This window comes from Mesorhizobium sp. ESP-6-2 (assembly GCF_020164675.1).
Lineage (GTDB): Bacteria > Pseudomonadota > Alphaproteobacteria > Rhizobiales > Rhizobiaceae > Mesorhizobium.
The window spans coordinates 617663-674424 of the sequence record NZ_JAIUGT010000002.1 but is presented as its reverse complement, the minus strand read 5'-3'; the positions used below and the strand labels follow the sequence as shown (position 1 = coordinate 674424).

The 56762-nt window shown below is 64.0% G+C and carries 53 protein-coding genes (2 of these 53 running past the window's edge); 29 read left to right on the top strand and 24 right to left on the bottom strand.

The genetic code is table 11. From position 1 onward, the window contains the following. Positions 1-1652, bottom strand: the 5' portion of a protein-coding gene (locus LB532_RS08410; protein ID WP_140638975.1) for a xanthine dehydrogenase family protein molybdopterin-binding subunit. The gene continues 697 nt to the left of window position 1, outside the view; only the first 1652 of its 2349 coding nucleotides appear in the window; it begins with the start codon at positions 1650-1652; its stop codon lies off the left edge, out of view. A gap of 97 nt (positions 1653-1749) precedes the next feature. Further along, the gene (locus LB532_RS08405; RefSeq protein WP_140638976.1) at positions 1750-2238 is read right to left on the bottom strand and encodes a (2Fe-2S)-binding protein; all 489 of its coding nucleotides are present in this window, start codon (positions 2236-2238) and stop codon (positions 1750-1752) included. A 305-nt stretch (positions 2239-2543) separates the two neighbouring features. On the opposite strand from LB532_RS08405, the gene LB532_RS08400 reads away from it, so the two are divergent. Continuing rightward, the gene (locus LB532_RS08400; RefSeq protein WP_140638977.1) at positions 2544-3680 is read left to right on the top strand and encodes an FIST signal transduction protein; all 1137 of its coding nucleotides are present in this window, start codon (positions 2544-2546) and stop codon (positions 3678-3680) included. Positions 3681-3688: 8 nt separating this feature from the next. Continuing rightward, positions 3689-5029 carry a hybrid sensor histidine kinase/response regulator gene (locus LB532_RS08395; protein WP_140638978.1) on the top strand — a complete coding sequence of 447 codons (1341 nt, stop codon included), beginning with the start codon at positions 3689-3691 and terminating at the stop codon, positions 5027-5029. A gap of 8 nt (positions 5030-5037) precedes the next feature. Here LB532_RS08395 and LB532_RS08390 read toward each other — a convergent pair whose 3' ends face one another. Beyond that, complete coding sequence (locus LB532_RS08390; RefSeq protein WP_140638979.1) at positions 5038-5721, bottom strand: response regulator; 684 nt, start codon at positions 5719-5721, stop codon at positions 5038-5040. Positions 5722-5947: 226 nt separating this feature from the next. Here LB532_RS08390 and LB532_RS08385 point away from each other — a divergent pair, with 226 nt between their 5' ends. The 3 genes from LB532_RS08385 to LB532_RS08375 all read left to right on the top strand — a co-directional run bounded on the left by LB532_RS08385 (position 5948) and on the right by LB532_RS08375 (position 8477). Then, entirely contained in the window at positions 5948-6646 is a 699-nt protein-coding gene (locus tag LB532_RS08385; protein WP_140638980.1) for a fumarylacetoacetate hydrolase family protein, read from the top strand. A gap of 4 nt (positions 6647-6650) precedes the next feature. After that, entirely contained in the window at positions 6651-7301 is a 651-nt protein-coding gene (gene maiA, locus LB532_RS08380; RefSeq protein ID WP_140638981.1) for a maleylacetoacetate isomerase, read from the top strand. A gap of 135 nt (positions 7302-7436) precedes the next feature. After that, positions 7437-8477 (top strand): zinc-dependent alcohol dehydrogenase family protein, encoded by a 1041-nt coding sequence (locus tag LB532_RS08375; RefSeq protein WP_140638982.1) that lies wholly within the window; start codon positions 7437-7439, stop codon positions 8475-8477. 13 nt (positions 8478-8490) lie between these two features. Here LB532_RS08375 and LB532_RS08370 read toward each other — a convergent pair whose 3' ends face one another. Further along, positions 8491-9384: a DMT family transporter gene (locus LB532_RS08370; protein WP_140638983.1), complete on the bottom strand. Its 894-nt coding sequence runs from the start codon at positions 9382-9384 to the stop codon at positions 8491-8493. Between the two features lie 108 nt (positions 9385-9492). Here LB532_RS08370 and LB532_RS08365 point away from each other — a divergent pair, with 108 nt between their 5' ends. Further along, positions 9493-10896 carry a PLP-dependent aminotransferase family protein gene (locus LB532_RS08365; RefSeq protein WP_140638984.1) on the top strand — a complete coding sequence of 468 codons (1404 nt, stop codon included), beginning with the start codon at positions 9493-9495 and terminating at the stop codon, positions 10894-10896. Positions 10897-10919: 23 nt separating this feature from the next. On the opposite strand, the gene LB532_RS08360 is transcribed toward LB532_RS08365, so the two are convergent. Next, complete coding sequence (locus LB532_RS08360; protein WP_140638985.1) at positions 10920-11810, bottom strand: LysR family transcriptional regulator; 891 nt, start codon at positions 11808-11810, stop codon at positions 10920-10922. A 135-nt stretch (positions 11811-11945) separates the two neighbouring features. On the opposite strand from LB532_RS08360, the gene LB532_RS08355 reads away from it, so the two are divergent. Both LB532_RS08355 and cml read left to right on the top strand, forming a co-directional pair. After that, on the top strand, positions 11946-13406 hold the full coding sequence (locus LB532_RS08355; protein ID WP_224556615.1) for an MFS transporter: 1461 nt from the start codon (positions 11946-11948) through the stop codon (positions 13404-13406). A gap of 236 nt (positions 13407-13642) precedes the next feature. Next, positions 13643-14845 (top strand): CmlA/FloR family chloramphenicol efflux MFS transporter, encoded by a 1203-nt coding sequence (gene cml, locus LB532_RS08350; RefSeq protein ID WP_140638986.1) that lies wholly within the window; start codon positions 13643-13645, stop codon positions 14843-14845. A 33-nt stretch (positions 14846-14878) separates the two neighbouring features. On the opposite strand, the gene LB532_RS08345 is transcribed toward cml, so the two are convergent. From LB532_RS08345 to LB532_RS08335, 3 genes are all read right to left on the bottom strand, one after another. Further along, on the bottom strand, positions 14879-15376 hold the full coding sequence (locus LB532_RS08345) for a MaoC family dehydratase (protein ID WP_140495716.1): 498 nt from the start codon (positions 15374-15376) through the stop codon (positions 14879-14881). A 223-nt stretch (positions 15377-15599) separates the two neighbouring features. Next, positions 15600-16028, bottom strand: a complete 429-nt coding sequence (locus LB532_RS08340; RefSeq protein ID WP_140638987.1) for a phasin family protein — start codon at positions 16026-16028, stop codon at positions 15600-15602. 59 nt (positions 16029-16087) lie between these two features. Continuing rightward, entirely contained in the window at positions 16088-17383 is a 1296-nt protein-coding gene (locus tag LB532_RS08335; RefSeq protein ID WP_140638988.1) for a DUF445 domain-containing protein, read from the bottom strand. Between the two features lie 389 nt (positions 17384-17772). On the opposite strand from LB532_RS08335, the gene rirA reads away from it, so the two are divergent. Beyond that, positions 17773-18234, top strand: coding sequence for an iron-responsive transcriptional regulator RirA (gene rirA / locus LB532_RS08330; protein ID WP_140638989.1), 462 nt, complete (start codon positions 17773-17775; stop codon positions 18232-18234). Between the two features lie 142 nt (positions 18235-18376). On the opposite strand, the gene LB532_RS08325 is transcribed toward rirA, so the two are convergent. The 5 genes from LB532_RS08325 to hemP are packed head-to-tail and all read right to left on the bottom strand — an operon-like array spanning position 18377 to position 22494. Beyond that, a complete protein-coding gene (locus LB532_RS08325; protein WP_140638990.1) occupies positions 18377-19168 on the bottom strand; it encodes a heme ABC transporter ATP-binding protein in 792 nt (263 codons plus the stop codon). A 9-nt stretch (positions 19169-19177) separates the two neighbouring features. Continuing rightward, positions 19178-20278, bottom strand: coding sequence for a FecCD family ABC transporter permease (locus tag LB532_RS08320; protein ID WP_140638991.1), 1101 nt, complete (start codon positions 20276-20278; stop codon positions 19178-19180). A 5-nt stretch (positions 20279-20283) separates the two neighbouring features. Beyond that, on the bottom strand, positions 20284-21192 hold the full coding sequence (locus LB532_RS08315; protein WP_140639230.1) for a hemin ABC transporter substrate-binding protein: 909 nt from the start codon (positions 21190-21192) through the stop codon (positions 20284-20286). A 9-nt stretch (positions 21193-21201) separates the two neighbouring features. Beyond that, a complete protein-coding gene (locus LB532_RS08310; protein ID WP_140638992.1) occupies positions 21202-22263 on the bottom strand; it encodes a hemin-degrading factor in 1062 nt (353 codons plus the stop codon). Between the two features lie 24 nt (positions 22264-22287). After that, the gene (gene hemP, locus LB532_RS08305; protein ID WP_140638993.1) at positions 22288-22494 is read right to left on the bottom strand and encodes a hemin uptake protein HemP; all 207 of its coding nucleotides are present in this window, start codon (positions 22492-22494) and stop codon (positions 22288-22290) included. 201 nt (positions 22495-22695) lie between these two features. Between hemP and LB532_RS08300 the strand changes: the two genes are divergently transcribed. The 3 genes from LB532_RS08300 (at position 22696) to LB532_RS08290 (ending at position 25754) form a co-directional block, all read left to right on the top strand. Further along, positions 22696-24885, top strand: coding sequence for a TonB-dependent hemoglobin/transferrin/lactoferrin family receptor (locus LB532_RS08300; protein WP_140638994.1), 2190 nt, complete (start codon positions 22696-22698; stop codon positions 24883-24885). 2 nt (positions 24886-24887) lie between these two features. Further along, the gene (locus LB532_RS08295) at positions 24888-25331 is read left to right on the top strand and encodes a hypothetical protein (protein WP_140638995.1); all 444 of its coding nucleotides are present in this window, start codon (positions 24888-24890) and stop codon (positions 25329-25331) included. Positions 25332-25439: 108 nt separating this feature from the next. Next, positions 25440-25754, top strand: a complete 315-nt coding sequence (locus tag LB532_RS08290; protein ID WP_140638996.1) for an antibiotic biosynthesis monooxygenase family protein — start codon at positions 25440-25442, stop codon at positions 25752-25754. 28 nt (positions 25755-25782) lie between these two features. Here the strand turns inward: LB532_RS08290 and putA are convergent, their stop codons facing one another. After that, the gene (putA, locus tag LB532_RS08285; protein ID WP_140638997.1) at positions 25783-29394 is read right to left on the bottom strand and encodes a bifunctional proline dehydrogenase/L-glutamate gamma-semialdehyde dehydrogenase PutA; all 3612 of its coding nucleotides are present in this window, start codon (positions 29392-29394) and stop codon (positions 25783-25785) included. A 163-nt stretch (positions 29395-29557) separates the two neighbouring features. On the opposite strand from putA, the gene LB532_RS08280 reads away from it, so the two are divergent. Beyond that, positions 29558-30010, top strand: a complete 453-nt coding sequence (locus LB532_RS08280; protein WP_140551405.1) for an Lrp/AsnC family transcriptional regulator — start codon at positions 29558-29560, stop codon at positions 30008-30010. A gap of 1 nt (position 30011) precedes the next feature. On the opposite strand, the gene LB532_RS08275 is transcribed toward LB532_RS08280, so the two are convergent. Continuing rightward, positions 30012-31211, bottom strand: coding sequence for a cytochrome-c peroxidase (locus LB532_RS08275; protein ID WP_140638998.1), 1200 nt, complete (start codon positions 31209-31211; stop codon positions 30012-30014). Between the two features lie 7 nt (positions 31212-31218). Beyond that, a complete protein-coding gene (locus tag LB532_RS08270) occupies positions 31219-31668 on the bottom strand; it encodes a FixH family protein (RefSeq protein ID WP_140638999.1) in 450 nt (149 codons plus the stop codon). Between the two features lie 150 nt (positions 31669-31818). On the opposite strand from LB532_RS08270, the gene LB532_RS08265 reads away from it, so the two are divergent. Beyond that, positions 31819-32739, top strand: coding sequence for a sugar kinase (locus LB532_RS08265; RefSeq protein ID WP_140639000.1), 921 nt, complete (start codon positions 31819-31821; stop codon positions 32737-32739). A 3-nt stretch (positions 32740-32742) separates the two neighbouring features. Here LB532_RS08265 and LB532_RS08260 read toward each other — a convergent pair whose 3' ends face one another. The 3 genes from LB532_RS08260 to LB532_RS08250 form a co-directional block, all read right to left on the bottom strand. After that, the gene (locus LB532_RS08260; RefSeq protein WP_140639001.1) at positions 32743-33765 is read right to left on the bottom strand and encodes an aldose epimerase family protein; all 1023 of its coding nucleotides are present in this window, start codon (positions 33763-33765) and stop codon (positions 32743-32745) included. 85 nt (positions 33766-33850) lie between these two features. Beyond that, on the bottom strand, positions 33851-35308 hold the full coding sequence (locus tag LB532_RS08255) for an NAD-dependent succinate-semialdehyde dehydrogenase (protein ID WP_140639002.1): 1458 nt from the start codon (positions 35306-35308) through the stop codon (positions 33851-33853). Positions 35309-35537: 229 nt separating this feature from the next. Next, complete coding sequence (locus LB532_RS08250) at positions 35538-36488, bottom strand: AEC family transporter (protein ID WP_140521072.1); 951 nt, start codon at positions 36486-36488, stop codon at positions 35538-35540. A gap of 263 nt (positions 36489-36751) precedes the next feature. On the opposite strand from LB532_RS08250, the gene LB532_RS08245 reads away from it, so the two are divergent. The 6 genes from LB532_RS08245 to LB532_RS08220 all read left to right on the top strand — a co-directional run bounded on the left by LB532_RS08245 (position 36752) and on the right by LB532_RS08220 (position 42449). Further along, positions 36752-37300 carry a histidine phosphatase family protein gene (locus LB532_RS08245; protein ID WP_140639003.1) on the top strand — a complete coding sequence of 183 codons (549 nt, stop codon included), beginning with the start codon at positions 36752-36754 and terminating at the stop codon, positions 37298-37300. A 302-nt stretch (positions 37301-37602) separates the two neighbouring features. After that, a complete protein-coding gene (locus LB532_RS08240; protein ID WP_010909964.1) occupies positions 37603-37884 on the top strand; it encodes an acyl carrier protein in 282 nt (93 codons plus the stop codon). A gap of 17 nt (positions 37885-37901) precedes the next feature. Beyond that, the gene (locus LB532_RS08235; RefSeq protein WP_140639004.1) at positions 37902-39089 is read left to right on the top strand and encodes a beta-ketoacyl-ACP synthase; all 1188 of its coding nucleotides are present in this window, start codon (positions 37902-37904) and stop codon (positions 39087-39089) included. A gap of 41 nt (positions 39090-39130) precedes the next feature. Next, positions 39131-40402, top strand: coding sequence for a beta-ketoacyl-ACP synthase (locus tag LB532_RS08230; RefSeq protein WP_140517231.1), 1272 nt, complete (start codon positions 39131-39133; stop codon positions 40400-40402). Between the two features lie 37 nt (positions 40403-40439). Further along, on the top strand, positions 40440-41468 hold the full coding sequence (locus LB532_RS08225) for a zinc-binding dehydrogenase (RefSeq protein WP_140639005.1): 1029 nt from the start codon (positions 40440-40442) through the stop codon (positions 41466-41468). Positions 41469-41507: 39 nt separating this feature from the next. Beyond that, on the top strand, positions 41508-42449 hold the full coding sequence (locus LB532_RS08220; protein WP_181169331.1) for a lipid A biosynthesis lauroyl acyltransferase: 942 nt from the start codon (positions 41508-41510) through the stop codon (positions 42447-42449). 46 nt (positions 42450-42495) lie between these two features. Here the strand turns inward: LB532_RS08220 and LB532_RS08215 are convergent, their stop codons facing one another. Then, a complete protein-coding gene (locus LB532_RS08215) occupies positions 42496-42924 on the bottom strand; it encodes a L,D-transpeptidase (RefSeq protein WP_140639007.1) in 429 nt (142 codons plus the stop codon). A gap of 217 nt (positions 42925-43141) precedes the next feature. On the opposite strand from LB532_RS08215, the gene LB532_RS08210 reads away from it, so the two are divergent. From LB532_RS08210 to LB532_RS08190, 5 genes are all read left to right on the top strand, one after another. Beyond that, complete coding sequence (locus LB532_RS08210; RefSeq protein WP_140639008.1) at positions 43142-44416, top strand: acetylornithine deacetylase/succinyl-diaminopimelate desuccinylase family protein; 1275 nt, start codon at positions 43142-43144, stop codon at positions 44414-44416. 153 nt (positions 44417-44569) lie between these two features. Further along, complete coding sequence (locus tag LB532_RS08205) at positions 44570-46048, top strand: ABC transporter substrate-binding protein (RefSeq protein WP_140639009.1); 1479 nt, start codon at positions 44570-44572, stop codon at positions 46046-46048. A 301-nt stretch (positions 46049-46349) separates the two neighbouring features. Continuing rightward, entirely contained in the window at positions 46350-47297 is a 948-nt protein-coding gene (locus LB532_RS08200) for an ABC transporter permease (protein WP_140639010.1), read from the top strand. Next, the gene (locus tag LB532_RS08195; RefSeq protein ID WP_140639011.1) at positions 47294-48163 is read left to right on the top strand and encodes an ABC transporter permease; all 870 of its coding nucleotides are present in this window, start codon (positions 47294-47296) and stop codon (positions 48161-48163) included. Before LB532_RS08200 ends, LB532_RS08195 begins: the two co-directional genes overlap by 4 nt. Continuing rightward, positions 48160-49782: an ABC transporter ATP-binding protein gene (locus LB532_RS08190; RefSeq protein WP_140639012.1), complete on the top strand. Its 1623-nt coding sequence runs from the start codon at positions 48160-48162 to the stop codon at positions 49780-49782. Before LB532_RS08195 ends, LB532_RS08190 begins: the two co-directional genes overlap by 4 nt. Positions 49783-49873: 91 nt before the next feature. On the opposite strand, the gene LB532_RS08185 is transcribed toward LB532_RS08190, so the two are convergent. Continuing rightward, positions 49874-50305, bottom strand: a complete 432-nt coding sequence (locus LB532_RS08185; RefSeq protein ID WP_140495687.1) for a TerB family tellurite resistance protein — start codon at positions 50303-50305, stop codon at positions 49874-49876. A gap of 186 nt (positions 50306-50491) precedes the next feature. On the opposite strand from LB532_RS08185, the gene LB532_RS08180 reads away from it, so the two are divergent. Further along, positions 50492-51277 carry a TSUP family transporter gene (locus tag LB532_RS08180; protein WP_140551386.1) on the top strand — a complete coding sequence of 262 codons (786 nt, stop codon included), beginning with the start codon at positions 50492-50494 and terminating at the stop codon, positions 51275-51277. 56 nt (positions 51278-51333) lie between these two features. Beyond that, positions 51334-51480 (top strand): hypothetical protein, encoded by a 147-nt coding sequence (locus tag LB532_RS08175; protein WP_140639013.1) that lies wholly within the window; start codon positions 51334-51336, stop codon positions 51478-51480. A gap of 93 nt (positions 51481-51573) precedes the next feature. On the opposite strand, the gene LB532_RS08170 is transcribed toward LB532_RS08175, so the two are convergent. Both LB532_RS08170 and LB532_RS08165 read right to left on the bottom strand, forming a co-directional pair. Continuing rightward, positions 51574-53049 (bottom strand): cobyric acid synthase, encoded by a 1476-nt coding sequence (locus tag LB532_RS08170; protein WP_140639014.1) that lies wholly within the window; start codon positions 53047-53049, stop codon positions 51574-51576. A gap of 3 nt (positions 53050-53052) precedes the next feature. Further along, complete coding sequence (locus LB532_RS08165) at positions 53053-53667, bottom strand: dimethylsulfonioproprionate lyase family protein (protein WP_140639015.1); 615 nt, start codon at positions 53665-53667, stop codon at positions 53053-53055. Between the two features lie 144 nt (positions 53668-53811). On the opposite strand from LB532_RS08165, the gene LB532_RS08160 reads away from it, so the two are divergent. Continuing rightward, the gene (locus LB532_RS08160; protein WP_140639016.1) at positions 53812-54978 is read left to right on the top strand and encodes an isobutyryl-CoA dehydrogenase; all 1167 of its coding nucleotides are present in this window, start codon (positions 53812-53814) and stop codon (positions 54976-54978) included. Between the two features lie 26 nt (positions 54979-55004). Then, positions 55005-55889, top strand: coding sequence for a 3-hydroxyisobutyrate dehydrogenase (mmsB, locus tag LB532_RS08155; protein WP_140639017.1), 885 nt, complete (start codon positions 55005-55007; stop codon positions 55887-55889). A gap of 271 nt (positions 55890-56160) precedes the next feature. Here the strand turns inward: mmsB and LB532_RS08150 are convergent, their stop codons facing one another. Beyond that, on the bottom strand, positions 56161-56762 hold the 3' portion of the coding sequence (locus tag LB532_RS08150) for a cytochrome c oxidase assembly factor Coa1 family protein (RefSeq protein WP_140639018.1). The gene runs 43 nt beyond the window's last position; 602 of the gene's 645 nt are visible here — the last part of the coding sequence; the start codon falls outside the window, past its right edge; it ends in the stop codon at positions 56161-56163.

The following is a 56762-nucleotide window of genomic DNA, read 5'->3' as shown; positions in this document are numbered from 1 at the left end:
GCGCCCGAGCGCGAGCCGTAGGTGCCCATGCCCATCTGCACCTTGTCAGTGTCGCCATGGACGATCGAGACGCTGTCGATCGGCACCCCAAACCGTTCGTTGACCAGTTGCGCGAAGGTCGTCTCATGGCCCTGGCCGTGGCTGTGCGAGCCGGTCAGCACCTCGATGGTGCCGGCGGCGTTGACGCGCACCTCGGCCGATTCCCAAAGGCCGACGCCGGCGCCGAGCGAGCCCACCGCGGCCGACGGCGCCAGGCCGCATGCTTCGATGTAGCAGCTCATGCCGATGCCGCGCAGCTTGCCGTTCCTCGCGGCCTCCGCCTTGCGTCCGGCAAAGCCGGCATAGTCGGCGGCCTCCATGGCCGCGTCGAGCGAGGCGCCATAGTCGCCGGCGTCATAGTTCATGATGACCGGCGTCTGGTGCGGAAACGTGGTGATGAAGTTGGTCCGCCGAAGCTCCGCCGGCGACATGCCGAGTTCCCGCGCCGCGGTTTCCATCGTGCGCTCGATGAGATAGGTGGCTTCGGGACGCCCTGCCCCGCGATAGGCATCGACGGGTGCCGTGTTGGTGTAGACCGTGCGGACATTGGCGTGGATCGCCGGGATGTCGTACTGGCCCGACAGCAGCGTCGCATAGAGATAGGTCGGCACGCAGGACGAGAACAACGACATGTAGGCACCGAGATTGGCCAACGTGTCGACCTTGAGGCCGGTGATCCTGTTGTTCTTGTCGAAGGCCATTTCCACTGTCGAGACATGATCGCGACCATGTGCGTCGGAGAGGAAGCTTTCGGTGCGGTCGGCCACCCACTTCACCGGCACGCCGGTTTTCTTGGACGCCCACAGGCAGACGATCTCTTCCGGATAGATATAGATCTTGGAGCCGAAGCCGCCGCCGACATCGGGCGCGATGACGCGCAATTTGTTTTCCGGCGCAATGTTGTAGAAGGCGCTCATCACCAGCCGCGCGACATGCGGGTTCTGCGAGGTCGTCCAGCAGGTATAATGGTCTTCCGCTCTGTCGTAGTGGCCCAGCGCTGCCCGCGGCTCCATGGCGTTGGGCACCAGCCGGTTGTTGACGATTTTCATGCGGGTGACGTGGGAAGCCGCCTTGATCGCCGCGTCGGTCGCCTTGGCGTCGCCGATCTCCCAGTCGAAGATCAGATTGTTTTCGGCTTCCGGATGGAGTTGCGGAGCGCCCTTTTCGAGCGCCTTCGTCGCATCCACCACCGCCTCGAGTTCATTGTAGGTGATCTCGACTGCTTCGGCGGCGTCGCGCGCCTGCCCCTTGGTGTCGGCGACCACGACGACGACCGCATCGCCGACATAGCGAACCTTGTCGACCGCCAGCGGCGACCAGGCTCCCATCTTCATCGGGGAGCCGTCCTTGGAATGTATCATCCAGCCGCAGATGAGATTGCCGATGCCGTCGGCCTTCAACTCCTTGCCCGTCAGCACGCCGATGACGCCCGGCATGGCTTGAGCCTTGTCGACGTCGATCTTCACGATCTGGGCATGCGCGTGCGGGCTGCGCACGAAGGCCGCATGTTTCATGCCGGGCACCACCATGTCGTCGACATAGCGGCCGGCGCCGGTGATGAACCGCTTGTCTTCCTTGCGCGCCACGCGAGCGCCGACACCTTCAATGCCCATCAGAAATTCCTCCCGAAATAGTGAGCAGGAAGTAGTGAGTAGTGAAGATCGGCGCCGGTTCGGACCGACTACTCACTCCTCACTACTCACCCCTTTCTCACGCCGCTTGCCTGACCTTGCCGCTCATCCCCTCCGATGCGGCGAGGATCGCCTTGACGATGTTGTGGTAGCCGGTGCAGCGGCAGATGTTGCCCTCGAGCTCTGCGCGCACCGTCGCTTCGTCGAGGCCTTCGGGGTGGCGCTTGATCATATCGGCCGCCGTCATGATCATGCCCGGCGTGCAGAAGCCGCATTGCAGTCCGTGATGCTCCTTGAACGCCGCCTGCACGGGATGCAGGTCGGCACCTTTGGCAAGCCCTTCGATCGTCACCACACTCGATCCGGACGCCTGCACCGCGAGCATCGTGCAGGATTTCACCGCCTTGCCGTCGACCTGGACGACGCAGGCGCCGCATTGCGAGGTGTCGCAACCGACATGGGTACCGGTGAGACCGAGATTCTCCCGCAAGAAGTGAACCAGCAGCGTTCGGTCCTCGGCCGCACCGCGGACCTGTTTTCCGTTCACCATCAACGAAACGTCCGACATGAATCCTCCCTGGCATCACCTTGGTCATCACACTGCCGACGCGGTGTTGGCTTCGGCCATGCGTTATTCGTACACCGCACAAGCCGTAAAAAACAGCGCGGCGCAAAAGCCGTATCATTGTACTTTCGGCCATGGCAGGGCGGAACACCCATTCCCCTCGCCCCATTGCCAAAATGCCGATTGGCGGCAACAATGGCTTTCGACGCTGGCGCGCAAGAAGCACATAAACAGCCGCGCACAGGCAGCGTCGGAGGAAATGCGGGAGAACGTCGCTGACCGTTTCACGGACGCGCTACGCATGCGGTTTGTCGGCGCTGACCACGGACGAGCCCGACCCGGACGTCTTCGCACGCGCGGTAGCGGCGGAGGCGGCCGCCATCGAGGCCGGCTTCGCCCTGTTGTTCTTTTCCCAGCGCCTTGTCGAGGCCGGCGCCCTTTCGCGCGCAATCGCGGCCCATGCGCCGGCGCTACACTACGCCGGCTGCTCGACTGCCGGCGAAATCACGCCGCAGGGCCTCGAGGAAGGCCATATCCTCGCCATGCTGCTCCCTTCGGCGTCGTTCACCGCGGTCAGCACCACGGTCGACAACCTGTCGTCATCGGGCTTGGACAGGGTCACTGGTGATGTCGAGGATCTGAGACGCACGCTGCATGGGCGCATCGGCGGCGAGCGGACCAGGAACACCTTCGCGCTCTGTTTCATCGACGGACTGTCCTATGCCGAGGAAGCGGTGAGTTCGGCCATCCATTGGGGCCTCGATGACATACCGCTGCTCGGCGGTTCCGCCGGTGACGACCTGAAATTCGAGACGACGAGCCTGATCTCCAACGGCAGGGTCACCTCCGACAGCGCCATCATCGTGCTGGTCGCCACGGAAATCCCTTTCCATGTCTTTAAGACCGACAATTTCGTTCCCACCGACGAAAAGCTGGTGGTCACCGCGTCCGATCCCGATCACCGCATCGTGCGCGAGTTCAATGCCACCATTGCGGCCGAGGAATATGCCGCTTCGGTCGGCATCGTCGCGCAGACGCTGACGCCGCTGAGCTTCGCCTCGCATCCGGTGGTGGTGAAGGTAGGCGGTGAATATTACTGCCGCTCTATCCAGAAGATGCATGCGGACGGCTCGCTATCGTTCTTCTGCGCCATCGACGATGGTGTCGTGCTGTCGATCGCCCAACCCAAGGACATGGTGGAATCGACCCGCGCGGCTCTGCTCGACGTCGAGGCGAGGCTTGGCGGCATCGACATGATCATCGGCTTCGACTGTGTCCTGCGCCGGCTGGATGCGCGCAACCGCCAGGTCTTTCGCGAGATTTCCGAACTCTACCGGGTCAACAACGTCATCGGCTTCGGCACCTATGGCGAACAATACCGGTCGATGCATCTCAACCAGACCTTCACCGGCATCGCCTTCGGCGAGCGCCCGGCCGCCGAGTGAGCGCTGCCGTGCCCCTTAAGGACATAGACGATCCCGACAGGCTGAAAAAGATCAACGCCGCGCTGGTCAGCCGCGTCGAGCGTTCGATGGACCAGCAAGGCAACGCCTTCTCGCTGTTCCAGACCGCGATCTCCCTGGAAAGCAGGGTACGCGCCCGCACCGAGGAACTGCACTCGACCTTGCGGCGGCTGGAGCAATCGAACATCGACCTCAGCGCCGCCAAGGAAAATGCCGAGCAGGCGAACCTGTCCAAGACCCGCTTTCTCGCTGCGGCCAGCCACGACGTGCTGCAGCCGTTGAATGCGGCGCATCTGTCCGTCTCCGCCCTTGCCGAAGTGCAGACCAGCGACGAGGGCCGGAAACTGGTGCGGCAGGTCGAGCGCTCGCTGGAGACGATGGAGGACCTGCTGCGCACGCTGCTCGACATCTCCAAGCTCGATGCGGGCGTGGTCCAGCCCGACATTGGCGACGTCAGCCTGGAGGCGCTGTTCTCGTCGCTGCGGTCGGATTTCGAACCTGTGGCCGAACTGAAGGGCCTGTCGCTGAAATTCCGCGCCGTCAACGCCGTGGTCCGCTCCGATCGCACGCTGTTGCGCCGCATCCTGCAGAACATCCTCTCCAATGCGCTGGGCTATACCCGCTCGGGCGGCGTCCTTGTCGGCACCAGGCACCGCGGCGATGCCATCCGCATCGATGTCGCCGACACCGGCTGCGGCATTCCCGACGACCAGCGCGAGGCCGTGTTCGAGGAATTTCATCGCGGCATCATGCCTGCCAATGCCGAACTCGCCGGCGGCGGCCTCGGCCTTGGGCTGGCCATCGTGCGGCGCATCGCCGGCGCGCTCGGACATCCCGTGACGTTTTCCTCGAAGGTCGGCCGCGGCACGATTTTTCACATCGATGTCCCCGTCGGCATCGGTGCCACGGCCGACGCCATCGCCAGCGCTGCAAGCCTGGAGCGGCCGCGCGGCTACGGCCTGTTCGGCACCAAGGTTCTGCTGGTCGAGAACGATGTCGAGGTGCTGCAGGCGATGACCTCGTTGCTCGAACGCTGGCAATGCCTGGTGCGCGCCGCGACCTCGACCGACGACGCGCTCGACATGCTCGGCGACACGGACTGGGTGCCGGACATCGTCATAGCCGACCAGCACCTCGACGGCGGCGATCTCGGCACCACCACCATATCGAAGGTCCGCCGCTATCTTGGCCGCGCGGTACCGGCACTGATCGTCACCGCCGACAGTTCCGAAGCCGTCGCGAAGGCGGCGCGGGCCGGCGGCATCGAGCTGATGCGCAAGCCGGTCAAGCCCGCGCAACTAAGGGCGCTGCTGGCCCATCTGCTGGCTTAGACCTGCCCCTAAAAACCCGCCTGATCCCTGAAAAGCTCCGCATTATCAAGCTTCGAAACCTCGATCACCGCTTGCGTGCGGCTGTAGACGTTGAGCTTGCGCAGGATCTCCGAGACGTGCGCCTTGACTGTAGTCTCGCCCACTTGCAACTCATAGGCGATCTGCTTGTTGAGCAGGCCCTGGCGTAGCATCTGCAACACGCGCAACTGCTGCGGCGTCAATGTCGAAAGGCGCTGCACCATGTCGGCGCGGTCGGTGCTGTCGGCGTCGGGCGGGCGGCCCTCATAAGTTTCCGGAACATAGATGGCGCCTTCCATAACCGAGCGTATAGCGTTGGCCAGATCGCTCTTGCGCGCCGATTTCGGGATGAAGCCGGCAGCACCGTAGGACAGCGCCTCGGAGATGATCTTGGGCTCCTCGTAGCCGGACACGATGACCACGGGCAGGCGCGGATAGCGGGTCCGAAGCTGCAGCAACCCCTCGAATCCGTGCACGCCGGGCATGCTGAGATCGAGCAGGGCAAGATCGAACGGCTTTGTCCCGGCCAGCAGCTCGAGTGCCTCGGCGATAGAGCGCGCCTCCACCGTGTCGACCTCGGGATAGGCCATCTGCACGGCGCTGTGCAGCGCCTCGCGAAACAGCGGATGATCGTCGATGATCAGGAATCGGGCGCTGTCAGTGGCTGCTGTCATGTGGCTCGTTTCGGTTTGCCGACCTCAGCATAATCCCGCGACCATGGCCGACTTATTGGCAAATAGTCTATCCCAACGGAGGATGCATCGCCGCGAAAGTGATGGAAACTCCGGATTCCTTATAGGGGCCGGCAGGCCAATGCTTTATGAAAAGCGACGCCTTGCCCGACCCCTTAATTCGGCCGAAGGTGCCCGCGACCCCGTCATCCAACTGCAGAGACAGACCATGACCGCCTTTGCCCTCCCCGCTCCGCCAACGCCCTCGGTCGCAGTGGCCGGCTCGAACGAACGATTTGCGGTGCGCCGCATCTTCTGCGTCGGGCGCAACTACGCCGCGCATATCAGGGAGTTCGGCAATGACGAGCGCGATCCACCCTTCTTCTTCACCAAGCCGGCCGACGCGGTGGCCGACTCCGGCGCCACGATCCCCTACCCGCCGCTGACGACCAACCTGCACCATGAGATCGAACTGGTGGCCGCGATCGGCAAGCCGGGCTTCCGCATCCCGCGCGCCCAGGCGCTGGATCATGTCTGGGGCTATGCCGTCGGCATCGACCTCACTCGCCGCGATCTCCAGGACGAAGCCAAGAAGGCGGCGCGGCCCTGGGACTGGTCGAAGGCTTTCGACCGCTCCGCGCCGTGCGGTCCTCTGGTTCCCGCGCAAAAATCCGGCCATCCGAGCCAAGGCCGTATCTGGCTGGCCGTCGACGGCAAGATCCGGCAGGACGCCGACCTCGCCGAGTTGATCTGGCCGATCTCCGACATCGTCTCGATCTGCAGCGAAGGCATGGAATTGCAGCCGGGCGACCTCATCTTCACCGGCACGCCGGCCGGCGTCGGCGCGGTCAACCCTGGGGAGACGATGACCGGCGGCGTCGACGGCATCGGCACAATCGAAGTGACCATCGGCCAGCCAAATCGGTGAACGCATGAGCGACATCGTCCTTCACAACTACTACCGCTCCTCCACCTCCTACAGGGTGCGGATTGCGCTGGAGATGAAGGGGCTGACCTATGACTACGTGCCGCATCACCTGCGCCATGGCGAGCATCTCGAACCGGCCTATCTCGCGGTCAACCCGCAGGGCTTGGTGCCAGCGCTGATCCTGGGCGACGGCACCCTGCTGACGCAATCGCTGGCGATCATCGAATTTCTCGATGAGACGACGCCCGAACCGCCTCTGCTGCCGAACGACGCAGTTGGGCGCGCCCGTGTCAGGATGCTGGCGCAGATGATTGCCTGCGATATCCATCCGGTGAACAATCTGCGTATCCTGACCGCGCTGCGAACCGTGTTCGGCGCCGGCGACGAGGATGTCGCCAACTGGTTCCGGCACTGGGTCAACGAGGGTTTCAAGCCACTCGAAGACCTGTTGATGGCTTCGCCCGAGACCGGCACGTTCTGCCACGGCGACACGCCGGGGCTAGCCGATATCTGCCTGGCGGCACAGGTCACCAGCAATGCCCGTTTCGGCGTCGATATGGCGCCCTATCCGACGATCTCGCGCATCAACGCCGCCTGCATGGTCCTGCCGGCCTTCCAGAACGCCGCGCCGCAAAACCAGATCGATGCCGAGTAACCGTCATTCGGCGGGGCGCAGCGTCGCCATCGGCGTATGCGCAAACGGCCGACTTGTCTGGCGGAATCGATTTCCGCTTGACCGGCCAGGGAATCGGCTATCGTTTCCCGAAGTGCGCGCAAGGTGGAGTTGCCGATGAAAGCCGTCGTCTTCGAAAAATTCGGCGAAGAGCCGACGATCCAGACCGTTCCCGATCCGAAGCCGGCGCCGGACGGCGTCGTCATCAAGGTCGAGGCGACAGGCCTGTGCCGCAGTGACTGGCATGGCTGGATGGGCCATGATGCAGATATCCGCCTGCCGCATGTCCCCGGTCACGAGCTGGCCGGCGTCGTGGTAGCCGCCGGCAAGCAGGTGACCCGCTGGAAGGCTGGCGAGCGCGTCACCGTCCCGTTCGCCGTCGGCTGCGGCCATTGCTTCGAATGCACGTCCGGCAATCACCAGGTCTGCGAGCACCAGTCCCAGCCGGGCTTCAACGCCTGGGGCTCGTTCGCCGAATATGTCGCCATCGAGCAGGCCGACACCAACCTCGTGCGCTTGCCCGACGAGATGGAATTCGCCACTGCCGCCAGCCTCGGCTGTCGCTTCGTCACCTCGTTCCGCGCCATCGTCGACCAGGGCCGGGTGACGCCGGGCGAATGGGTGGCGGTGCATGGCTGCGGCGGCGTCGGCCTGTCGGCGATCATGATCGCCAGCGCCATGGGCGCCAATGTCATCGCCATCGACCTCACCGAAGAGAAGCTGGACTTCGCCAGGAAGATCGGCGCGGTGGCGACCATCAACGCGGCGACGACCCCGAACGTCGTCAAGGCGGTCAAGCAGATCACCAACGGGGGCGTGCATATGTCCATGGATGCGCTCGGCCATCCCACCACCTCGTTCAATTCGATCGCCAATCTGCGCCGGCGCGGGCGCCATGTGCAGGTCGGCCTGATGCTGGGCGATCACGCCCGCCCGCAGGTGCCGATGGACAAGGTGATCGCGTTCGAGCTCGAAATCCTCGGCAGCCACGGCATGCAGGCCTACCGCTACCCCGCGATGATGGAGATGATCCGCACCGGCAAGCTGAAACCCGAGCTTCTGGTCGGCAAGAAGATCAGCCTTGAGGAAGCGCCCGCCGCGCTGATGGCGATGGGCGGTTTTGAAGGTATCGGCATCGGTGTGGTGACGAAGTTCTAGCCAGCCGCGCCCGTCATCCAACAGTCGCGGGCCGTGGCAGGTCCCGCTTGGCAAACTTTTTGGCGCCGAACACGCACAGCACCACGCCGAGCGTGACGACGACCATCATGGGGCTGACCTGTTCATGCAGCAGTGTCGCCGCCAGGGCGAGGCCAAAGAAGGGCTGCAGCAGTTGCAACTGCCCCACGGCGGCGATGCCGCCTTGCGCGAGGCCGCGATACCAGAACACGAAGCCTATCAGCATGCTGAACAGCGAGACATAGGCAAGCCCGATCCAGGCATTGGTCCCGACCGTGGCGAAGGACGGTGGCAGGGTTACCACGGTCAGCACCAGCATGACCGGCAGCGACAACACCAGCGCCCAGCAGATCACCTGCCAGCCGCCCAGCCTGCGCGACAGCGCGGCGCCTTCTGCGTAGCCCAGGCCGCACACGATGATGGCGGCAAGCATCAGTGCGTCGCCAACCGGCGAGGCAGTCACGCCTTGCGCAAGGGCAAACCCGCCCACCAGCGCGCTGCCGAGGCATGAGAACAGCCAGAAGGCCGGTCTCGGCCTCTCGCCCCCGCGCAGCACGCCGAAGATCGCGGTCGCCAGCGGCAGCAGTCCGACGAAGATGATGGAATGAGCAGAGGTGACATGCTTCAGCGCCAAGGCTGTCAGCAAGGGAAAGCCGACCACCACACCCAACGCGACGATGACAAGCGACATCAGGTCGTGACGCTCCGGGCGCTTCTCGCGGAAGACGAGCAGCAGCCCGAGGCCGAGGAAGGCGGCTATAACCGCGCGCGCCGACGTCAGGAACGTCGGATCGAGATCCATCACCGCCACGCGCGTTGCCGGCAAGGAGCCGCTGAAGATCAACACGCCGATGAATCCGCTCATCCAGCCGCTCGTCGTCTTGTCCATTGCAGGCACTCCATCCACTGCGCCCTCTATCGGGCCCATGCCCATGGCGTCACCAGAGACAATGCAGTACAATTCAACAAAACTGTAATGGTTTGCCGGAAGGTACAGATGGACGAACAACCCGCGAGATTCGACAACAGCGGAACCCTTGTCGAAGGCGTCATGGCCACGATCCGCCAGCGAATTGCCGCGCGCAGCCTCACGCCTGGCGCCCGATTGCCCTCTATCCGCGCCTTCGCCAAATCCATGCAGGTTTCCAAATCGACAGTGGTCGAGGCCTATGAGCGACTGGCGGCGGAAGGCGCGATCCGTTCTCGGCCAGGCTCCGGCTTCTATGCCGCCGGATCGCTGGCGCCGCTGTCGCTGGCCGAGATCGGCCCCCGACTCGATCGCGCCGTCGATCCGCTCTGGGTTTCGCGGCAGTCGCTGGAAGCGGGCGATGAGACGCTGAAGCCCGGCTGTGGCTGGCTACCCGCCTCGTGGATGCCGCAGGCAGCGCTACGTCGCGCGCTGCGCACCGTGGCGCGCGCCGATGATGTGGCCCTTGCCGACTACGGCACGCCGCTCGGGCTGCCGCCGCTGCGCCAATTGCTGGCGCGGCGCATGGCCACGCATGGCATCGAGGCTTCCCCCGAACAGATCATGCTGACGGAATCGGGCACGCAGGCCATCGATCTGCTGTGCCGGTTCCTGCTCGAACCCGGCGATACAGTGCTGGTCGACGATCCCTGCTATTTCAATTTCCACGCACTGTTGCGTGCCCATCAGGCCAAGGTCGTCAGCGTCCCCTATACGCCATCGGGACCGGATATCGACTTGTTCGCGCAGGCGCTGGCCGAGCATCGGCCGCGCCTCTACATCACCAACTCCGCCATCCACAACCCGACCGGCGCGATCCTGTCGCCGGTCACCGCGCACCGGCTGCTCAAGCTCGCCGATCAATCGGACCTGACCATCGTCGAGGACGATATCTTCGCCGATTTCGAACACACCCCTGCCCCGAGGCTCGCGGCTTTCGACGGTCTCGAGCGTGTCGTCCATATCGGCAGTTTCTCCAAGACGCTTTCGGCCTCGATACGCTGCGGCTTCATCGCCGCGCCCCGTGACTGGATGGAAGGGCTGGCCGACCTCAAGATCGCCACCACCTTTGGCGGCGGGCGGCTCGCAGCCGAATTGGTGCTGACCTTGCTCAGGGACGGCAGCTACCGCAAGCACATGGATCTGCTGCGCGCCCGGCTTTCGCGCGCCATGGGCGAGACAAGCGCCCGGCTGAAGGCAATCGGCATCACGCCCTGGATAGACCAGCCGGCCGGGCTGTTCCTGTGGTGCGGCTTGCCTGATGGGGTCGATGCGGCTGAAGTCGCCCGCCGCGCTCTGGCCGACAATGTCGTGCTCGCACCCGGCAACGCGTTCAGCCTGTCGCAATCGGCCAGCCGCTTCCTGCGCTTCAACGTCGCCCAGTCCACGGACGAGCGGATTTTCAGGACGCTGGAAGCAGCCATGCGGGGTTGACGGTCAAGGCACGGCTTGCGCGATCACGACTTCATGCAGATGTCGCGCACGCAACCGCGCAGCCAGCGCTGCGCCGGATCGGCATCGAGCCGCGGATGCCAGAGCATGGAAATGGTGACCGCCGGGATGTCGACCGGCAGGGAAAAACTCGGCATGCCGGCGCGCGCGCCTTGCGTATGCCGCTCGGGCACGCTGGCGATCAGGTCCGAGGCGCGCGCCATGGCGAGCGCGGCCGAAAAACCGGAAGCCATGCACACGACCGTCCGTTGCAATCCGAGCCGGCTCAAGGCCTCGTCGATCGGCCCTCTTTCGCGGCCCTGCCGCGAAACGTTGATGTGGCGGCCAGCCGCATAGCGTTCCGGCGTCATCGCGCCCTGGCCGAGCGGATGGCCGCTGCGTACGGCACCGACGAAACGGTCGCGAAAAAGCGCCTGGATGCGCACCTCCGGCCCGGTCTCGCCGGCCACGCCTACTTCCAGGTCGATCGCCGCTTCGCGCAGCGACGTCATATCCTTGTCCGACTTCGGCGCGAAACGCAGCCGCACGCCCGGTGCGTCGGCCTGGATACGGGCGATCAGGCGCGGCCCGAACTCCTCGACGAAGCTTTCATTGGTGCGCAGCGTGAAGGTCCTCTCCAGGCCCGGCAGATCAAGCAGCTGGGCCGGGCGCAGCAGCGTTTCCGCATCCTGAACCACACGGCCGACCTTCTGGCGCAGTTTCTGCGCGCGTGGCGTTGGAACCAGGCCGCGACCGGCGCGCACCAGTAGCGGATCTCCCGTCGCCGCGCGCAGGCGTGCCAGCGTGCGGCTCATCGCCGAGGGGCTGAGCCGTAATCGCTTCGCCGCACGCGCCACGCTGCCTTCGTCCAGCAGGACATCGAGGGCGACGAGCAGATTGAGATCGGGCGGCGACATGGGTCGATCCTAGCACGAAATCCACTGATGTGGCGCGTGATGCACGAATACAATGCAAATGCTGCGCGTTCCGCCACATCACGCAAACGATTAGATCTTCGAAGCTTCGACCTGAAGCCGACAAAGGAGATCGCCGTGGCAGTCACTGAGCAACATCGCAACGATCACGCATCGGTCGCACAGAAAATCCCATCGGCTGGATGGGCGCTGGCGAGCCTGTCGCTGGCCACGCTGCTGTCGTCGCTTGGCACCAGCATCGCCAGCGTCGGCCTTCCCGCGCTGATGCAGGCATTCGATGCCTCATTCCAACAGGTGCAATGGGTCGTGATTGCCTATCTGCTCGCCATCACGATCCTGATCGTCAGTGCCGGGCGCCTCGCCGACATACTCGGGCGGCGGCCGCTGCTGCTTTTCGGCATCGCGCTGTTCACATCGGCATCCGTGCTCTGCGGCCTCTCGCCGGCTTTGCGGCTGCTGATCGCGGCGCGGACGGTCCAAGGGCTTGGCGCGGCGCTGATGATGGCACTGACGTTGGCCTTTGTCGCCGAGACGGTGAGCAAGGCCAGAACCGGCAGCGCCATGGGCCTGCTCGGCGCCATGTCGGCCATCGGCACCACGCTCGGCCCTTCCTTGGGCGGCCTGCTGATCGCCGCTCTCGGCTGGCGTTCGATCTTCCTGGTCAACGTGCCGCTCGGCATCCTGACCTTTGCAATGGCCTGGCGTGCTTTGCCTGCCGGCAACCGGACGGCGCGGACCGGTCAAGCCAGCTTCGATGGTTTGGGCACGGGCCTGCTGGCCCTGACATTGGCGGCTTACGCGCTGGCGATGACGATGGGTAGAGGCAGTTTCGGGCTCATCGATATCGGCCTGCTGATCGCGGCTGGCATCGGCATCTTCCTGTTCGCCACGACGCAAAGGGTGGCGAAAAACCCATTGGTCGAGCTTTCCGCCTTCCGCGATCTCTCGCTGAGCGCCAGCCTGGCCATGAACCTGATCGTCGCCACCGTGATGATGGCGACCTTGGTGGTTGCGCCGTTCTATCTCTCGCGCGGGCTCGGACTGGACGCGCCAAACGCCGGACTGGTGCTCTCGACAGGCCCGCTGGTCTCAGCGCTGTCGGCGTTGCTTGCCGGACGCCTTGCCGATCGCTTCGGAGCCAAAAGGATGATGGTCGCGGGCCTGCTCGGTCTTGCCACGGGCACGTTCCTCCTGTCCCTGGCGATAACGACACTCGGCATCGCCAGCTATGTCGTCCCCATCACCGTGACCTGCTTCGGTTATGCCCTGTTCCAGACAGCGAACAACGCCGCCGTCATGAGCAGCGTCGGCGGCGGTCAACGCGGCGTCATCTCCGGCCTGCTCAATCTGTCGCGCAACCTTGGCCTCATTACGGGCGCCTCCGTCATGGGCGCCATATTCGCCGCCGCATCGGCCGGAGGACGCGAAGCCGGCGGCCAAGGCATGCTGACGTCAGCGGCGGCGGCCAGCGGAATGCAGGTGACCTTCCAGACGGCAACGGCCCTGACGCTGGCGGCGCTGGTGCTGGCGCTGGCTTCGGCTCGCGCCGTCGGCGGTGCTGCGCCCGAAATCCCCTGACTTGCCGCGCTGCGTAGCCTGGAGGTTGCCCGGCCGGTCCTCGCCTGATAGGTGAACGACACACAGCCGAATGGACGGCTGCAAGATCATTCGGGGCAGCGGTATGGGAGCCAGCAAGTCAGCAGACGAGTAAGCCGCGACAACATCTCGTTGTTGCGGCTATCTGCCCCGTCATTTCCATTCTGAATCACCGGCAGGTCGCCGCCAAATCTCATCATTTGTGCGGATCCTCGACCATGTTTTATCCAAAACGCCCGATATGGGCTTACTCCTTGCCGTCGGCGCTGCTGCTGATGGCGCCCTTCGACATTCTTGCCTCGCTGGCCATGGACATCTATCTGCCGGTGGTTCCGGCAATGCCGGCAGCTCTTGGCACGACCCCTGATGTCATCCAGCTGACGCTCAGCCTCTATATGGTCACGCTTGGCCTCGGCCAGCTCGTGTTCGGCCCGATCTCCGACAGGATTGGCCGGCGCCCGGTGCTGATCGGCGGCGGGCTGCTGTTTGCAGGCGCTTCGTTTCTGCTGGCCGGCACGTCGTTGGCGACAGCCTTCGTTGCCCTGCGCGTCCTGCAAGCCATCGGCGCATCGGCTGTTCTGGTCGCGACCTTTGCAACGGTCCGTGACGTCTACGCGCAGCGGCACGAAGGCACGGTGATCTACGGCCTGCTCAGCTCGATGCTGGCCTTCGTGCCGGCATTGGGACCGATCGCCGGCACCTTGATCGCCGACAGCTTCGGCTGGCGCGCGATCTTCATCACGCTCGCCGTCCTGGCCATGCTGGCCACGTTCCAGGCGTGGCTGCGATGGCATGAGACGAAGCCCTCGAATGGCGACCGGCCGCACGCCGTATTTCCGTCGATCCTGGGCAGCTTCGCCTTTTGGACCTACACGCTCGGCTTCGCTGCGGCGATGGGCACGTTCTTCGTGTTCTTTTCGACGGCGCCCCGGGTTCTGATCGATCGCGCCGGCTTCTCGCAGATCGGCTTCAGCTTCGCCTTTGCCACGGCGGCATTGGTGATGATCGCAACCACCCGCTTCGCCAAAGCCTTCACCGGCCGCTGGGGGATCGCGGGCAGCCTGGCGCGCGGCATGGCGATGTTGCTTGTCGGCGCCGCAATGCTGGCGATCGGGCAGTTGTTCGCCGCGCCCTCCTTCGCGACCTTCATCCTGCCGACCTGGATGATGGCGGCGGGCATCGTCTTTGCCGCCTCGGTCACGGCCAATGGCGCACTCGAGGCGTTCACGGATGTCGCGGGAACCGCGGTGGCGCTCTATTTCTGCGTCCAGAGCCTGATCGTCGGCATTGCCGGCACGTTTTTCGTCCTCCTGCTGGGCGGCGACACCGCGTGGCCGTTGGCCTGCTATGCCGCTGTTTTTGCGGCGATGACGCTGGGCGCCCTCAGCCTTTTGCCGAGCCGGCAGGCAAAGAACGCCTGACGAAGATGACCCAGGGGCCTGACGGACCGCCGCTCAGGCCCCTGCCCGCTTGCGGCGCTCATAGAGCATGACCAGCGTCTCGGCCGTCAGCGCCGGCTTTTCCTCGCCCTCGATCTCGACGGTGTTGGCGGCCTTCATCAGGTATTGGCCCGGCCCCCTGTCCTCCATGGACAGCAGCGTGGTGCGCAGCCGGATGCGTGCGCCCACCTTGACCGGCGCCAGGAATCGCACCTTGTCGAAGCCGTAGTTGAAGGCGGCCTGCGTGTTCTCGGGCACGATTCCCATGCCGAGCGCCAGCGCGCCGATGATCGACAGCGTCAGGTAGCCATGCGCGATCGTCGTGCGGAATGGACTTTGCCGCCGCGCCCGTTCCGGGTCGACATGGATCCATTGGTGGTCACCGGTGCATTCGGCGAACTGGTTGATACGGTTCTGGTCGACTGTCGTCCATTCCGAGACGCCGAGCTCCTGCCCGGACATCGTCCTCAACTGCTCGTAGGTCGGCGGCGTCTTAGGCCGTATTTCGGTCATTCCTGTTTTCCCGATGGCTTCCAACGCTTCCGGACCACGAACCGGCGGCTCCTGTCAATTCGCCCTGCATGATTCCGTTCCCCCGGAATCGACGTGAATCCTGGCATCGCCTATGTCAACCCGTATTTGCCCGGTGCAACAGCGTGGCGGGTCGATGAGAGAGCATGCAAACAAACCTTCGCCGAGCGCAGGGCTGGCAGGCAATCAGTCTTTGGCACGCGAGCTACTTCTTCTCGAAGCCGGCGCGGATTTCCTCCATCGCCTCCTTGATGCGCATGCGCAGGATGTCGACCGATTCGGTGCCGGATTTCCTGGCCAGCTCGGCCACTTCGCTGGCATTCTTCAACGTGGTCTCGAAGGATTTCCTGGCGAACTCAGTCTGTTTGGCCATCAGGTCCTGCGGCGTGCCGGGCGCTCTGTAGCCTTGCGTCATGTCGGCGATTTCGCGCAGCGTGTCCTGCAGCATCTCGCGTTGCCTGGAGAACAGCGACGACGCGCCGGCGGCACTTGCCCGCGCCGATTTCTCCAACGCTTCAAGGTTCTTGCGGTGGTGCGCGAGGATCGCCTCGACATCGACATTGGGCAGTTTCAGGTCACGGCCGAACCGGCCGAACATGTCCGTGAAGGAATCGGAAGCCGGTTGTTTGGCCATGCTCATCTGCTCCCCCTGTTGATGCCCCAGCCATGAGAATAAGGCATGGCGTGCGCCCGTCAATTGACGAGAAACAGCCGCTCCGCGGTGTAAAGCGCGATGCCGGCCAGACCGCCGATGATCATGCCGTTGAAGCGAATATATTGCAGGTCCCGGCCGATGTTCATCTCGATCAACCGCGTCAGCTGCGCCAGGTCCCAGCGCTTGACCTGGTCGGCGATGAATTTCGATACGCCGCTCTTCTGGCTCTCCACGAAAGAGGACAGCGCCACCACGAATCCCTGGTTCATGTCGGCCCTGATCTTGGCGTCGCCGGCCAGATGCCGGCCGACCTCGACGAACATATTGGCAAGATGCGCGCGGATGATCGATCGCGGCGCCTTGGCATCCTGCTCGATGAACAGGCTGAGGCTTTCCCACATGTCGCCGGCCAGCGCCTTGACTTCCGGCCTGGCGAGGAAATCGCGCTTCAGCTTCTCGGCGCGCCTTGCATACTGCTTCGACGTTCTCAACCGCTCGACGAACCCCTGCGCGAAATGGTCGAATTCCGCGCGCATCGGGTGGTCTGGATCGGCTCTCACCTCGTCGAGCAGCGAACCGGCCGAGGCGACGACCTTCTTCAGGAGATAGGCGTCGGCCCTGAACAGGTTGAACAGCGACGGCAGTTCCTCGCGGATCTTTTCGCGCATGGTCGTCAGCGCCTGTTCATCGTTGAGGAATCGGCCGATCACCTTGATGAACTCATCGAACAGCCTCTGGTGACGGCGATCGTCGGTCAGGGCCGAGAGCAATTCGGCCGCCAACGGCGCCAGCGGCACTTTTTCGATCTGCTCCAGCATCCGGCTGGTGACGAAGCCGCGCAGCCCCGATTGCTCGACGGCGGCAAGCGTCTGCGGAACCAGGCGCACGACGAAACGCGACAGGCCCGCGGCACGCTCCGAATCGGCCAGCCAGTCGGCTACGAGCGCCGAGAAATCGACCTCGGCCAGCTTTTCGCGCACCGGCTCGGGGGCAAGGAAATTGACTTCGATGAAACGACCGAGATTGTCGGCGATGCGGCTCTGGTTCTCGGGAATGATCGCGGTGTGCGGGATCGGCAGGCCGAGAGGCCGCTTGAATAGCGCGACCACCGCATACCAGTCGGCCAGGCCGCCAATCGTCGCCGCCTCGGCAAAGGCGGCGACGAAGCCGAGCCAAGGATAGGTGCTCTCGAAGGACTTGGCCAGGGCGAACACGGCGACGCAAAGCGCAAGTGCCGCCGTGGCAACGAACTTGGTCCGCCGCAGCATGGCAAGCTTGGCATGCGCATCGGCATCGTATCCGGCGGAGTTCAGGGCCGTGGCTGATTGTGACATATCGGAGTCTCGATCTCGGACCTATTTAGAGCAAGTCCAGGAAAAGTGTTTAACGGTTTCCCGGGAAAGGCGCGTAGCGCTTTCCCTGGGGAATTGCGTAAAAACAAAGAGTTAGAGCGCGTCGACGATTCTACCAACGCTGAACCGCTCTGGTGTTTCGCCCGAAGAAATGCGCATGACAACCGATTCGGCCGCGTCTTGCCGCCTTGCGCACACAAAGTTGACGAGAATATTCAGCTATTATGCGAAGCTAGTCTGGAATTATTCCAAGGTATAGGCCATATTCCGCCGAGGCCAGTGTGGCGAATCCGAAAGCTCGGAGCAAAGCTGCACCAGCAAAGTTCAAAATCCGGCGTGATCGCAGCTCGCCGGCGCTTTGTGAGGACAAGATGCGGCTTACCCGCCAGACCAATTATGCCATGCGCATCCTGATGTATTGCGCGGCCAATACCGATCGGCTGAGCCGCATCCCCGAGATCGCCGCCGCCTATTCGGTGTCGGAGCTTTTCCTGTTCAAGATCCTCCAGCCGCTGGTCGAGAATGGCCTTGTCGAGACGGTGCGTGGCCGCAATGGCGGCGTCAGGCTTGGCCGCGCCGCGGAATCGATCAACCTGTTCGACGTTGTGCGCGTGACGGAGGAAAGCTTCGCCATGGCCGAGTGCTTCGAGAACGACGCCGCGGAGTGCCCTCTGGTCGACAGTTGCGCGCTGAATTCCGCGTTGCGCGAGGCGCTCAACGCCTTCTTCGCCGTGCTCGCCCGCTACACGATTGCCGATCTCGTGGCAGCGCGTCCGAATGTGCGCAACCTGCTCGGCATCGACATGCTGGAGCGCCGCGCGCCGGCCGCCTAACCTCACGACCAGGTCTGTTGAGATTCAGCTCAGGCCGAGTCGAGAATGGTGGGTTCCGAGAACCGGAACGGAGCGTCCGTTCGGGTACGTGAGTACCGGAAGCGCAGGAAACCGCCGTTCGCAGGCCGGCCTCAGCTGAATATCAACTGACCGCTGATTGAGGCAGCACGAACGGCATATTGCCGGCCGGCAGGACTCCAACCCTCAAGCGGCAACCGAATACCCTTTCGATCAGATCGTCGCTCAGCACATCCTTCGGCGAACCGGTGGCGGCAAGCCGGCCGCGGTGCATGACGAAAATCCGGTCGGCATACATCGCCGTCAGGTTGAGGTCGTGCAGGATGGCAACCACGCCGCCGCCCCTTCTGGCGAAGTCGCGGGCGATGTTCATGATGATCAGCTGGTGCTTGATGTCGAGGCTGGACACCGGCTCGTCCAGGAACAGATAGCGCGGCTTGCCGCCGAGCACCGGCGCCCAGATCTGGCACAGCACGCGGGCGAGTTGAACGCGCTGCTGCTCGCCGCCGGAAAGCTCCTGATAGAAGCGGCCGGCGAAACCGTCGAGGTCGACACGCGCCAGCGCCCGTTCCGGCAGGTGTTCGTCCTCGCCCGGCAGCACACCAGAGCGGCCTCCGACAAGGCCGAGCCTGACAATCTCGCGCACAGTAAAGGGAAACGACAAGGTCGTCGCCTGCGGCAGTACCGCGCGCAGCGTGGCCGCCTCGACTGGCGTCATGGTCGACAGGTCGCGGCCGTTGATGGCAATCCGGCCGGTATGCGCGAGTTCCCCGGACAGCGCCTTGAGGAAGGTCGTCTTGCCCGACCCATTGGGGCCGACAATGGCCGAAATCTCACCCGGCCTGACCTCGAAATCGACGCCGGCCACGATGCCTTTCCTGCCGATCGCCACCGAAACATCGCGCGCTTCGATCATGAAACACCCCTACAGGTCGATGACGCCACGCTTGCGCAGCAGAATCCAGAGGAAGAACGGCGCCCCGGCGATCGCCGTGACGATGCCGATCGGCAGTTCGGCGGGCGCCACGATGGTGCGGGCGACCGCATCGGCCAGAAGCAGCAGCGATGCGCCGAGCAGCGCCGAGGCCGGCAGCAGGAAGCGATTGTCGGGGCCGATCAGCAGGCGCAGCAGATGCGGCACCACGATGCCGACGAAACCGATGCCGCCGCTGACGGCGACGGAGGCGCCGACCGCCGCCGAGACGCCCACGATGGCCGTGTACTTAAGCCGCTGCACCGGAATGCCGAGATGGCCGGCGGTCGCCTCGCCCAGCGCCAGCGCATTGAGGCCGCGGGCCAGGAACGGCATCGCCGCCAGCGAAAGCACTATGACCGGGCCGACAGAGCCGATCTTCTGCCATGTCGCACCGGCCAGCGAGCCGAGCTGCCAGAAGGTCAGGTCGCGCAATTGCCGGTCGTCGGCCATGAAGATCAGGATACCGGTCAGCGCCATGGCAAGTGCGGCCAGTGCCAGGCCGGCAAGCAGCATGGTGGCGACAGATGTGCGGCCTTGCCGCGTCGCCACCCTGTAAAGCAGCAACGTCACCGACAACCCGCCGCCGAAGGCCGCCAGAGGAAGGGTCAGCGCGCCCAACCAGGCGGTCACCGGCGACAGCATGGTCGTGCCGAGCACGATGACGGCCACCGCGCCGAGGCTGGAGCCTGCCGAAACGCCGATAAGGCCGGGGTCGGCAAGCGGATTGCGGAACAGCCCCTGCATGACCGCGCCGGACACCGCGAGCGCGGCCCCGATCAGCACGCCGAGCACGACACGCGGCAGCCTTATGTCATAGACGATGAGGCGATCTCGCGCGCTCATCGCCACGTCGCCAGGCGCTGCGCCGAACAGCCAGTCGCCGACGACCTTGACGGCGGACGCATCCGAGGCGCCGGAGGTCAGCGACAGCACTACCGCTGCCGCAAGCATGACGCAGGCGAGCGCGATGATCAGACGGGCGCGCCCGGAACGGTCACCGTCGCTGGCCATCTTCCTCTCCGCCGGCCCGGCGATCGACTGGTCGACCATGCCGCTCAGTACTTAATCTGCGTGCCATAGAGCGCGACGGCAAGGTCGTGGACGGCGTCGGCCGTACGCGGTCCGAAGCCGAGTAGATATCCGCCATCGATGCGGATCAGCTTGCGCGCCGTTCCGGCCGGCGTCGAGGCGATCGATGCGTTGCCGAACAATTCGTCGTCCGATACCGGCGGCCCGGCATTGCTCATCATCAGGATCGCGTCCGGCCTGGCGGTGACAACAGCTTCGTCGGACAGTTGCTTGTAACCGGAGAAACCTTCGATCGCGTTGACGCCGCCGGCCAGCTTGATGATGCCGTTGGCCGCGGTGTCGCTGCCGGCCGCCATGATCTTGCCGCCCTGCATCGACAGCACGAACAGGACGCGCTTGCGCTCCTTGATCGAGGCCGTCTGCTTTTCCGCCGCCTGCAGCTTGGCATCGATCTCCCTGGCCAGCGCTTCGGCCTTGGCGTCGGCGCCGAGCGCCTTGCCGACCACGCGGACCTTTTCGAGGATGCCCTCACGGTCGTACCGGTCAGGCACTTCGATGAAGGGGATGCTCGTCTTCTTCAGCACATCGAGCGCCTCCTTGGGGCCGCTGCCGTGCAGCGCCAGCATGCCCGAAGGATTGACCGACAGCACACCCTCAGGCGACAGCTGACGCATGTAGCCGACATCTGGCAGGTCGAGAGCGGCTTTCGGATAGCGGCTGGTGGAATCGCGCGCCACAAGATGCTTTTCCTCGCCGAGCGCATAGACGATCTCGGTGATCGAGCCGCCGATCGCCGCGATCCTCGAAGGATCGGCAAAGACGACACCGTCTTCGGTGGCGCCCGCCGGCTGCAGCGCGGCAAAGCCCAGGAAGATACCGATTGCCGGCCCACGCATCCGTCCAAGGCCAGCCATCAGTCTCGATAGAGAAACCATCATTTTTCCTCAGGCTGCCGTCGGGCTTGGAATGCGCGGCAGGTTCTCGGCCAGGAACCGCCAGTCGTCGCGCTCGACCTCGCCTTCATGGCGCTTGCCGAAGAACTGGATGATCATGCTGCCATCGGCTGCGTAGACCTCGAGCGAAGTGACATGCCCGTCCTTGGTCGGCTTGCGCACGGCCCAGACCTCGTGGATATGGTCGGTGCGCAGGTGCAGGTGAAAGGTCTCGTCCAGAACGTTGATCCACGGGCCCATTGGCTTGATCGACTTGACCGGGCCGGAATGGATCTGGATGCAGCCGCGGTTCCCCACGAAGCACATGATCGGCATCTCGCCCGCGGCGGCATGATGGAACATCGCCCTCACCGCATCATTGTCGAGCAGCCAGGCGTAGTCCTGGCCCACCATGCGCACAGCCTGGCGGCGGCTGAGCTTCAACGTCTTCAGCATGCCGAAGAACTGATGCACGTCGGTTAGCCGGCTCCAGCGATCGCGCAGATCGTCGAGAGTGGCGGTCGTCGCCGCCGCCTCGCCTTCGTCTCCGGAGGCTTGCCCCGAAATGGCGACCATCGGTTCCTGGTTCGATGATTCCAGCGAAGCGACCAGTTTCTGATAGGCATAGAGATTGGATCCCGGCCGCAGATGCACCTTGTGCACCGCCTCGCCCGCCGCGTCGAAGAATTGCAGGCTGCGGCGGATGTCGTCCCCGTCGCGCTTTTCCACGGCAAAGCCGTGCGCCCAGACTTTCGGAAAGATGCGCAGGTCGATGTTCTCGCCCAGCACCATCGCATTGTGGTTGCCGGTGACCACCTTGTCGTAGACGCCGATCTTTTCATGCACCGCGCTTTCATTGCGGGTCAGCGCCATGACCTCGCCGACGGCTTCGAGCCCGGTCAGCAGGTCGTTGACGCGCGGCTCGATGCGAAGGACGCCGTCGCCGCAATGCGCAGCGACCAGCTCGGCCTCCGAAATGCCGAGCTGTGCTGCCAGATCGCGCTCGCGCGTTTTCGGATTGTCCGTCCGCGCCCGCCGGATTTCATGCGGAACGGGTTTTACGCGCTGGTCCATGTCTCGTCCCCTACCTGCCTTGCCTTACTTGTTGAGAATGAGCTTGCCCTGGCGGGTGATCTTGAGCCGGTAGAGCGCACCATGGTGCTCGATGCCGATCTCGTGCTCGCCTTGGAACAGCGTGGTGCTGGACAGCGTTCGCACCGCCAGCGGAATGCGCTCGAAGCGGGCGGAGGTATCGTCGGAACGGCGGACGCGATAGCGGAAGTCGTTGGGATTGTGCGTGTTCATGTGGATCGATCCCTTTCCTGTGCCGGGCGCCTGGCTAGGCGTTGCGTAATCCGATTCATTCTTGACTCGAATAATCAAGTTTACTAGTCAGTGCAATACCGGATTAAATGAGTCAAGATTTAAGACGCTGAATACGATCACAAATGCCAGCCAGCCCCAGGCCAGCCCGCATCGAACCTGGAAACTTTGGAGTTGGGGCACATGGGGTTAGCGATTTGGGAACGGCGCGGCTGGTCGGGGCCGAACGGTGCAGCGGCTTTGCTGGCGGGCGTGGCGGCGATTGCCTTGTTCGTGCCACCTGCCAATGCTCAGCAATCAGCACAGGTGACGGGAGAGCAGGCCGATCAATCGAAGCAGGCTGAGGGGGAAAAGCCGGCGCCAGCGGGCGCAACGCTGCTCGACAAGGTTCTGGTCATCAGCCGCACGGGGGAAACGGCCATCCAATCGCTGGCCTCGGCCAGCCATATCGACCAGGAACAGCTCGATCGCCGCATGGCGACGACGCCGAACGAAATGCTGTTCGGCGTGCCCGGCGTCGCGGCGCAGGCCGATGCCAGGCGCGTCAGCACCAGCGTCAACATCCGCGGCCTGCAGGATTTCGGCCGCGTCGCGGTCATCGTCGACGGCGCGCGGCAGAACTTCCAGCGTTCCGACCATGGCACCCAATCGACCTTCTACGTCGACCCCGAGCTTATCAAATCCGTCGACGTCATCCGTGGTCCGGTCGCCAACACCTATGGTTCGGGCGCAATCGGCGGCGTGGTCTTCTTCGACACCAAGGACGCCCAGGACTTCCTCAAGCCGGACGAGACATGGGCTGGTTCCGTCACCGGACGCTACGAGAGCAACGGCGGGGGCTGGACCACCAGCGCATCCGGCGCCTATCGCTTCAACGACAATTTGGATGCGCTGGGCAACATCGTCTACCGCAATTATGACGACTACAAGGATGGCGACGGCGACACCGTCAAGGGCACCGGCTTCGACGTGCTGAGCGGACTGCTCAAGACCACCATCCGCCCGAGCGACAACAGCGAACTGAAGCTCGGCTGGGTCGGTTCAAGCGACGGCTGGAACGAGATCAGCGGCGGCGTGCCGGTCAACGACGTCGACCTGAAGTCGAACACCTTCACCGCTCGCTACAACATCACGGACGAAGACAAGAGCTGGCTCGACCTCCACGTCAACACCTCCTACAACAAGACCAATCTTGATCTGACCAGCCTTGTTCCGCAAAACCGCTTCGATCCCGTCACCGGCCTTCCCGTGATGTTGCCGGCAGGTTCGACGGCCACCTTCGATGTCGGTACAGCCGCCATCGATATCTGGAACACGTCGCGATTCGAGACAGGCGGCCTCGCGCATGAACTGACCTATGGCGGCGACTGGGTGAATGACGACGTCGAAACTGGCGGCACGGCAGGCGGCGACAGCTTCTATACGCCTTCCGGCAAGCGCAACGTTTCTGGCGCCTACGTCCAGGACAAGCTCAGCTGGGATTGGCTCGAAGTCATTGCCGGACTGCGCTACGACAATTACAGCCTCAAGGACGGCGCTCACGAGGCATCGGGCGACCGCTTGTCGCCGCGCATCACCGTCGGCGTTTCGCCTTTCGAAAGCGCCAGCCTCGCAGGGCTGCAGTTCTACGGCACCTATGCCGAGGGCTATCGGTCGCCGTCGCTGACGGAAACCCTGATCAGCGGCAACCATCCGGCAGGGGTCAGCTTCCCGTTCCTGCCCAATCCCAGTCTGAAGCCCGAAACCGGCAAGACCGTTGAATTCGGCATCAACTACAGGCAGAACGACATTCTCGAATCCGGCGATGCGTTTCGGCTGAAAGCCGCCTATTTCAACAATGATGTCGACGACTATATCGACGGTGTCACGCTGTCGGCCTTCGATCCCACCAGTGGCTGCCCCTTCGGGCCGGGCATTCCGATCTGCTTCCAGTACCAGAACTTCGCCAAGGCAAAGATCAACGGCTTCGAGATGGAAGGCGTTTATGATGCAGCATGGGGCTACGCCGGACTTTCCGCCTCCATCATCAATGGTCACACCATATCCTACGAAGGCGATCGGGCGGACCTTGCCACCATCCCGTCCGCGCAGGTCACCGCGCAGCTCGGCCTGCGCTTCCTCGAGGACAAACTCACTGTCGGCGGCGAGGTGCAGTACAATGGCAAGCCCAAGGGTAACCCGATCGCCGAGGATTATACGCTGGTCAACGCCTTCGCCAGCTACCAGGCGACCGACAATCTGAAGGTTGATTTCCGCGCCGACAATCTGTTCGATGTCAAATACGCCAATCCGTTGAACGGCAGCACGACGGTCGCGGTCTATGAACCGGGCATAACGCTGAAGCTGGCGGCAACGATGCGATTTGGAGAATGATGATGACGAACTTGACGGCATCCCTTCGTCTGCTGACCTCGGCGCTGGCGATGTCGCTTGCAGCGGTTCCGGCGTGGGCACAAGAGTCCGCGCCGGCGCCTGCTCTCATCCTTGAACTCAATGGCGTGCAACCGTCCGAAAAGGGCTGCCGCCTGACCTTCGTGGTCACCAACAATCTCGGCGCCGACCTTTCCAAGGCGGCATTCGAGATCGCCCTGTTCAACGACGCCGGCGTCGTCGACCGCCTGACCGTGCTCGATTTCAAGGACCTGCCGGCCGGCAAGACGAAGGTGACGCGCTTCGATCTCGCTGGCACCAACTGCGTCAAGGTCAGCCGCGTGCTGATCAACAGCGCGACCGAATGCGTCGGCACCGGCGTCGAGCCGAACACCTGCATGCGAAAACTCAAGACAGATGCCAAGACCAGCATCGCCTTCGGGGTCTGAGCACGGCGTGGGACTGCGTGCGGCATTCCTGCGGCACGCAAGCAGGCCTTTCTGAACTTACCCAATCGGGAACCACCCGTCTCAGTCCAGGAAATCGAAAGGAACTTCATGTACATCGCCATGAACCGCTTCAAGGTGCAGAACGGCTCGGAAGCCGATTTCGAAGCCGTGTGGAAAAACCGAGATTCCAGCCTCGCGGAAATGAAGGGCTTCCGGGAGTTCCATCTGCTGCGCGGCCCACTCAACGAGACCGAAGGCTACACGCTGTTTGCCTCGCACACGGTCTGGGCAAGCCACGACGATTTCATCGCCTGGACCAAGTCGGAGAACTTTCGCGCCGCCCACAGGAACGTCGGCACGACGAAGGTCCACTATCTCGGCCATCCCCAGTTCGAGGGTTTTTCGGTCGTCGAGGGCGCCTGAAGCGGCCTCGCCAGCCGGATAAGGGTCCTCACGCCGCCGCAAGCAGGCTGGCATTGCCGCCCGCCGCGGTCGTGTCGACGCAAACGGCCCGCTCATGCGCGTAGGCCGCCGGATTGAGCACCTCGCTGACCAGCGGCACGATCGGCCCTGCGCGTTCGGCGATCACCTTGCGCACGATACGCGCCGCTTCCGGCGTCCCCGAGAAGGCGACGACGTCGACGCGCAGCGAACGCGCCTCGACCGGATCGGGGCGGCCGTCGATCGCCGCCAGCGGCAGGCCCTTGCCGGTCAGCGCCGAAAGCGCCGCCGGCGCGCCTGGCGCCACCGCCAGCACCGCATTGCCGGCGGCGAGCGCCTGGATCGTCTGGGCAAGCAGCGTGTCGCCGTCCGGTCCCAGGCACAGCACCCGACCGCGCGGCGCCAGTGAGAGTGTATTGGCCTCGCCGGTCGGCCCGGGCAGGTCGATCTGGCCGAAATCGATACCGGCGGCTGCTCCGATCGCCGCGGCACCTTTGCCGCGCAAGTGCTTGCGCAGGATGGCGATGCGGTCCGGCCGCGTCGACCAGCCGCCAAGCGCGGGATCGGGCAGATTGTCGGCGAGTTCGGTCGCCGTCACCTTGTGGCCGTCGGCAAGTGGCGTACCTGCCTCCGGTCCTTTGCGAAAGCGCCGGAGATAATGCGGTCCGCCGGCCTTGGGCCCGGTGCCGGACAGCCCCTCGCCGCCGAACGGCTGCGAGCCGACGACCGCGCCGATCTGGTTGCGGTTGACATAGATGTTACCGGCATGGATCCCGTCGACGAAATGCTGCACGCGACCCTCGATGCGGGTGTGCAGGCCGAAAGTCAGGCCGTAGCCCTTGCGGTTGATGGCGGCGATCACCGCGTCGATCTCATCGGCGTCGAAACTGGCGACATGGAGCACCGGGCCGAACACTTCGCGCTCCATCTCCTCGATACCCTTGACCCGGAACACATGCGGCGCGACGAAGCGGCCGTCCCTGGGCGCTTCGAGCTTGGCAATCAGCCGTCCCTGCAAACCCATCGTCGTGCAGTAATCGCGGATCGAACCCTGCGCCTCGTCGTCGATGACGGGACCGACATCCGTCGAGATGGCCCAGGGATCGCCGACCTTGAGCGCCTCCATGGCGCCCTTCAGCATCTCCAGCATCTTCTTCTCGACATCCTTCTGCACATAGAGGACGCGCAGCGCCGAACAGCGCTGGCCCGCACTCTGGAAGGCAGAGGCGAGGATATCGCGCACCGCCTGCTCGGGCAACGCGGTGGAATCGACGATCATGGCATTCAGCCCGCCCGTCTCGGCGATCAGCATGGAATCGGGCGCGGCTGTCTCTGCCAGTTGCTTCTCGATCAGCTTGGCGACCTCGGTCGAGCCGGTGAAGCAGACGCCGGCAATGCGCGGATCTGATGTCAGTGGCCCGCCGACCGAGGGGCCATCGCCCGGCAGAAGCTGGATGACGTCTTCCGGCACGCCGGCCTCCCGCAGCATTTCGACGGCCCGGAAGGCGATCAGCGGCGTCTGTTCGGCGGGCTTTGCAATCACCGAATTGCCGGTGACGAGCGCTGCCGCGATCTGGCCCGTGAAGATGGCGAGGGGGAAATTCCACGGGGAGATGCAGACAATGACGCCGCGCGCCTCGGTGCCCGCCTCGGCATTGGCCGCCTCGGCGGCGTAGTAGCGCAGGAAATCCACGGCCTCGCGCACTTCGGCGACGCCGTCGGCCAGCGATTTGCCGGCCTCGCGGGTGGCCAGCGCGAAGAATTCGACGGCATTGGCCTCGTAGAGGTCGGCGGCCCGATTGAGGATGGCCGCACGCTCGGAAACTCGGCGCCTCGCCCAGGCTGGCTGCGCTTCGACAGCGATGCGCACCGCAGTCGCCACCTGCTTGGCGGTGGCTTCGCTGACGGTGCCCACCACTTCCGAAGGCCTGGCCGGATTGACGACCGGGCGTTGCTGGCCATAGCCGGCCGCACGCGTGATCGGCTTGGCGTGCCAGCGGCTGGCGCCCGCGAAGGCTGTCCTCTCCTTGTCGATTGCCCCCAACGTCACCGGATCGGTGATGTCGAACCCTTTCGAGTTCCGGCGGTCTGCGCCGAAGATAGCGGCCGGCGGGGGAATCGCGGGATTGGCGGCAGGGCCCTGGCGCTCGACCGCATCGAGCGGGTCGCGCGCAATGTCCTCGGGCTCCACGTCCTCGTCGGTGAGCTGGTGGACAAAAGATGAATTGGCGCCGTTCTCCAGCAGCCGGCGCACCAGATAGGCGAGCAGGTCCGAATGCGCGCCGACAGGCGCGTAGATGCGGCAGCGCGTGCCTTCGGCCTTGCGCACAGTCTCGTGCAACGCCTCGCCCATTCCGTGCAGGCGCTGGAACTCGAAGCTATCACGGTTCGTCGTCATCGACAGGATGGAGGCGACAGTGTGGGCATTGTGGGTGGCGAATTGCGGATAGATGCGATCGGTCATCGACAAAAGCTTTCTCGCGCAAGCGAGATAAGAAACGTCGGTGTTGGCCTTGCGGGTGAAGACGGGGTAGCCGGCGAGCCCCAGCGTCTGCGCCCGCTTGATCTCGGTATCCCAATAGGCACCCTTGACCAGCCGCACCATGATGGTGCGATCGTATTTCGTGGCAAGCGCATAGAGCCAGTCGATGACGAAGGCCGCGCGTGGTCCATACGCTTGCACCACCACACCGAATCCGTTCCAGCCTGCAAGCTCCGGCTCGGCAAGCACGCGCTCGATGACGTCGAGCGAGAGGTCGAGGCGGTCGGCCTCCTCGGCATCGATGTTGAGGCCCATGCGCGAATGGCGCGCCGCGAGCGCCAGCGAAAGGAGCCGCTCGGCCATGACAGGCAGCATCTCTTCCTTCTGCGCTTCCTCGTAGCGCGGATGCAGCGCCGAGAGCTTCACCGAGATGCCGTGGTTGTGGCGGATATCAGGCCCGTTTGAACCGGCATCGAGTGACGAGATGGCGTCGGCGTAGGCCTTTTGGTAACGCAGCGCATCAGCCTCGGTGCGGGCTGCCTCGCCCAGCATGTCGAAGGAATAGAGATAACCCTTCTGCGTCATCGCTCGGCCGCGCTTTACGGCTTCGGCGATGGTGCGGCCGAGCACGAACTGCTCGCCCATCTCGCGCATCGCCGCCGCCACCGCCTTGCGGATGACGGGTTCGCCGAGTCGGCGCACCATGGCGCGCAGCGTGCCTTCGATGCCGCCCTCGCCTTCGTCGAGCACGCGGCCGGTCAGCATCAGCGCCCAGGTCGAGGCATTAACGAAGATGGAGCTCGAGCCGCCCGAATGCGCCGACCAGTCATGCGGCGCGATCTTGTCGGCGATCAGGTCGTCCATCGTCTCGGTATCGGGCACGCGCAGCAGCGCCTCGGCCAGGCACATCAGCGCCACGCCTTCCTTGGTGGAGAGGCCATAGGCGGACAGGAAAACCTCCATCAGCCGTGGATCGGACGAGCCGCGCACCGCCCGCACCAGATCGGCGGCGCGAGCCGAGATCGCCCGGCGGTCCTCCGCCGAGAGGCCGCTCGCCTCGGCCAGCCGCTTCACGGCCCGCTCCTCGTCGGGCAAATAGTTGGCGCGGATTTGCTGGCGGATGGCGTCGAGCGCTGGCATGGCGGGTCCTACGGGCAAGCACAAGGGAGCGGGCCGGCGGTCGCCGGACCGAATGGCGCAAGCTAGCACAGGTCCCGATTTTCAGGCGGTCTGAAGAAATCGACATTGCAGTCCAATAGATCTATCATATCAGCGCAAACTACCGAAGAAGGCTGTATTTTCGATGACAGAAGACCAATTGGACCGCATCGACAGGAACATCCTGTCAGCGTTGGCAAGCGACGGCAGGCTTTCCATGTCGGAACTCGCGGCCAAGGTCGGCCTGTCCAAGACGCCGGTGCAGGCGCGGGTGAAGCGGCTGGAGAAGGACGGCTATATCAGGGGCTACCAGGCGATCATCGACCGCGAGCGCATGGGCGAAGGCCATGTCGCCTTCGTCCAGGTGAAACTGTCCGACACCCGTTCGGCCGCGCTCGATGCCTTCAACCGTGCCGTACAGGCCGTGCCCGAGATCGAGCAGTGCCACATGATGGCGTCGAGCTTCGACTACCTTTTGAAGGTGCGGACCCGGGACATCGCCGCCTACCGCCGCGTGCTCGGCGAACGCATTTCGGCCCTGCCCCATGTCGCCCAGACCTCGACCTTCGTGGCAATGGAGACAGTGAAGGACAGATAATTCATTCCGCCAAGGTCTTCAAAAACGCCACCAGCGCCGCGCGCTCGCGGTCCGACAGCGCCAGCGGATGAATTTCGGATGTCCCTTCCACACTGGGGGCAGCCTTGGCATAATGCCCCACCACCTCGTCGAGCGACGCAAACTGACCGGCGTGCATGTAGGGCGGCCGCGTGGCCGCGCCGCGCAGCGAAGGCGTCTTGTAGGCGCGCACCAGTTCCGGCGTGTCCCTGACCATGAACCGCAATTCGCCGCAGGCGCCGATATCGCCATCGCGATAGGCGCCGAAGCAGTTGAACGGGTCGGCCTGAACTTGGCGTACCGCGTCGACGCGGCCGCGATCCGGCGGCAGGCCGTTGACCGGCGGCACGCCGGTGTTGTGGAACCCATTGTCGGTAAAGCGCGGCCCATTGTGGCAGGTCACGCAATTGGCCTTGCCGATGAACAGTTTCAGGCCGAGGATTTCCTCCCGGGAGAAGGCGGCGTCGCCCTTCGGCTCGGCCCCGGTCGCCAGGTCCAGCGCAAACCGGTCGAAGCGGGTCTGCGGCGGCTCGATCGAGCGTTCGAAGGCAGCAATTGCCTTGCCGATGTTGGCGAACACCCGGTTTGTCGCGTCACGCTGCCGATCGCTCATGGCGCTCCATGCAGCCTTCTCGGCATCGCTGCCGAGCGGACTGGCATTGGCTGGTATCTCGGACAGATCGGGCAGCGGGCCGAAGATGCGCTCGTAGCGTTCGCCGAAGCGCGCCTTGATGTAATGCGCATAGGCGGCACGGTTTCCCGCCTGCTCCAGCGGGTTCTCCAGCGGCGTCAGCGCCTGCGCCCACAAGCTGTCGCGCCGTCCGTCCCAGAAAAACCAGGGATCGCGCGCGATGCCCGCGAGCGGCATGGTACGCCGGTTCGTACGGCCGACGCCAACCGCCTGCGGCAGGCCGTCCTGAAACTGCCGGTCGATCTTGTGGCAGGTCGAGCAGGACACCGTGCCGTCGCGGCTCATGCTGGCGTCGAAGAACAGCGTCGAGCCAAGGGCAGCGGCGGCCGGGACATCGGCGAACCGGTTGGTGGTGTCGGGTTTCAGGGCCGGCAGCCTCGACAGCGCCAGCGAGGCGATGGTCTTCTTCTCGGAATCGGAAAAATCCGGCTTGCCGCATCCGGCAAGAACAGCCATCGCCATCAAGACGAAAAAGCGTGCAAGACGCCTCATCTGCGGCTCACAGCACGACGTTGAAGACGACCGTATCCGACCCAGCCGTCGCGGAGATGGCAAAATGCAGCTGCCACCAGCCGCTCATGGTGAATTTCACTCCTTCGATGCGATAGCGCCCGTCGCCGAGATAGTCCGTCGCCTGCGGGCTGGTCGGCAGGCCGTGACGGTGCTGCGGCATGCCTCCCGATACCGCGATCGCGGCCCCTTCCACCGGCGCCCCGGCTATCGTCTTCAACGTCAACAGCCAGGCTTCCAGTTCGCCTTGACGGACGACGCCGCGTTCCGGCGCGAAGCTCGCCATGAACAATCCGTTCTCGGTCTTTTTGGTTCGGGAGATATCCGGGCCCGCAACCTGCGCGGTTCGCGGTGCGGTCAGATAGACCACTGCCAGGATGCCAGCCAGCAAGGCTGCCAGACCAAGACCCGCCAAAAGATAACGCCATGTCGAAGCCAAGCCGGTTCCTCTTCAGGGGATAACGTTTTGCCGCACTGATCGCATCCCGCCAAACCTGTTGGAATCGCAGGTGACGGAAAAAACCGCCTTGCCAAGCATGGCGCTCTACTCTCCAAAAAGCTACAGCAGCATCGTAACGGGGAATGGATCATGATCGGCAAAGGTGTCGCCTCGATCGGCGAATGCATGATCGAGCTTTCGGGCCAAACGGGTTCGAACTGGCGCATGGGATTTGCGGGCGATACGTTCAACACGCTGTGGGCCCTGCATGCGCTGAGTGGAAGGCCAGCGACCTACGTCTCGGCTTTCGGAGACGATCCTTTCTCGCAAGACCAGATCGGCTTCTTCGCGGACAACGGCATCGGCATTGGCGAAAGCCCTGTTATCCCGGGGGCGCGGCCCGGCCTCTATGCCATCACGCTGACCGGCGCGGAACGCTCCTTCACCTATTGGCGCGGCGATGCGGCTGCCAGGCAGCTTGCCTCCAATCCGGCTGCGTTGGCAAAAAGCCTTGAAGAGCAGGCGCTTGTCTACTTTTCCGGAATCACTTTGGGAATTCTGGACTCCGCTGCGCGCGCCACGTTGCTATCGGCCGTGGCCGAGGCGCGATCCGCGGGGTCGCTGATCGCCTTCGATCCCAACTACCGGCCCCGACTGTGGCGCGATCGCGAGGAGGCGCAAGCCGCGATCCTGGAGGCGCTTGCCGTCACCGACATCGCATTGCCGACTTTTCCGGACGAGCAGATGCTGTTCGGCGATGAAACGCCGCAAGCAACGGCTGGGCGGCTAGAGCAACTGGTCGGCGAAGTCGTGGTCAAGAATGGCGAACAGCCGGCGCTGATCGTCGAGGACGGGACGCTGCGGAACGTTCAGGCGATCCATGTGGCCACGCCCGTCGACACCACGGGCGCGGGCGATTCCTTCAATGGCGGCTATCTCGCCGCTCGTCTGACCGGACATGCCCCTGCGGAGGCTACAAAGCGCGCGCACCGTGTCGCGGCCAGCGTGGTGCAGGTGCGCGGCGCATTGGCGCCGTTCGAGACGTTGCGTGCGGCATTCGAAACGGATTGAGGGTCAGGGCAGCCGGAACCGATATTCCGTCACGTGATGGTAGATCGCACCCGGCCACAGTGTCGCCTGCGGGAAATACGGCCTGTTCGGTGCGTCCGGCCATATTTGCGGCTCCAGGCAAAAACCGCAGAAGGCTTTGTGGTTTCGCCCTTCCAACCCAGTGCGCGGCGTCACATACTGGCCGGTATAGAGCTGGACGCCGGGCTCCGTGGTCCACAGTTCCATCTCGACGCCGGAGCTCGCGCCTTGCACCCACGCTGCCTGTTTGAGCGGCCCGCGCGCCGAAGCGAGGCAGAAGTTCTGGTCATAGGCAAGCTGCTCGCCTTCGGTCTCCATGCGCAGCGGCCGCGCCTGGCGGAAATCGAAAGGCGTGCCGTCGACAGGCTTCACCGTGCCCGTCGGAATCATTTCGCCATCCACCGGCAGATAGGCGCCGGCATTGAGCATCATCCGGTGATCGAGGATGTCGCCCGTCCCGCCATCATCGAGGTTGAAGTAGGAATGCTGCGTGAGATTGCACAGCGTCGGCTCCTCGCATGTCGCTGATATCTCGACGCTAAGCGTGCCGGGGATCTTCAGCCGGTACGTGCAGGTCACGTCGAGCGCGCCAGGAAAGCCCATCGTGCCGTCGGGGTCGTGCAGTGTCAGCGTGACGAAGTCCCGGCCATGCAGCGAAACCGTCCATGGCCGATGGAAAAAGCCTTGCGAGCCGCCATGCAGCGTGTGTTTGTCGAGAAAATTGCGCTCGGTCTGGTAGCGCTTGCCGGCGATGGTGAAACGGCCGTCGCGGATGCGGTTGGCATAGCGGCCGACGACCGCGCCGAAGAAAGCCGTGTCGGTTTCATAGGATGATAGATTGTCATAGCCGAGCACGAGAGGCGCGTCGTGGCCGGCTAGGCGCAGGTCCTGGATGATCGCGCCGAGCCCGAGGATATTGGCGCTAAGCCCGCCGCCTCTGATCGTGAAGCGGCGAACCGGTTCGCCCGCCTGGGTGGTGCCGAAAACCTCGCCGTCCTTCATTGCCATGCCCGCAAACGTCAGTTGATCCAGACGGCCCGTTTCGTAGCCGGGACAGGCAGATCACAGGCCTGCCTGTCCCGGCGATAGTCTATCAGAGGCCGAGGCCGCCGATGCAGACATATTTGGTATCGAGGTAGTCCTCGATACCCTGATGTCCGCCTTCCTTGCCGAGCCCGGACTCCTTGACGCCGCCGAACGGTGCTTCCGGCGTGGTGATCAGGCCTTCATTGACGCCGACCATGCCATATTTCAGCCCTTCCATGACGCGGAAGGCGCGGCCGAGGTCGCCGGTGTAGAAATAGCAGGCGAGGCCGAATTCGGTGTCATTGGCAAGCGCGATCGCCTCTTCCTCGGTCTCGAACCTGAAGACGGGCGCCACCGGCCCAAAAATCTCTTCCTTCATGAAGCGCATCTTGGGCGTCGCATCGGCGATGACGGTCGGCTGGAAGAACGAGCCGCCGAGCGCATGGCGCTTGCCGCCGGCGACGATCTTGCCGCCCTTCGAAGTCGCGTCGGCGATCAGTTCCTCGACCTTCTCCACCGCCTTCTCGTCGATCAGCGGCCCCTGCTGCACACCTTCCTCCAGACCGGAGCCGACCTTCAGCTTGTCGCTGGCGGCAGCCAGCTTCTCGACGAACCGGTCATAGACGCCGGCCTGGACAAGGAAGCGGTTCGTACAGACGCAGGTCTGGCCCGAATTGCGGTACTTGGCCGTGATCGCACCGGCGACGGCGCGATCGATGTCGGCGTCGTCGAAGACGATGAACGGCGCATTGCCGCCGAGCTCCATCGACACCTTCTTCACGGTGACCGACGACTTCTGGATCAGGATCTTGCCGACCTCGGTCGAGCCGGTAAAAGTGATCTTCTTGACCAGCGGATTGGCGCAGATCTCATCGCCGATCTCGCCGGCTGCACCGGTCAGGATGTTGATCACGCCCTTGGGGAAGCCGACCTCCTCGGCCAGCGCGCCCCAGGCCAGACCGGAGTAAGGCGTCTGCGAGGCGGGCTTGACCACGGCGGTGCAACCCGCGGCGAGTGCCGGGCCGAGCTTGCGGGCCAGCATCGAGGACGGGAAATTCCACGGCGTGATGGCGGCGATGACGCCGACTGGTTCCTTGGTGACCAAGATACGACGGTCCGCCCATGGCGACGGCACGACATCGCCATAGGTGCGGCGGCCCTCCTCGGCGAACCACAGGATGTAGGAGGCGGCCGAGCCGATCTCGCCCTTCGATTCGAACAGCGACTTGCCTTGTTCGATGGTCAGGAGCTCCGCCAAAACGTCCTGATTGTCCATCATCGCATCGTGCAGCTTGCGCAGCAGCTTCGAGCGCTCGAGCGCGGTGGTCTTGCGCCAGGTCTTGAACGCTTCGTCGGCGGCTTCGATGGCGCGGCGGGTCTCGACCTTGCCCGCTTTCGGCACGGTGCCGATCTTGAGGCCGGTTGCCGGATTGGTCACGTCGATCGTCTGGCCGCTGTCGGCCTGCACCCATTCGCCGTTGATAAGATTGGCCTGGCGCATGAAATGGCTGGTTTTCTGAAGCATGGTCTAGCCTCCGTTCGGCGCTCACGGGCCGCTATCTGGATGTCTTCGATTAGCGCACCGTGCGCTGGGGCCATTGCTCTTAACCTAGGGAAAGCCCCGCAAGCAATCGCAAGATGGCATATAGGGGTTATGCCAGTGCAAGGCGAGTGCCCGGGGCCTGATTTCACCGCTGGCACATCGCGTCGAAACGGACTCACGCCGAGCGGCTCAGACCCTGGTCATATTCATGTCAGCCGAAGACGTGCACGCTCACCGCCAGCCAGAAAGCCGTGGTGACGACCGCGCTCGCGGTCGCGATGGTCATCTGGTTCGAAGCCAGCGCCTGGCCTGTGTTGAACTGCACGGCAATGAGATAGGAATTGATGCCGGATGGCAGCGCCGCCACCACGACCGCTACCTTGGCGGTCAAGGGCGGCAGGCCGAGCAACCAGACGAAGATCAGAACCAGCGCCGGCATCAGGAACAGCTTCAGCGTCGATAGCGCCAGCGCCGGGCGGACATTGCCTGATATGCCGAAGCGGCGCAGGCTGAGCCCCATGGCGAACAGCGCCACCGGCCCGGCGGTGCCGGCCAGCGCGTCCACCAGCCGCATGACCAGTTCGGGCAGCGGGATGCCGCTGAAGCGCCATGCGAGACCCAAAAGAATGCCGATGATCAGCGGATTGATGAACAGCCGCCTCAGGAAATTGCGGACGACGCGCACGGGATGCACATGCTCGCCGCCGCCGCGGCCGAACATCTCGAACAGCACGATCGAAGCCATCATCATGACAGGCAGATGCACGGAAACCAGGAGCGACAGCACCTCGAATCCATCTCGCCCGAATATGCCGAGAATGAACGGCGCGCCGAGCAGGACAACATTGGAATAAGCCGACGACACGCCGCCGACGACACCGGCGCGTGCGTCGCGTCCGAATATCCGCGTGGTGACGACATGGCCGGCGGCCCAGGTGATTGCCACCGCCGCGAAATAGGCCCCCCATAGCGACCACGGTGCCACCCCGTGGAAATCGGCATTCACCATCGTCTGGAACAACAGCAGCGGCATCGCAACGCTGACCGCGAAATCGGATATCCCCTCGCCGCTCGCCGGCTTCATATAACCGGTGAACCCGGCGAGGTAGCCGAGCGCCACGAGGCTGAAGACGAAAAGGACGGTTTCGGTAAGCGGAGACATTTTTCCAGGGATAGGCGAGCCAAGGTCGCGGTGCAATCGCGCCCGAATTTCTTCGACCCCGAATTTGTTCTGCCAAGCGGGGCATCGCCGAAGGCGGCTGGACGTTTCCCATCCCGCTCACGACCGGAAGACCGATCTGGTGAAGCAGCGGATGACGAAGGAGAGGTGAGACCGCGCAGCCCGCAGGCCTTTCGCTTGTCTTTGTACCTGCTTTCCGATCCCTATATGCGGGTGGCCGGTGCCCGGCTTCTGGAAGGATTGCGATGATCCGATTTGTCCTGGCGTTGTTCCTGTTTGGCGTCCCCGTTGCAGCGCATGCGACGGACGCCGGCTGGGCGCTGCTGCGCGATGGCGGCCATGTCGTGCTTTTGCGCCATGCCATGGTCACCGGCACCACCGATCCCGCCAATTTCGATATCGGCAACTGCGCCACCCAGGTCAATCTGTCCGCACGCGGCAAGCAGCAGTCGAGCAAGATCGGCGCCTTGCTTGCCGCCCGCGCCGCCCCGGTCGAGCGCGTGCTGTCCAGCCGCTATTGCCGCTGCCTCGACACCGCGCGCATCGCCTTCGAGACCGAGCCGGAGCCTTTCGCGCCGCTCGACCTGCTGAAGGGCGACGCGGCGCAGAATGCGGCGCAACTCGCCGCGATCATGAAGGAAATCCGTGCCTATTCCGGCTCTGACAACCTGGTCATGGTCACTCATCTTGAAGATATCGCTGCGTTGACGGGCGTCTCGCCGCGCGAGGGCGAAGCCGTTGTCGTCGAGCCGCAGGGCGATGGCCTGCGCGTGCTCGGCCGCGTTACGTTCTAATGGGGGCCGAGCGGTGCATCAGCGAGCAGCCACGCGTCGATGAGGACTTGCGACAGAGGTAATGTTGCCAAAATACCACCAAAGAAAGATGCCGCGCTAGGGCCGCGACAATCAGGCCAACATCGTCCGCCGCCGCCAGCTATGGACGGGCCGCCGGGTTGACCGGCGGCCCGTCTTGCGTTTCTTGGGCACGCTACCCATCTGCACCCGGCGTATCAGGCCTTTTCCTGCCGGGAAAAACCGATTAGACAGCGCCCAAACAAGATGCGGACAGATTCCGCCCGCAACCGAAGGAAAAGCCCTTGTCCACCACGTTCGACAAAGTCGCCAAGATCATTGCCGACACCAGCGAGATCGACATCGACACCATCACGCCCGAGAGCCACACGATCGACGATCTCGGCATCGACAGCCTCGATTTCCTCGACATAGTCTTCGCCATCGACAAGGAATTCGGTATCAAGGTGCCGCTGGAAAAGTGGACCCAGGAAGTCAATGACGGCAAGGCTTCGACGGACGATTACTTTGTCATGAAGAACCTGTGCGCCAAGATCGACGCACTGGTGGCCGCCAAGACCGCCTGATCCGTACCCGATCATCCATGAGCCCCCGCGACGTCGTCATCACCGGCATTGGCCTTGTCTCCTCGTTGGGAGAAGGCCCCGATGAACACTGGCGCAAGCTCACTCAGCCGGGTCAGAAGCCGGTGCTCGAAGCCGAGCGTTTCGCGCCCTACACCGTCCATCCGCTGCCGGAGATCGACTGGAACCTGCAGATCGCCAAGCGCGGCGACCAGCGCCAGATGGAAACCTGGCAGAGGCTCGGCACCTATGCCGCCGGTCTTGCGCTGGATGATGCCGGCATCAAGGGCAATGACGAGCTCTGCACGACCATGGACATGGTCGTGGCCGCCGGCGGCGGCGAGCGCGACGAAGCGGTCGATGCCGCCATCCTGGCCGCCTCGGAAAGCCGCAACGACCGTGACGTGCTGCTCAACGAGAAGCTTACCACCGAATTGCGCCCCACCCTGTTCCTGGCGCAGCTCTCCAATCTGCTCGCCGGCAACATCTCCATCGTCCACAAGGTGACGGGATCGTCCAGGACCTTCATGGGCGAGGAAGGCGCCGGCGTCGCCGCAGTCGAGACGGCGGCCGCGCGCATTCGTTCCGGCCAGTCGACGCATATACTGGTGGGCGGCGCCTTCCAGACCGAACATTCCGATATGTTGCTCGGCTATGAGCTTGCCGGCTATCTGCATCGCGGTGCCTGGAAGCCGGTCTGGCAGCGGCAAGGCGCCGAAGGTGGCGGCGTGGTATCGGGATCCGGCGGCGCCTTCCTGGTGCTGGAGCAGCGCGAACACGCGGCAAGCCGGGGGCGCAGGATCTATGCCGAACTCGGCCCGGTCGTCTCCGGCCGTGCCAGGCGGCGGCAGGGCGAGCTCGATTCCGAGATCGCCGCGCTGCTCAAGAAGACTGCCGTGCCGAATGGCGGCTTGCTGACCATGTCTGGCGCCTCAGGCGCTCACGCGGCTACCGCCGCCGAGAAGGCGGCATTCGACGCCAATCCCGCGATCGCGGTGCGCGGCTTCGCGACGCTGACCGGCCACATGAAGGAAGCGCAGTTTCCCTTCGCCGTGGCGCTGGCGGCGCTCGCCGTCGACCGCAAGGCCGCCTACCCCGTTTTCGATGCCGCTGCCGAGAAACCGTTCGAGGGCGTTCCCAGAAGCGTCCTTGCAACGGCAATCGGCTACCACCAATTCGAGGGCATGGCGCTGGTCAACGCCGCATAGAGCGGCCAGCCACATACAATGATAAAGGTTAGGGCTTCCGGATGGCCAATCTCAGAGATCACATGGGCAGGCCGATCGTTGCCGTCACAGGCATCGGCGTGGTTACTTCCCTTGGAGCCGGGAAATCAGACAATTGGGCGGCGCTGACCTCGGGCAGATCGGGCATCCACCCGATCACCCGCTTCCCTGTCGACCACCTCAACACCCGCATTTCCGGCATGGTCGATTTCCTTGCGTCGAGCTCGAAGGGCGCCAGCCCCCTCACCTACGAACTGGCGGAGACCGCCGCGCAGGAAGCTGTTGCCGAAGCCGGCCTCAATTCCAGCGACTTCGGCGGACCGCTGTTTCTGGCCTCGCCGCCGGTCGAACTCGACTGGCATGAGCGGTTCGCGCTCTACAATTCCGACAAGCACGACGCCGGTGCCGAAAGGCTGCTTCGGGTGGCGCGCGGTCTGAAGGAGCTCGATACTTTCGAGACTACGCAGTTCGGCTCGATCGCCGACCGGCTCGCCGACCGTTTCGGCACGCGCGGCCTGCCGATCACGCTGTCGACCGCTTGCGCCTCCGGCGCAACGGCCATCCAGCTTGGGGTCGAGGCAATCCGCAGAGGCGAATGCGACCGGGCACTGTCGATCGGCGCGGATGGCTCGGCAACCGCCGAGGCGCTGATTCGCTTCTCGCTGCTGTCGGCGCTTTCGACCCACAACGACATCCCCGAAAAAGCCTCCAAGCCCTTCTCCAAGGACCGCGACGGCTTCGTGCTGGCCGAAGGCTCAGGCGCTCTCGTGCTGGAATCGCTGGAGGCAGCGCTCGCCCGCGGAGCGAGCGTTCTGGGCATTCTGCGCGGCTGCGGCGAAAAGGCGGACGATTTTCACCGCACCCGCTCCAAGCCGGATGGTTCGCCGGCCATCGCGGCGGTGCGCGCCGCCCTCGCCGATGCCGGCCTGGGCGAGGACGAGATCGACTATGTCAACGCGCACGGCACCTCGACGCCGGAAAACGACAAGATGGAGCACCTGTCGCTGTCGACGGTGTTCGGCGAACGGATTGGCTCGATGCCGATCTCGTCCAACAAGTCGATGATCGGCCACACGCTGTCCGCCGCCGGCGCGGTGGAAGCGGCGTTTTCCCTGATGACCATGCGCGAAGGCGTCATTCCCCCGACCATCAACTACGACAATCCCGATCCGGCGATCGTGCTCGATGTCGTGCCCAACAAGAAGCGCAATGCGCAGGTCGGCACCGTGCTCTCGAACTCCTTCGGCTTTGGCGGCCAGAACACTTGCCTTGTCATGGCGCGGGAACCGGTCTAAGCGAGCCACTTCCGCTAGAACAGAACCGACAGGCTCCATGCGCGCACTGCAACTTATCGAGGACCGCCGTCTTGAAACGGTGGACCTGCCGCCCCCGCCGCCGCCCGCGCTTGGCGAGGTGACGCTGCGCATCAAGGCAGTGGCGCTGAACCACATCGACGTCTGGGGCTGGCGCGGCATGGCTTTCGCCAAGCGCAAGCTGCCGCTGGTCGTCGGCGCGGAAGCCTCCGGCGAGGTCGAGACCGTCGGCCCCGGCGTTTCCGGGCTGCTGCCGGGACAGTTGGTATCGATTTACGGCGCGCGCACCTGCGGCCTCTGCCGCGCCTGCCGCGAAGGTCGCGACAATCTGTGCGAACACGTCTCGGGCGTTCATGGCTTCCACCTCGACGGCTTCGCGCAGGAGAAGATCAACCTGCCGGCGCGCCTGCTGGTCCCCGCCCCTCCGGGCGTGAGCGAGATCGGCGCGGCTGTCGCCCCCGTCACTTTCGGCACCGTCGAACACATGCTGTTCGACAATGCCAGGCTCGAGCCCGGCGAGACGATCCTTGTCCATGCCGGCGGATCCGGCATCGGCTCGGCTGCCATCCAGCTGGCGAAGCGGATGGGCTGCACGGTCATCACCACGGTCGGCTCGAACGACAAGATCGACAAGGCCAAGGCGCTCGGCGCCGATCATGTCATCAACTACCGTGACGACCGGTTCGAGGGCGTCGTGCGCAAGCTGACCAAAAAGAAGGGCGTCGACGTCGTGTTCGAACATGTCGGCGCCGATACTTTTGCCGGCTCGATGCTGTGCCTGAAGCGCGGCGGCCGCCTCGTCACCTGCGGCTCGACGTCCGGCGTGTCGACGCAGGTCAATCTGATGCAGCTCTTCCAGCAGCAGTTGAAGCTGCTCGGCTCCTTCGGCTGCCGCATGGAGAACATGGCCAACGCCATGCAGAAGATGGCGGCGGGACAGGTCGCACCCGTCATCGATACCGAAGTCGGCTTCGACGACATCGACGCCGCGCTGAAGCGCATGGAAGGCCGCGACGTGTTTGGCAAGATCATCCTGCGCGTCGTCTAGGCCCTGACTTCTGTGTTGAAGAAGCTTCGCCGCGACCTGATGTTCCGCTACGGCCGGCAATTGCGCCGGTTCGAGCACTGGCTGGTCGCGCGCATTGCGATGATCATCATCTCGGTACTGCGCCTGCTGCCCCCCGACAGCGCGCTGAATTTCGCCGACCGCGTCGCCCGCCGCATCGGTCCATGGGTCGGACGCCATAATGTGGCCGTCGACAATCTGCGCAAGGCCTATCCGCAGAAGAGCGAAGCCGAGATCCAGGCCATCGCCTCCGACATGTGGGGCAACATGGCGCGTCTGGCCGCCGAATACATCTTTCTCGACGCCTTGTTCGACTACGATCCAACTGCCACCCGTCCCGGCCGTGTCGAGGTCAAGGGAGTAGACCATTTCGTCGAGATCGCGGCCGAAAAGAAGCCGCACATCGTCTTCACCGGACATCTCGGCAATTTTGAATTGCTGCCGGTGGCGGCGACTACTTTCGGCATGAATATCACCGCGCTGTTTCGCCCGCCCAACAATCCGTACCTGGCCGACTACATCCTCTCGACGCGCCGCGCGACCATGGGATCTTTGCTGCCCTCGATGGCGGGCGCGTCGTTCGCGCTCGCCTCGGTATTGGAAAACGGCGGCAATATCGGGGTTCTTGTCGACCAGAAGTTCACGGGCGGGCTGGAAACGACATTCTTCGGCCGCCCCTGCCAGAGCAATCGCGTGCTCGGCACGCTTGCCCGTCATTACGATTGCGACGTCTACCCGGCGCGCTGCGTCAGGCTGCCGGGCAACCGCTTCAGGCTCGAGATAGAAGAGAAGCTGACATTGCCGCGCACCGCCGATGGCAGCGTCGACGTGCGCGCCACCACCCAGCTCCTCAACGACGTGGTCGAGCGCTGGGTGCGCGAGGATCCCGGCCAGTGGATGTGGTTCCACAAGAGATGGGATATCAGCCGCAAGCGACGCAAGGCAAAGACCCGAAGCGCGTAGTCTGGAGCCGTCCGACGCGCCTCAGGCACGACGGCCGGCGCAGCAGTCAATTCCTCACGACGATGCGCGTGTTGCCGAAGCCGACTTCTCTCACCATCGAATAGAAAGCCGCCGCATTGGCCGTATGCAGCCGCACGCAGCCATGCGAGGCCGGTCGGCCGAGCTGCCTCACCGCGCCCGTTCCGTGGATGGCATAGCCGCCGCGGAAGAACACGGAATAAGGCATCGGCGACATGTCGTATTTGCGCGAATACCACATCCGGGCCGTTCGCTGCGGCCGGTAGGTGCCGCGTGGCGTGAAGTAGCCGGACCGAGCCGTGGACACCCTCCACCGGTAGACCTCCTGGCCGTACCTGACCGTCATCGTCTGCGACGACACGTCTATGTTTGCAATGAGGCTGGCTGCCCAGCTCTGCACCGAAGCACCGAACAGCATCGTGACAAGCGCTGCTGCCATGAGAACTGTCTTTTTCATGCGATCAAACCCCTTTGATTGCCCCTTGCCTGCCTTCACGTCGTTTTTCATCTCTTTAACGGCAGGTGAACGGCATAACATATACTCTTGACCAATTCGCCAATCCAAAGCAGCGAATTTGAACGAATTCCCGCAAGAGTTGCCGTAACGACACGCCGCAACGGCCTAATTGCCAGCGGACTTGCAAAACGACGCCGATCGCTGCTCAACTCGGGCCATGAACGAGCGACTCCTCCAAGCGATCGATGACCGGCGTGACGATCTCGTCGCGCTGACCGCCGAGCTGATCCGCTTTCCCACCATCAACCCGCCCGGCGAAGCGTACCGGCCATGCGCCGAATTTCTTGGCGCGCGGCTGAAGAAGAGCGGCTTTCAGACCGAGTTCATCCGTGCCGAGGGCACGCCCGGCGACACCGCCCGCTACCCGCGCGTCAACGTCGTCGCCCGCTTCGATGGACGCTCGCCTGGCGCCTGCGTCCACTTCAACTCGCATATCGATGTCGTCGAGGCCGGCGACGGCTGGACCGTCGATCCCTTCGCCGGCGTCGTCAGGGACGGCAAGGTCTACGGCCGCGGCGCCTGCGACATGAAGGGCGGCCTGGCTTCCTCGATCATCGCGGCCGAAGCCTTCATAGAGGTATTTCCCGATTTTCCCGGCGCCATCGAGATATCAGGCACGGTCGACGAGGAATCCGGCGGCTTCGGCGGCGTCGCGCATCTGGCGAGGCTCGGCTATTTCTCGAAACCCAGGGTCGACCACGTCATCATTCCCGAACCGTTGAACAAGGACCGCATCTGCCTTGGCCATCGCGGCGTCTGGTGGGCCGAGATCGAGACCAAGGGCGAAATCGCGCATGGCTCGATGCCGTTCCTCGGCGACAATGCGGTGCGCCATATGGGCGCCGTGCTAAGAGCATTCGAGGACGAATTGTTCCCCGCGCTTGACCGCAAGATGACGCGCATGCCGGTCGTGCCCGAAGGGGCAAAGCGTTCGACCATGAATATCAACTCTATCCATGGCGGCCAGACCGAGGATTTCCGGCCCGGCCTGCCCTCGCCCAACGTGCCCGATTCCTGCCGGCTGACCATCGACCGCCGCTTCTTGCTCGAAGAGGATCTCGCCACGGTCAAGGGCGAGGTGACCGGCATTCTCGAGCGGCTGAAGCGTGATCGGCAAAAGTTCGACTACGAGATCCGTGACCTGATGGAGGTGCTGCCGCTGATGACCGAACGCGACGCTCCGGTCGTCAAGGCAATCGCGCAAGGCATCCACGCGATCTTCGATCGCGAGCCCGACTACGTCATTTCACCCGGCACCTACGACCAGAAGCACATTGCCCGCATCGGCCATGTCTATGATTGCATCGCCTATGGCCCGGGCATTCTCGATCTCGCCCACCGGCCTGACGAATGGGTCGGCATCTCGGATATGGTGGAATCGGCCAAGGTGATGGCGTTCGGGCTCAACGTGCTGCTGCGCGGCGCCCCATAGCGCGGGGCAAGTGCCGACGATCGATGCGGTTGCCTGGAGAAAACATTCCCGGCTACGCCGCCGCACAGCACGAAACGCAATTTACTCCCGTGCGAAATCACGCTTCTATTCGCCCGGTTTGAGCGCATGTTTGACCACACGGGGAGTCGCACGATGAAATTGTGGAAAACCATCCTGGCAGCTGCCGTCTTGGCGTTGGCCGTCGGCACTCCCGCGCTGGCGGCGCGAACCGATCTGGTCATCGGCATCCCGCTCGAACCGCCGCATCTCGATCCGACCGCCGGAGCCGCCGCCGCAATCGACGAGGTTCTCTATGCCAATGTGTTCGAAGGCTTGACCCGCATCGGGCCAAACGGCGAGGTGCTGCCGGACCTGGCCGAAAGCTGGACCATCTCCGACGACGGCAAGACCTACACTTTCAAGCTGCACACCGGCGTGAAATTCCACGATGGCGCCGGCTTCAGCGCCGAAGATGTGAAATTCTCGCTCGACCGTGCCCGCGCCGACAATTCGGTCAATGCGCAAAAAGCCCTGTTCGCGGCCATCGATAGGGTCGACGCGGTCGACCCGGCAACGGTCAAGGTGACGCTGAAGAACCCGCGGGGATCCTTCCTCTACAATATGGGCTGGGGCGATGCTGTCATCGTCTCGCCGAAATCCGCTGACGCCAACAAGGAAAAGCCGGTCGGAACCGGCCCGTTCAAATTCCAGAGCTGGGCCAAGGGATCCTCGATCACGCTGGTGAAATCCGACAGCTATTGGGGCACGCCGGCTTACCTCGACAAGGTCGAATTCCGCATCGTGCCCGATGCCGCCGCTAGCGTACCGGCATTGCTTTCCGGCGATATCCAGGCGTTCCCATTCTTCGATCCTGACAGTCTCGCGCAGGTCAAGGACGATCCGCGTTTCAAGGTGGTGATCGGTTCGACCGAAGGCGAAACCATCCTGTCGATCAACAACAAGAAGCCGCCCTTCGACAAATTGCTGGTCAGGCAGGCGATCTCCTACGCGCTCGATCGCAAGGCGATCATCGACGGTGCCTCGGCCGGCCTCGGCCTGCCGATCGGCTCGCATATGTCGCCGGCCAACAAGGATTATGTCGACCTCACCGGCCGCTATCCGCACGACGTCACCAAGGCCAAGGAACTCTTGAAGGAAGCAGGCCTGGAGAACGGCTTCAAGGCGACGCTGAAGCTGCCGCCGCCCACCTATGCCAGGCTCGGCGGCGAGATCATCGCCTCGCAACTCCGTGATGTCGGCATCAACCTCGAGATCATCCCGGTCGAGTGGGCGCAGTGGCTAGACCAGGTGTTCACCAAGAAGGACTACGACCTGACCATCGTCTCCCATACCGAGCCCAATGACATCGGTATCTATGCGCGCAAGGATTATTACTTCAACTACGACAACCCGGCCTTCGACAAGGTGATCGCCGATCTGGATGTCACCTCCGACGAAGCCAAGCGCAAGGAATTGCTGGGGCAGGCACAGAAGATCCTGGCCGACGACGCCGTGGTCGGTTTCCTCTACGAACTGCCCAAGGTCGGCGTCTGGGACGCCAAGCTGGAAGGCCTGTGGGAAAACGCGCCGATCCAGGCCAATGATCTCACCAAGGTGAAGTGGAGCGAGTGAAGCCGTTGGCCAAGAGGCGACGCTTGCGTTCCGCACCCCCCTCTGCCCTGCCACGCTGCCTGACTAGAGCCGCAGGACGATCGTTTCAGGTTTGCGCCGCCCCTCATCGCCCTGCCGGGCACTTCTCCCCGTATAGTGACGGGGAGAAGGGGGCTGGCCGCAACCTCGGCACCCTTTCTGCAACGCTGAAGATTGGCGAAACCCTTTGCGAAGGCGTCCTTCTCCCCGTCTCTATACGGGGAGAAGATGTCGGCAGGCAGATAAGGGGCAGCGCCGATTTCGACTATTGGCCGGTCGAGCGATGACCGCCTACCTCCTCAAGCGCCTCGCCATCGCCGCCGCCACGCTGGCGTTGGCCTCCATGGTCGTCTTCGCGGTGCTGGAGATCCTGCCCGGCGATCCGGCGCGGCTGATGCTGGGCATGAATGCCAGCGCCGATCAGGTCGAGCTGCTGCGCAACCAGATGGGCCTCGACGCGCCCCTGCCCTGGCGTTACCTGCACTGGGCCGGCGGCCTGCTCAGCCTGGATTTCGGCCGCTCCTACACCTATTCGGTGCCGGTCATCGATCTCGTGCGCGAGCGTCTCGTCGTCTCGCTGCCGCTGGCGCTGATCGCGCTCGCCCTATCCACCCTCATCGCCATTCCGGTCGGCCTGTTTTCAGCGAACCATCGCGGGCGGATGGGTGACACGACGGCGATGGGCGCCGCGCAGCTCGGCGTCGCCATCCCCAATTTCTGGTTCGCACTGATGCTGATCTATCTCTTCGCCGTCTGGCTGCGGCTGGTTCCGGCCGGCGGCTTTCCCGGCTGGGGGGCCGGCGTCTGGCCGGCGCTGAAATCGCTGCTTTTGCCCGCAGTGGCGCTCGCGCTGCCGCAGGCCGCGATCCTGGCACGCGTCACCCGTTCGGCACTGATCGAGGTGCTGAACGAGGACTATATCCGCACGGCCCGCGCCAAGGGCCTGCCCTACCGCGTGGTCCTGTGGCGGCACGCGCTGCGCAACGCCATGATCCCGGTGCTGACCATTCTTGGCCTGCAATTCGCCTTCCTGCTCGCCGGCACCATCATCATCGAGAACGTCTTCTACCTGCCCGGCCTCGGCCGGCTGGTGTTCCAGGCGATCACCCAGCGTGACCTGATCGTCGTGGAAAGCGTCGTCATGCTGCTGGTCGCCGCGGTCATCGCCGTCAACCTCGTCGTCGACCTCTCTTACGCCGTCGTCGATCCGCGCCTCCGAAGTCGGCAATGATGTTGCATCCGGACATCCCCGAAGAGACGCTGGGCGGCATCCTCGTCAAGGCGTTCGGTAACCGCTCGTTTCTTGCCGGCTTCGCCGTCACATTGTTCGTGGCGGCGGTGGCGATCCTCTCCTATGTCTGGACGCCCTACGACGTGACCCGGCTGGTCATATCCGACAAGACGCTGGCGCCGTCCTGGATGCACTGGTTCGGCACCGACCATTTCGGCCGTGACATCCTGTCGATGATCATGGTCGGCGCCCGCAATTCGATCGCCGTGGCGCTGGTCGCGGTGGGCATCGGCATGGGCGTCGGCGTGCCGCTCGGTGCTTTTGCGGCGGCGCGCGGCGGCCTCATCGACGAGGTGCTGATGCGCATCAACGATCTGGTCTTCGCCTTCCCTGCGCTTTTGTCGGCGATTATGATCACCGCCATCTTCGGCCCCGGCGCCGTCAATGCCATCATCGCCATCGGCATCTTCAACATCCCTGTCTTTGCCCGCGTCGCCCGGGCCGGGGCCTTGGCGATCTGGCCGCGAGAATTCATCCTCGCCGCCCGCGCCGCCGGCAAGGGCAAGGCGCTGATCACCGTCGAACATGTCTTGCCCAACATCGCCACCTTGCTTCTGGTGCAAGGCACCATTCAGTTCGCGCTCGGCATATTGGCCGAGGCCGGGCTTTCCTATCTCGGCCTCGGCGTCCAACCGCCGATGCCGAGTTGGGGCCGCATGCTGTTCGACGCCCAGACCCGCATGGTGGTGGCGCCCTGGATGGCGATCTTTCCCGGCATGGCGATCGTGATCACCGTGCTTGGGCTGAACCTTTTGGGCGACGGCATCGCCGACATCCTCGATCCGAAATCGCGGCGGCAACGATGAGCCTGCTGGAAATCGACAATCTCTCGCTGGCAATCGGAGACACACCGATCCTCCGGAGCATCGAGCTCTCCATCGCGCCTGGCGAGGTAATGGGGCTGGTCGGCGAATCCGGCTCCGGCAAATCGATGACGGCTCTGAGCGTCATGCGGCTCTTGCCATATGCGGCGCGTGCCAGCGGGCACGTTACCTTCGACGGCATCGACATCCTCGCGGCAAGCGAGGATCAGATGTGCGCCCTGCGCGGCGACGATATCGGCATGGTGTTCCAGGAGCCGATGACCGCGCTGAACCCGCTCAAGACCATCGGCGAGCAGGTCGCCGAAGGCATACGCTGGCATGCCAAGGCAAGCCGCGCCGAGGCGGAAGAGCGGGCGCGAAAAATGCTCGACCGGGTCGGCTTGCCATCGGCAAAATTCCCGCTGTCGCGTTATCCGCACGAACTGTCCGGCGGCCAGCGCCAGCGCGTCGTCATTGCCATGGCCTGCGCGCTGAAGCCGAAGCTGCTGATCGCCGACGAGCCGACCACGGCGCTCGACGTGGTGCTGCAGGCGCAAATCCTCGCCCTCTTGCGCGACCTTGTCGCGGAGAGCGGCATGGGCCTGCTCCTGATCTCGCATGACCTCGCCGTGGTGACGGAAATGGCCGACCGCATCACCATCCTTCGGCATGGCGAGGTGATGGAAGCAGGCGACACGGCACGCACCCTCTCTGAACAGCTCCACCCCTATACCCGCCAGCTGGCGCTGGCCTCGATGCACGTGCCCGCACGTGCCCGGCCGCATGGCGTCACGGCAGCCCGGCCCTTGCTCGAGGTCGAGGGCGTGACGCGCGATTATCCTGGCCGGCGCACCTCACTGTTCAGGCGCGCGCCTGATATCCGCGCCGTCGACGGCGTGTCGCTATCGATGGCGCCGGGCCAGTCGGTGGCGCTGGTCGGCCGCTCCGGCTGCGGCAAGTCTACGTTGGCGCGCATGATCCTGGCGCTCGACCGGCCGAGTTCGGGCACCATCCGCTTTCGCGGCGAGCCCCTCACCGGCAAGAGCGAGGCGGACCTGAAGCCGGCGCGGCGCGACATGCAGGTAGTGTTCCAGGATCCCTATGGCTCGTTCGATCCGCGCCAGAAGGTCGAGAAGCTGGTCGCCGAGCCGCTGCACGTGCTGGACAGGAAACCGGGGCGCGCCGAGCGCCGCGAGATGGTGGCGCAGGCGCTGCACGAGGTCGGCCTCGACCAGTACGACATGGAAAAGTATCCGCACGAGTTTTCCGGCGGCCAGCGCCAGCGCCTGTCGATCGCCCGCGCCATCATCACCCGACCAAAACTGGTCGTCGCCGACGAGCCGGTTTCGGCGCTCGATGTTTCGATCCGCGCTCAGATCCTCGACCTGTTCGCCGAGCTCAACCAGAAACTCGGCATCGCTTATCTCTTCATCACCCACGACCTCACCGTCGCCCGCGCCATAACGGACGAAGTGCTGGTCATGCATGACGGCCAGATCGTCGAGCGTGGCCGGACGAGCGAGGTGCTGGATCACCCGCAATCCGAGGCGGCCAAGGCGCTTGTCGCCGCAGCGCCGGACCTGCACAGGGCAATTGCACGCCGTATGCAGGAGCAGGGGTGAGTGATCGGTTCGCGAAGCGAATCCGCCGTGTGAGTGAAAGGCAACAAACGCCGGAGGGTGCCGCAGATAGCCGGCCCCGGCCGGGATCAACCTACTGCTCCGATTTCACCACGTCGACCGGGCTGATGTCGAGCAGGTCGAGCGTGCGGCGCAGCAGGCGCACCTCGGTCTCGGCCAATTGCGCGTCCGCCTTGGCGATCTCGGCCATATGCTGCGCCAGTTGCTTGCGCCGCTCGACATCGAGGTCGCGGAACAGCGCGATGGCCTGCGAGCCATTGGTCTCGTAACCGAATTCGTTGAGATATTCGATGACGGCGTCGATGCTGGTTTCCGGAATGCCGAAGGCATCCTTGCAGATGCGCCGGAAAGCAACCATCTCGCTCTCGCTGACCGTTCCATCGGCCAGGATCATGCGGAACAGCATCAGAAGTTCCGCCGACAACACGGGGTCGTCCGCCACCTTGCGCACGCCCGGGTCGCCGTCGAAGATCGAGCGTATCTGGTCGAGCAGTTCGAATGCCATCGGAAGCCCCTTTGCCGATTCCTCTAATCCATGTAGCCCAAAAAGCGCAGCGGTTGGGATAACGACAGCACAAACACGAAATCCAGGCGCGACGCTTAGGATAGAAGTAGCGTGAAATCGGTCTTGCGCAAACGGGGTGTTCGTGATCGAAGCCGGAGCGTCTTTTGGCTTGATACTTCCCACCCGATGATCGACCTCACTTTACAATCCGTCGCCATGCTCGCCTTCGCCGGTTTTGCCGCGGGTTTTGTCGACTCGATCGCCGGTGGCGGTGGACTGATCACCATCCCCGCACTGCTGCTGGCCGGCTTCTCGCCGGTCGAGGCGCTGGGAACAAACAAGCTGCAGGGCATGTTCGGCTCGGGATCTGCGACCATCCACTATGCCGCGAAAGGCCATGTCGACCTTCGCCGGCAACTGCCTTCTGCGCTGCTGGCGCTCGCGGGCGGTGCCGTCGGTGCCTTGCTGGCAACGGTCGTGCCCGGCGACCTGCTGCGGGCGCTTCTGCCGCTGGTGCTGATCGCCATCGCGCTCTATTTCGCCCTGAAGCCCAACATGACCGACGTCGATCGCGCCGAGCGTATGACACCCTTCCTGTTCGGGATAACGCTGGTGCCGGCCATCGGCTTTTATGACGGCCTGTTCGGGCCGGGTGCCGGCTCCTTCTACATGCTGGCCTTCGTCGCGCTTGCTGGCTACGGCGTGCTCAAGGCGACGGCCCATACCAAGCTGCTCAATTTCGCCTCCAACATCGGCGGTTTCGTCGTCTTCGCCGCGGTCGGTGTCATCTCCTGGAAGATCGGCCTGATGATGGGCGTCGCCCAGTTCCTCGGCGCCCGCCTCGGCGCCAGCCTGGCCATGCGCATCGGCGCCAGGCTGATCAAGCCGCTGCTTGTCATCGTCTGCGTCGCACTGGCGGCGAAGCTCCTGGCCGACCCGGCGAACCCGCTGCGCGTCCTGATTGGTGTGTGACCCGCGCGCCTGATGGAATGCCACTGTTCGAATCATGTCGAGGAGAGGACCCGCACATGAATCTCAGTGCACCTACCCAGACTGTTTTCATCGGCATTCTCGCCGCCCTTGGCCTTCTTGCGTTCGTCCCACTCGCATCGGTGTGGATCGTGCTCATTGCTTACATCGTGCTTGCCGGCGGCGGCCTGATGCGCGGCGCCTGACATTCAAATCTCAGGCAATTCGGAGCGCCCGGCCAAAGCCGGACGCTTTTGATTCCGGTCCTACTGGCCGAAGCGAGTGAAAAGAGCAGTTAGCTACCGCGCCAGTGCGAAAATCGCGTCGCAGTCAAGATGGGTTTCCAACTCGGCCGCGACCTCGTCGAGAGCCCTCTCGACCTCGGCGCGATAGTCGATGCCGCCGCCCTTGACGCCGAGGCTTTCGAGGAATCTCCCTCGAAAGGCGTCGGCGCCAAACAGGCCGTGCATGTAGGTTCCGACCACCTTGCCATCCGCCGACACAGCACCATCCTCGACGCCATTGATGATCGCCGACGGCCGCAGCATATCCGGGCCGGTGGTGCGGCCGAGATGAATCTCGTAGCCTTCAAGCGGCAGGTCGAACGGCACCGAGCGGGCGCTGACGTTGCGCACCGTCTTTTCCGGTTCCATCACCGTTTCGATGTCGAGCAGGCCAAGCCCTTCCGCTTCGGTGACGCTGCCTTCGATGCCGTCGGGATCACGCACGATGCGACCAAGCATCTGGAAGCCGCCGCAAATGCCGACGACATGGCCGCCGCGCCTGCGATGGGCGAGAAGATCACGGTCCCAGCCATTTTCGCGAAATTTCAGCAGATCCCCGATCGTCGACTTCGAGCCGGGAATGACCACCAGTCCCGCATCCTGCGGCAACGGCTTTCCAGGCGGCACGAACACCACTTCCACCTGCGGCTCGGCCTTGAGCGGGTCGAGATCGTCGAAATTGGCGATGCGGCCAAGCATCGGCACCGCCACCTTCAGCGCACGCGCCTCCCCGGAGGCAAGCCGTTCCAGCACCACCGAATCCTCCGAGGGCAGCCGCGCAGCCGCCTTCAGCCACGGCACGACGCCGAAGCAGCGCCAGCCGGTAAACCCTTCGATCGCCTTGATGCCGTCGTCGAACAGCGAGACGTCACCACGGAACTTGTTGATGAGGTAGCCAACGATCATGCGCCGGTCTTCCTCCGGCAGGATCAGATGCGTGCCCGCGACCGAGGCGATGACGCCGCCGCGATCGATGTCGCCGACCAGCACGACAGGCACGTCGGCCCGCGTCGCAAAACCCATATTGGCGATGTCGCGGCTTCTGAGGTTGATCTCCGCCGGCGAACCCGCGCCCTCGACGATGACGAGATCGGCGCCCTCGCCAACCTTTGCCCAGGAGTCCAGCACCGCGTCCATCAGCCGGCCCTTCAACGCCTGGTAGTCGCGCGCCCGCGCCTCGCCGAACACCTTGCCTTGCACGATGACCTGCGCACCGACATCGGTCTGAGGCTTGAGCAGCACCGGGTTCATGTGAACCGATGGCGGCACGCCGCAGGCGATCGCCTGCAGCCATTGCGCGCGGCCGATCTCGCCGCCGCCAGCCCTGTTGTCGCCGGGAATATCGGCGACGGCGGCATTGTTCGACATGTTCTGCGGCTTGAACGGACGCACCTTCAGCCCACGCTTTTTCGCGGCGCGGCACAGCCCGGCGACCAGCACGGTCTTGCCGACATCCGAACCCGTGCCTTGCAGCATGATGGCTTTAGCCATGGCTCAGCCCCTGCCCTGCGTCGCGGTCCCGGTGATCGTGGATTTCTGCGCCAGCGGCCCGCCGCGCCAGATGTAGAGCGCCAGCAACGGCTCCTTGCCGGTGCGCATGGCGTGATTGACCTTGGAAGCGTGGTACACGACCTCGCCGGCCTCTCTCTTGTGAAAGCTGTTCTCGCCCATTCGCCACTCGGTGCCGCCGGTCAGCGGGATATAGATCTCCTCGGCGACATGATGGTGGTCGGGATAGACGATATTAGGCCCAAGGATCAGCACGCCGGCGGCGACCTCGTCGTTGGCGAAGTGGCCGCGGGTGCCGAATACTTCGAGCCAGCCATAATTGTCGATGAACGCCTTGCCGAAATCCGACTCGCCGTAGGTCTGGCCCCAGCGCAATTCGCCGCGCTCCTGCGCCAGAAATTGCACCAGCTGCTTGGCTCGCGCCGGCGTCAATTCGGCGGCGCGATCGAGATGGCGCAGGCAGCCGAGTGGGTGCGGTTCAAGCTCGCGGGCGGGCATATCCCACCCTATGCGCGCCACCGCATCCTGCACCAGGACGTCATCCACGGAAGCGAGATAGGCGTGGAACCGCTCTAGCAGCTCATCGAATTTTGTCGTCACATCTTGCTCCGGACATGCATTGACGCACAGCCGCTCCGCGGCGGCTCGGGTTGCGCGGCGGCATCATTGGTCTAGATTGGTGCGCGCGCAAAGCCAAAAACGACAGGCCAGCGAGCCAGCTGGCCAGCATATAGGGAGCACGCCATGGACGCCGCGGTCGATGCGAGCACCAGCCAGTTCGAACTCAACGAGGACCAGCGCGCCATCCAGGAGATGGCGCAGGCCTTCGCCGCCGATCGCGTCGCGCCGAATGCGCTAGACTGGGACCGCAACAAGCATTTCCCCGCCGACGTGATCCGCGAGACTGGCCCGCTGGGCCTCGGCGGCATCTATGTCAGCGACGATGTCGGCGGCTCCGCGCTCGGCCGGCTCGACGCCGTGCTGATCTTCGAAGCGCTGTCCCACGCCGACCCGGCCTTTTCGTCCTTCATCTCGATCCACAATATGGTGGCTTCGATGATCGACCGTTTCGGCGACGACGGCCAGCGCCGGCGCTTGCTGCCGAAGCTGACCTCCATGGAGTGGCTGGCGAGCTATTGCCTGACCGAACCGGGTTCCGGCTCCGACGCCGCTGCCCTGAAGACACGGGCGGTAAAGAGCGGTGGCGACTACGTGCTGAACGGCGTCAAGCAGTTCATCTCCGGCGCCGGCGACAGCGATGTCTATGCCGTCATGGTGCGCACCGGCGCCGAGGGACCGAAAGGCATTTCCACCATCGTCGTGCCGAAAGATGCGCCGGGCCTTTCCTTCGGCGCCAATGAGCACAAGATGGGCTGGCACATGCAGTCGACCCGCCAGGTCATTTTCGAGGATTGCAAGGTGCCGGCTGAAAACCTTTTGTCAGGCGAAGGCGCCGGTTTCGGCATCGCCATGGCCGGGCTCGATGGCGGCCGGCTGAACATCGCCGCGTGTTCGCTGGGCGGGGCCCAGTCGGCGCTCGACAAGGCGCTGTCCTACACATCAGAGCGCAAGGCGTTCGGCTCCAGGATCAACCAGTTCCAGGCTTTGCAGTTCAAGTTGGCCGACATGGAGACCGAATTGCAGGCGGCGCGCATCTTTCTTTATGCCGCCGCTTCCAAGCTCGACCGCAAGGCACCGGATGCCCCAAAATGGTCGGCAATGGCCAAGCGCTTCGTCACCGACACCGGTTTCGACGTCGCCAACGATGCGCTTCAGCTGCTCGGCGGTTACGGTTACCTGCACGATTACGGCATCGAGAAACTGGTGCGCGACCTGCGTGTGCACCAGATCCTCGAAGGCACCAACGAGATCATGCGGGTCATCATCGCCCGCGCGTTGATCGGTCGCTGAAGCCAGCAAGCTCCGGGAGAGAGACAATGACCACAATCGCCTTCATCGGCCTTGGCAATATGGGCAATCCAATGGCTGCGAACCTGGTCAAGGCGGGGTATCCCGTGCATGGCTTCGACCTCATGCCCGAAAACCTGACCGTTGCACGCGAGCATGGTGTGGTCATCATGGCCGATGCCGCCGCAGCAGTGAAGGATGCCGACGTCGTCATCACCATGCTGCCCGCCGGCAAGCATGTCCTGTCGGTCTACGAAGAGATCGCGTCCAAGGCAAAGAAGGGCGCGCTGTTCATCGATTCCTCGACCATCGACGTCGATTCGGCGCGCAAGGCGCATGCCATCGCCGCAAAGCACGGCCTGCTGTCGGTCGATGCGCCGGTCTCGGGCGGTACCGGCGGTGCCACGGCCGGCACGCTGACCTTCATGGCCGGCGGCTCCGACGATGCCTTCGCCGCCGCCGAGCCGATCCTTAAGCCCATGGCCGGGCGCATCGTCCATTGCGGCGGCGACGGCGCCGGCCAGGCGGCCAAGATCTGCAACAACATGATTCTCGGCATTTCGATGATCGGCGTCGCCGAGGCCTTCGTGCTGGCCGAAAAGCTCGGCCTGGCGCACCAGGCCCTGTTCGACGTTGCCTCGACCTCTTCAGGCCAGTGCTGGTCGCTGACCACCTATTGCCCGGTGCCCGGCCCGGTGCCGACCTCACCCGCCAACCGCGATTACAAGCCCGGCTTCGCCGCCGCACTCATGCTGAAGGATTTGAAGCTGTCGCAGGAAGCCGCACAAGCCGCGGGCGCGGTGACACCGCTTGGCGCCGAAGCGACACAGCTCTACGGCCTGTTCAACGCGCAAGGGAATGCCGGCGCCGATTTTTCCGGGATCATAAATTTTCTGCGCGGCGCCAATCTATAAGCGACTGATAAAGCTAGCTTTTCTTTCGTACGCCTCGCCGAAGAACCGCAAAATTTAGGTTTGCTTAAGCTCTCGATAACTCCGCGGTAACGATGTCCCTATAAAACGGATTGCGAGGCGGATATCGCGTCCGCCCGGCGCTCCGGATCAGGTCCCGCGTACCGGAGCCCGTAAGTTTCGCCAAGTGTTTGCGTAGCGAAACGCCAAGCGTATCTGGCAAAGCCGCGTTCCCGGTGGGGCGCGGTTTTTGCATTCCAGGATCCGACATCCCTCATATTCCGATTGCAGCGTTCGGGATCGGCACGTGATCTTCATTGGTCAGCACGATCGGCGCATCGGCGCCATCGACCCGGACCACGAGCAGGCGCGTGCTCCACGTGCCTGCGGTGCGAACCAGGTGCGAAAACACCGTGCCCTTTCCCTTGGCGCCGTGGATGGGAATGCTGAACCGCGCGTCACCCGTCCCATTCGCGTCGACGTTGAGATGGCCGCCGACCCAGAAATTGGCGGTCAAGTCGTCGCCGATAGTGGCTTTCACCCGGGTGTCGGCGCGAATGGCATCCATGGCCATGTGATAGGCGTCACTGTTCTTGATCATGAAAGGGATGCTGCCGACCATCGTCGCGCAGCCCCCGATACTGAGCACCCAGACGGCAAGACCGGCGATCGCCCAGTTGCGCTGCGTTCTGCGGAACTGCTCGGCATCGCGCCATGCACGGTTGCGCCATGCCCAGCGGCTGCCGCGCGCACCAAGCACGAAGATCATGACGATGTTGACGATCGGGATCAGCGTCAGCAGCGCGATGAAGGTGGAGTTGCCGATGCCCCAGATCCAGTTGAGGAAGAAGGCGCCCCAATTCCAGCGATCGAGCT

Excerpts from the sequence above, each read along its gene's own strand:
- LB532_RS08260 (WP_140639001.1), bottom strand. The coding sequence starts at position 33,765 with ATGGCAATGAAGGACGGCGAGGTTTTCGGCACCACCCAGGCGGGCGAA.
- rirA (WP_140638989.1), top strand. The coding sequence starts at position 17,773 with ATGCGGCTTACCCGCCAGACCAATTATGCCATGCGCATCCTGATGTAT.
- LB532_RS08265 (WP_140639000.1), top strand. The coding sequence starts at position 31,819 with ATGATCGGCAAAGGTGTCGCCTCGATCGGCGAATGCATGATCGAGCTT.
- LB532_RS08385 (WP_140638980.1), top strand. The coding sequence starts at position 5,948 with ATGACCGCCTTTGCCCTCCCCGCTCCGCCAACGCCCTCGGTCGCAGTG.
- LB532_RS08360 (WP_140638985.1), bottom strand. The coding sequence starts at position 11,810 with ATGTCGCCGCCCGATCTCAATCTGCTCGTCGCCCTCGATGTCCTGCTG.
- LB532_RS08175 (WP_140639013.1), top strand. The coding sequence starts at position 51,334 with ATGAATCTCAGTGCACCTACCCAGACTGTTTTCATCGGCATTCTCGCC.
- LB532_RS08255 (WP_140639002.1), bottom strand. The coding sequence starts at position 35,308 with ATGCTTCAGAAAACCAGCCATTTCATGCGCCAGGCCAATCTTATCAAC.
- LB532_RS08195 (WP_140639011.1), top strand. The coding sequence starts at position 47,294 with ATGATGTTGCATCCGGACATCCCCGAAGAGACGCTGGGCGGCATCCTC.
- LB532_RS08345 (WP_140495716.1), bottom strand. The coding sequence starts at position 15,376 with ATGACCGAAATACGGCCTAAGACGCCGCCGACCTACGAGCAGTTGAGG.
- mmsB (WP_140639017.1), top strand. The coding sequence starts at position 55,005 with ATGACCACAATCGCCTTCATCGGCCTTGGCAATATGGGCAATCCAATG.
- LB532_RS08185 (WP_140495687.1), bottom strand. The coding sequence starts at position 50,305 with ATGGCATTCGAACTGCTCGACCAGATACGCTCGATCTTCGACGGCGAC.
- LB532_RS08250 (WP_140521072.1), bottom strand. The coding sequence starts at position 36,488 with ATGTCTCCGCTTACCGAAACCGTCCTTTTCGTCTTCAGCCTCGTGGCG.
- LB532_RS08235 (WP_140639004.1), top strand. The coding sequence starts at position 37,902 with ATGAGCCCCCGCGACGTCGTCATCACCGGCATTGGCCTTGTCTCCTCG.
- LB532_RS08220 (WP_181169331.1), top strand. The coding sequence starts at position 41,508 with ATGTTCCGCTACGGCCGGCAATTGCGCCGGTTCGAGCACTGGCTGGTC.
- LB532_RS08205 (WP_140639009.1), top strand. The coding sequence starts at position 44,570 with ATGAAATTGTGGAAAACCATCCTGGCAGCTGCCGTCTTGGCGTTGGCC.
- LB532_RS08405 (WP_140638976.1), bottom strand. The coding sequence starts at position 2,238 with ATGTCGGACGTTTCGTTGATGGTGAACGGAAAACAGGTCCGCGGTGCG.
- LB532_RS08365 (WP_140638984.1), top strand. The coding sequence starts at position 9,493 with ATGGACGAACAACCCGCGAGATTCGACAACAGCGGAACCCTTGTCGAA.
- LB532_RS08300 (WP_140638994.1), top strand. The coding sequence starts at position 22,696 with ATGGGGTTAGCGATTTGGGAACGGCGCGGCTGGTCGGGGCCGAACGGT.
- LB532_RS08180 (WP_140551386.1), top strand. The coding sequence starts at position 50,492 with ATGATCGACCTCACTTTACAATCCGTCGCCATGCTCGCCTTCGCCGGT.
- LB532_RS08200 (WP_140639010.1), top strand. The coding sequence starts at position 46,350 with ATGACCGCCTACCTCCTCAAGCGCCTCGCCATCGCCGCCGCCACGCTG.
- LB532_RS08280 (WP_140551405.1), top strand. The coding sequence starts at position 29,558 with ATGACAGAAGACCAATTGGACCGCATCGACAGGAACATCCTGTCAGCG.
- LB532_RS08245 (WP_140639003.1), top strand. The coding sequence starts at position 36,752 with ATGATCCGATTTGTCCTGGCGTTGTTCCTGTTTGGCGTCCCCGTTGCA.
- LB532_RS08170 (WP_140639014.1), bottom strand. The coding sequence starts at position 53,049 with ATGGCTAAAGCCATCATGCTGCAAGGCACGGGTTCGGATGTCGGCAAG.
- LB532_RS08375 (WP_140638982.1), top strand. The coding sequence starts at position 7,437 with ATGAAAGCCGTCGTCTTCGAAAAATTCGGCGAAGAGCCGACGATCCAG.
- cml (WP_140638986.1), top strand. The coding sequence starts at position 13,643 with ATGTTTTATCCAAAACGCCCGATATGGGCTTACTCCTTGCCGTCGGCG.
- LB532_RS08230 (WP_140517231.1), top strand. The coding sequence starts at position 39,131 with ATGGCCAATCTCAGAGATCACATGGGCAGGCCGATCGTTGCCGTCACA.
- maiA (WP_140638981.1), top strand. The coding sequence starts at position 6,651 with ATGAGCGACATCGTCCTTCACAACTACTACCGCTCCTCCACCTCCTAC.
- LB532_RS08190 (WP_140639012.1), top strand. The coding sequence starts at position 48,160 with ATGAGCCTGCTGGAAATCGACAATCTCTCGCTGGCAATCGGAGACACA.
- LB532_RS08340 (WP_140638987.1), bottom strand. The coding sequence starts at position 16,028 with ATGGCCAAACAACCGGCTTCCGATTCCTTCACGGACATGTTCGGCCGG.
- putA (WP_140638997.1), bottom strand. The coding sequence starts at position 29,394 with ATGCCAGCGCTCGACGCCATCCGCCAGCAAATCCGCGCCAACTATTTG.
- LB532_RS08275 (WP_140638998.1), bottom strand. The coding sequence starts at position 31,211 with ATGAGGCGTCTTGCACGCTTTTTCGTCTTGATGGCGATGGCTGTTCTT.
- LB532_RS08215 (WP_140639007.1), bottom strand. The coding sequence starts at position 42,924 with ATGAAAAAGACAGTTCTCATGGCAGCAGCGCTTGTCACGATGCTGTTC.
- LB532_RS08225 (WP_140639005.1), top strand. The coding sequence starts at position 40,440 with ATGCGCGCACTGCAACTTATCGAGGACCGCCGTCTTGAAACGGTGGAC.
- LB532_RS08160 (WP_140639016.1), top strand. The coding sequence starts at position 53,812 with ATGGACGCCGCGGTCGATGCGAGCACCAGCCAGTTCGAACTCAACGAG.
- LB532_RS08325 (WP_140638990.1), bottom strand. The coding sequence starts at position 19,168 with ATGATCGAAGCGCGCGATGTTTCGGTGGCGATCGGCAGGAAAGGCATC.
- LB532_RS08390 (WP_140638979.1), bottom strand. The coding sequence starts at position 5,721 with ATGACAGCAGCCACTGACAGCGCCCGATTCCTGATCATCGACGATCAT.
- LB532_RS08335 (WP_140638988.1), bottom strand. The coding sequence starts at position 17,383 with ATGTCACAATCAGCCACGGCCCTGAACTCCGCCGGATACGATGCCGAT.
- LB532_RS08310 (WP_140638992.1), bottom strand. The coding sequence starts at position 22,263 with ATGGACCAGCGCGTAAAACCCGTTCCGCATGAAATCCGGCGGGCGCGG.
- LB532_RS08290 (WP_140638996.1), top strand. The coding sequence starts at position 25,440 with ATGTACATCGCCATGAACCGCTTCAAGGTGCAGAACGGCTCGGAAGCC.
- LB532_RS08315 (WP_140639230.1), bottom strand. The coding sequence starts at position 21,192 with ATGGTTTCTCTATCGAGACTGATGGCTGGCCTTGGACGGATGCGTGGG.
- LB532_RS08295 (WP_140638995.1), top strand. The coding sequence starts at position 24,888 with ATGACGAACTTGACGGCATCCCTTCGTCTGCTGACCTCGGCGCTGGCG.
- LB532_RS08370 (WP_140638983.1), bottom strand. The coding sequence starts at position 9,384 with ATGGACAAGACGACGAGCGGCTGGATGAGCGGATTCATCGGCGTGTTG.
- LB532_RS08320 (WP_140638991.1), bottom strand. The coding sequence starts at position 20,278 with ATGGTCGACCAGTCGATCGCCGGGCCGGCGGAGAGGAAGATGGCCAGC.
- hemP (WP_140638993.1), bottom strand. The coding sequence starts at position 22,494 with ATGAACACGCACAATCCCAACGACTTCCGCTATCGCGTCCGCCGTTCC.
- LB532_RS08210 (WP_140639008.1), top strand. The coding sequence starts at position 43,142 with ATGAACGAGCGACTCCTCCAAGCGATCGATGACCGGCGTGACGATCTC.